General features: G+C 59.3%; 55 protein-coding genes (1 of these 55 cut by a window edge). 27 read left to right on the plus strand and 28 right to left on the minus strand.

Annotated features, from left to right (window positions below):
- Window positions 1-374: 374 nt before the first annotated feature.
- Genes H7848_RS06015 through H7848_RS06025 form a run of 3 tightly spaced genes read right to left on the minus strand, consistent with a single transcriptional unit; the run spans window position 375 to window position 3,292 of the window.
- Window positions 375-1,250 (minus strand): hypothetical protein, encoded by an 876-nt coding sequence (locus H7848_RS06015; RefSeq protein WP_208349019.1) that lies wholly within the window; start codon window positions 1,248-1,250, stop codon window positions 375-377.
- The gene (locus H7848_RS06020) at window positions 1,247-2,134 is read right to left on the minus strand and encodes a hypothetical protein (RefSeq protein ID WP_208349022.1); all 888 of its coding nucleotides are present in this window, start codon (window positions 2,132-2,134) and stop codon (window positions 1,247-1,249) included. The genes H7848_RS06015 and H7848_RS06020 overlap by 4 nt, the downstream gene beginning before the upstream one ends.
- A gap of 45 nt (window positions 2,135-2,179) precedes the next feature.
- Window positions 2,180-3,292 (minus strand): carboxylate-amine ligase, encoded by a 1,113-nt coding sequence (locus tag H7848_RS06025; protein WP_208349025.1) that lies wholly within the window; start codon window positions 3,290-3,292, stop codon window positions 2,180-2,182.
- 121 nt (window positions 3,293-3,413) lie between these two features.
- Between H7848_RS06025 and H7848_RS06030 the strand changes: the two genes are divergently transcribed.
- Window positions 3,414-4,355, plus strand: coding sequence for a glycosyltransferase family A protein (locus H7848_RS06030; protein WP_208349027.1), 942 nt, complete (start codon window positions 3,414-3,416; stop codon window positions 4,353-4,355).
- Window positions 4,356-4,405: 50 nt separating this feature from the next.
- Entirely contained in the window at window positions 4,406-5,365 is a 960-nt protein-coding gene (locus H7848_RS06035) for a glycosyltransferase family 2 protein (RefSeq protein WP_208349029.1), read from the plus strand.
- Between the two features lie 137 nt (window positions 5,366-5,502).
- Here H7848_RS06035 and pdxA read toward each other — a convergent pair whose 3' ends face one another.
- From pdxA to lptF, 5 genes are read right to left on the minus strand one after another with little or no spacing between them, the layout of a single operon-like run.
- Window positions 5,503-6,474, minus strand: a complete 972-nt coding sequence (pdxA, locus tag H7848_RS06040) for a 4-hydroxythreonine-4-phosphate dehydrogenase PdxA (RefSeq protein WP_208349030.1) — start codon at window positions 6,472-6,474, stop codon at window positions 5,503-5,505.
- Window positions 6,471-7,676 (minus strand): peptidylprolyl isomerase, encoded by a 1,206-nt coding sequence (locus H7848_RS06045; RefSeq protein WP_208349031.1) that lies wholly within the window; start codon window positions 7,674-7,676, stop codon window positions 6,471-6,473. Before H7848_RS06045 ends, pdxA begins: the two co-directional genes overlap by 4 nt.
- Window positions 7,677-7,697: 21 nt before the next feature.
- Window positions 7,698-9,815: an LPS-assembly protein LptD gene (locus tag H7848_RS06050; protein ID WP_208349032.1), complete on the minus strand. Its 2,118-nt coding sequence runs from the start codon at window positions 9,813-9,815 to the stop codon at window positions 7,698-7,700.
- A complete protein-coding gene (gene lptG / locus H7848_RS06055) occupies window positions 9,815-10,912 on the minus strand; it encodes an LPS export ABC transporter permease LptG (RefSeq protein ID WP_208349033.1) in 1,098 nt (365 codons plus the stop codon). Before lptG ends, H7848_RS06050 begins: the two co-directional genes overlap by 1 nt.
- Window positions 10,909-12,027 carry an LPS export ABC transporter permease LptF gene (gene lptF / locus H7848_RS06060; RefSeq protein ID WP_237072611.1) on the minus strand — a complete coding sequence of 373 codons (1,119 nt, stop codon included), beginning with the start codon at window positions 12,025-12,027 and terminating at the stop codon, window positions 10,909-10,911. The genes lptG and lptF overlap by 4 nt, the downstream gene beginning before the upstream one ends.
- Window positions 12,028-12,155: 128 nt before the next feature.
- On the opposite strand from lptF, the gene H7848_RS06065 reads away from it, so the two are divergent.
- Window positions 12,156-13,622, plus strand: coding sequence for a leucyl aminopeptidase (locus tag H7848_RS06065; RefSeq protein ID WP_208349035.1), 1,467 nt, complete (start codon window positions 12,156-12,158; stop codon window positions 13,620-13,622).
- Window positions 13,622-14,086, plus strand: coding sequence for a DNA polymerase III subunit chi (locus H7848_RS06070; RefSeq protein WP_208349038.1), 465 nt, complete (start codon window positions 13,622-13,624; stop codon window positions 14,084-14,086). The genes H7848_RS06065 and H7848_RS06070 overlap by 1 nt, the downstream gene beginning before the upstream one ends.
- 190 nt (window positions 14,087-14,276) lie before the next feature.
- Here the strand turns inward: H7848_RS06070 and H7848_RS06075 are convergent, their stop codons facing one another.
- The 3 genes from H7848_RS06075 to H7848_RS06085 all read right to left on the minus strand — a co-directional run bounded on the left by H7848_RS06075 (window position 14,277) and on the right by H7848_RS06085 (window position 17,747).
- Window positions 14,277-14,915, minus strand: a complete 639-nt coding sequence (locus H7848_RS06075; RefSeq protein WP_208349039.1) for a bifunctional 4-hydroxy-2-oxoglutarate aldolase/2-dehydro-3-deoxy-phosphogluconate aldolase — start codon at window positions 14,913-14,915, stop codon at window positions 14,277-14,279.
- Between the two features lie 10 nt (window positions 14,916-14,925).
- Entirely contained in the window at window positions 14,926-16,731 is a 1,806-nt protein-coding gene (gene edd / locus H7848_RS06080; RefSeq protein ID WP_208349040.1) for a phosphogluconate dehydratase, read from the minus strand.
- A gap of 83 nt (window positions 16,732-16,814) precedes the next feature.
- The gene (locus H7848_RS06085) at window positions 16,815-17,747 is read right to left on the minus strand and encodes a formylglycine-generating enzyme family protein (protein WP_208349041.1); all 933 of its coding nucleotides are present in this window, start codon (window positions 17,745-17,747) and stop codon (window positions 16,815-16,817) included.
- A gap of 145 nt (window positions 17,748-17,892) precedes the next feature.
- On the opposite strand from H7848_RS06085, the gene H7848_RS06090 reads away from it, so the two are divergent.
- From H7848_RS06090 to H7848_RS06100, 3 genes are read left to right on the plus strand one after another with little or no spacing between them, the layout of a single operon-like run.
- A complete protein-coding gene (locus tag H7848_RS06090; RefSeq protein ID WP_208349045.1) occupies window positions 17,893-19,095 on the plus strand; it encodes an RSP_2647 family RNA methyltransferase in 1,203 nt (400 codons plus the stop codon).
- Window positions 19,092-19,634: an RSP_2648 family PIN domain-containing protein gene (locus H7848_RS06095; RefSeq protein ID WP_208349046.1), complete on the plus strand. Its 543-nt coding sequence runs from the start codon at window positions 19,092-19,094 to the stop codon at window positions 19,632-19,634. The genes H7848_RS06090 and H7848_RS06095 overlap by 4 nt, the downstream gene beginning before the upstream one ends.
- Window positions 19,635-19,646: 12 nt before the next feature.
- A complete protein-coding gene (locus tag H7848_RS06100; RefSeq protein ID WP_208349047.1) occupies window positions 19,647-20,099 on the plus strand; it encodes a Tsi3 family protein in 453 nt (150 codons plus the stop codon).
- A 205-nt stretch (window positions 20,100-20,304) separates the two neighbouring features.
- Here the strand turns inward: H7848_RS06100 and H7848_RS06105 are convergent, their stop codons facing one another.
- Window positions 20,305-21,003, minus strand: coding sequence for a M48 family metallopeptidase (locus H7848_RS06105; RefSeq protein ID WP_473774352.1), 699 nt, complete (start codon window positions 21,001-21,003; stop codon window positions 20,305-20,307).
- A gap of 113 nt (window positions 21,004-21,116) precedes the next feature.
- On the opposite strand from H7848_RS06105, the gene H7848_RS20155 reads away from it, so the two are divergent.
- Window positions 21,117-21,248, plus strand: coding sequence for a hypothetical protein (locus H7848_RS20155; RefSeq protein WP_272874383.1), 132 nt, complete (start codon window positions 21,117-21,119; stop codon window positions 21,246-21,248).
- 82 nt (window positions 21,249-21,330) lie between these two features.
- Here the strand turns inward: H7848_RS20155 and mnmA are convergent, their stop codons facing one another.
- Window positions 21,331-22,476 (minus strand): tRNA 2-thiouridine(34) synthase MnmA, encoded by a 1,146-nt coding sequence (mnmA, locus tag H7848_RS06110; RefSeq protein ID WP_208349049.1) that lies wholly within the window; start codon window positions 22,474-22,476, stop codon window positions 21,331-21,333.
- 125 nt (window positions 22,477-22,601) lie between these two features.
- Here mnmA and sciP point away from each other — a divergent pair, with 125 nt between their 5' ends.
- From sciP to H7848_RS20160, 5 genes are all read left to right on the plus strand, one after another.
- Entirely contained in the window at window positions 22,602-22,880 is a 279-nt protein-coding gene (gene sciP / locus H7848_RS06115) for a CtrA inhibitor SciP (protein ID WP_208349050.1), read from the plus strand.
- 97 nt (window positions 22,881-22,977) lie between these two features.
- Window positions 22,978-23,694, plus strand: coding sequence for a response regulator transcription factor CtrA (gene ctrA / locus H7848_RS06120; protein WP_208349051.1), 717 nt, complete (start codon window positions 22,978-22,980; stop codon window positions 23,692-23,694).
- Between the two features lie 127 nt (window positions 23,695-23,821).
- Window positions 23,822-25,954 carry an NAD-dependent DNA ligase LigA gene (ligA, locus tag H7848_RS06125; RefSeq protein WP_208349053.1) on the plus strand — a complete coding sequence of 711 codons (2,133 nt, stop codon included), beginning with the start codon at window positions 23,822-23,824 and terminating at the stop codon, window positions 25,952-25,954.
- A complete protein-coding gene (gene recG, locus H7848_RS06130) occupies window positions 25,951-28,041 on the plus strand; it encodes an ATP-dependent DNA helicase RecG (protein WP_208349054.1) in 2,091 nt (696 codons plus the stop codon). The genes ligA and recG overlap by 4 nt, the downstream gene beginning before the upstream one ends.
- Before the next feature lie 101 nt (window positions 28,042-28,142).
- Window positions 28,143-28,265, plus strand: a complete 123-nt coding sequence (locus H7848_RS20160) for a hypothetical protein (RefSeq protein ID WP_272874384.1) — start codon at window positions 28,143-28,145, stop codon at window positions 28,263-28,265.
- Between the two features lie 334 nt (window positions 28,266-28,599).
- Here H7848_RS20160 and H7848_RS06135 read toward each other — a convergent pair whose 3' ends face one another.
- The 7 genes from H7848_RS06135 to H7848_RS06165 form a co-directional block, all read right to left on the minus strand.
- On the minus strand, window positions 28,600-28,824 hold the full coding sequence (locus H7848_RS06135; protein WP_208349055.1) for a ribbon-helix-helix domain-containing protein: 225 nt from the start codon (window positions 28,822-28,824) through the stop codon (window positions 28,600-28,602).
- The gene (locus H7848_RS06140) at window positions 28,821-28,997 is read right to left on the minus strand and encodes a DUF4169 family protein (protein WP_208349057.1); all 177 of its coding nucleotides are present in this window, start codon (window positions 28,995-28,997) and stop codon (window positions 28,821-28,823) included. Before H7848_RS06140 ends, H7848_RS06135 begins: the two co-directional genes overlap by 4 nt.
- Window positions 28,994-30,385 (minus strand): class II fumarate hydratase, encoded by a 1,392-nt coding sequence (fumC, locus tag H7848_RS06145; protein WP_208349058.1) that lies wholly within the window; start codon window positions 30,383-30,385, stop codon window positions 28,994-28,996. Before fumC ends, H7848_RS06140 begins: the two co-directional genes overlap by 4 nt.
- 70 nt (window positions 30,386-30,455) lie before the next feature.
- The gene (locus H7848_RS06150) at window positions 30,456-30,929 is read right to left on the minus strand and encodes an SspB family protein (protein WP_208349059.1); all 474 of its coding nucleotides are present in this window, start codon (window positions 30,927-30,929) and stop codon (window positions 30,456-30,458) included.
- Between the two features lie 81 nt (window positions 30,930-31,010).
- Window positions 31,011-32,270 carry a chromate efflux transporter gene (gene chrA, locus H7848_RS06155; RefSeq protein ID WP_208349060.1) on the minus strand — a complete coding sequence of 420 codons (1,260 nt, stop codon included), beginning with the start codon at window positions 32,268-32,270 and terminating at the stop codon, window positions 31,011-31,013.
- The gene (locus H7848_RS06160; RefSeq protein WP_208349061.1) at window positions 32,261-32,956 is read right to left on the minus strand and encodes a rhodanese-like domain-containing protein; all 696 of its coding nucleotides are present in this window, start codon (window positions 32,954-32,956) and stop codon (window positions 32,261-32,263) included. The genes chrA and H7848_RS06160 overlap by 10 nt, the downstream gene beginning before the upstream one ends.
- A 150-nt stretch (window positions 32,957-33,106) precedes the next feature.
- The gene (locus H7848_RS06165) at window positions 33,107-33,532 is read right to left on the minus strand and encodes a nuclear transport factor 2 family protein (protein ID WP_208349062.1); all 426 of its coding nucleotides are present in this window, start codon (window positions 33,530-33,532) and stop codon (window positions 33,107-33,109) included.
- Window positions 33,533-33,704: 172 nt separating this feature from the next.
- Between H7848_RS06165 and H7848_RS06170 the strand changes: the two genes are divergently transcribed.
- The 8 genes from H7848_RS06170 to H7848_RS06205 all read left to right on the plus strand — a co-directional run bounded on the left by H7848_RS06170 (window position 33,705) and on the right by H7848_RS06205 (window position 44,591).
- On the plus strand, window positions 33,705-34,958 hold the full coding sequence (locus H7848_RS06170) for a sarcosine oxidase subunit beta family protein (RefSeq protein WP_208349064.1): 1,254 nt from the start codon (window positions 33,705-33,707) through the stop codon (window positions 34,956-34,958).
- Between the two features lie 216 nt (window positions 34,959-35,174).
- Complete coding sequence (locus H7848_RS06175) at window positions 35,175-35,438, plus strand: sarcosine oxidase subunit delta (protein WP_208349067.1); 264 nt, start codon at window positions 35,175-35,177, stop codon at window positions 35,436-35,438.
- Window positions 35,435-38,359: a sarcosine oxidase subunit alpha family protein gene (locus H7848_RS06180; RefSeq protein WP_208349069.1), complete on the plus strand. Its 2,925-nt coding sequence runs from the start codon at window positions 35,435-35,437 to the stop codon at window positions 38,357-38,359. Before H7848_RS06175 ends, H7848_RS06180 begins: the two co-directional genes overlap by 4 nt.
- A 154-nt stretch (window positions 38,360-38,513) precedes the next feature.
- Window positions 38,514-38,891 (plus strand): sarcosine oxidase subunit gamma, encoded by a 378-nt coding sequence (locus H7848_RS06185; RefSeq protein WP_336512069.1) that lies wholly within the window; start codon window positions 38,514-38,516, stop codon window positions 38,889-38,891.
- A gap of 294 nt (window positions 38,892-39,185) precedes the next feature.
- Window positions 39,186-41,129, plus strand: coding sequence for a DNA primase (dnaG, locus tag H7848_RS06190; protein ID WP_208349073.1), 1,944 nt, complete (start codon window positions 39,186-39,188; stop codon window positions 41,127-41,129).
- Window positions 41,130-41,271: 142 nt separating this feature from the next.
- The gene (gene rpoD / locus H7848_RS06195; protein ID WP_208349075.1) at window positions 41,272-43,251 is read left to right on the plus strand and encodes an RNA polymerase sigma factor RpoD; all 1,980 of its coding nucleotides are present in this window, start codon (window positions 41,272-41,274) and stop codon (window positions 43,249-43,251) included.
- Window positions 43,252-43,776 carry a barstar family protein gene (locus H7848_RS06200; RefSeq protein WP_208349077.1) on the plus strand — a complete coding sequence of 175 codons (525 nt, stop codon included), beginning with the start codon at window positions 43,252-43,254 and terminating at the stop codon, window positions 43,774-43,776.
- A gap of 410 nt (window positions 43,777-44,186) precedes the next feature.
- Window positions 44,187-44,591, plus strand: a complete 405-nt coding sequence (locus H7848_RS06205) for a secondary thiamine-phosphate synthase enzyme YjbQ (RefSeq protein ID WP_208349078.1) — start codon at window positions 44,187-44,189, stop codon at window positions 44,589-44,591.
- Window positions 44,592-44,595: 4 nt separating this feature from the next.
- Here the strand turns inward: H7848_RS06205 and H7848_RS06210 are convergent, their stop codons facing one another.
- Window positions 44,596-45,642 carry an ion channel gene (locus tag H7848_RS06210; RefSeq protein WP_208349079.1) on the minus strand — a complete coding sequence of 349 codons (1,047 nt, stop codon included), beginning with the start codon at window positions 45,640-45,642 and terminating at the stop codon, window positions 44,596-44,598.
- 131 nt (window positions 45,643-45,773) lie between these two features.
- Between H7848_RS06210 and H7848_RS06215 the strand changes: the two genes are divergently transcribed.
- Window positions 45,774-46,187: a hypothetical protein gene (locus tag H7848_RS06215; RefSeq protein ID WP_208349080.1), complete on the plus strand. Its 414-nt coding sequence runs from the start codon at window positions 45,774-45,776 to the stop codon at window positions 46,185-46,187.
- Between the two features lie 2 nt (window positions 46,188-46,189).
- Here the strand turns inward: H7848_RS06215 and H7848_RS06220 are convergent, their stop codons facing one another.
- A complete protein-coding gene (locus H7848_RS06220) occupies window positions 46,190-47,563 on the minus strand; it encodes a multicopper oxidase family protein (protein WP_208349081.1) in 1,374 nt (457 codons plus the stop codon).
- A 210-nt stretch (window positions 47,564-47,773) separates the two neighbouring features.
- Here H7848_RS06220 and nrdR point away from each other — a divergent pair, with 210 nt between their 5' ends.
- On the plus strand, window positions 47,774-48,244 hold the full coding sequence (nrdR, locus tag H7848_RS06225) for a transcriptional regulator NrdR (protein WP_208349084.1): 471 nt from the start codon (window positions 47,774-47,776) through the stop codon (window positions 48,242-48,244).
- Window positions 48,241-49,344, plus strand: coding sequence for a bifunctional diaminohydroxyphosphoribosylaminopyrimidine deaminase/5-amino-6-(5-phosphoribosylamino)uracil reductase RibD (gene ribD / locus H7848_RS06230; protein ID WP_208349086.1), 1,104 nt, complete (start codon window positions 48,241-48,243; stop codon window positions 49,342-49,344). Before nrdR ends, ribD begins: the two co-directional genes overlap by 4 nt.
- A 265-nt stretch (window positions 49,345-49,609) precedes the next feature.
- Here ribD and H7848_RS06235 read toward each other — a convergent pair whose 3' ends face one another.
- From H7848_RS06235 to H7848_RS06260, 6 genes are all read right to left on the minus strand, one after another.
- Complete coding sequence (locus H7848_RS06235; protein ID WP_208349088.1) at window positions 49,610-50,119, minus strand: hypothetical protein; 510 nt, start codon at window positions 50,117-50,119, stop codon at window positions 49,610-49,612.
- A gap of 216 nt (window positions 50,120-50,335) precedes the next feature.
- Window positions 50,336-50,764, minus strand: coding sequence for a hypothetical protein (locus H7848_RS06240; protein WP_208349090.1), 429 nt, complete (start codon window positions 50,762-50,764; stop codon window positions 50,336-50,338).
- Window positions 50,765-50,766: 2 nt separating this feature from the next.
- Window positions 50,767-51,450: an ABC transporter ATP-binding protein gene (locus tag H7848_RS06245; protein WP_208349244.1), complete on the minus strand. Its 684-nt coding sequence runs from the start codon at window positions 51,448-51,450 to the stop codon at window positions 50,767-50,769.
- Window positions 51,451-51,472: 22 nt separating this feature from the next.
- Window positions 51,473-52,081 carry a hypothetical protein gene (locus H7848_RS06250; RefSeq protein WP_208349092.1) on the minus strand — a complete coding sequence of 203 codons (609 nt, stop codon included), beginning with the start codon at window positions 52,079-52,081 and terminating at the stop codon, window positions 51,473-51,475.
- A gap of 34 nt (window positions 52,082-52,115) precedes the next feature.
- Window positions 52,116-52,907 (minus strand): ABC transporter ATP-binding protein, encoded by a 792-nt coding sequence (locus H7848_RS06255; protein WP_208349094.1) that lies wholly within the window; start codon window positions 52,905-52,907, stop codon window positions 52,116-52,118.
- 78 nt (window positions 52,908-52,985) lie between these two features.
- Window positions 52,986-54,173 (minus strand): ABC transporter substrate-binding protein, encoded by a 1,188-nt coding sequence (locus tag H7848_RS06260; protein WP_208349096.1) that lies wholly within the window; start codon window positions 54,171-54,173, stop codon window positions 52,986-52,988.
- Window positions 54,174-54,344: 171 nt separating this feature from the next.
- On the opposite strand from H7848_RS06260, the gene H7848_RS06265 reads away from it, so the two are divergent.
- The 3 genes from H7848_RS06265 to H7848_RS06275 form a co-directional block, all read left to right on the plus strand.
- Window positions 54,345-55,445, plus strand: a complete 1,101-nt coding sequence (locus tag H7848_RS06265) for a PQQ-dependent sugar dehydrogenase (RefSeq protein ID WP_208349098.1) — start codon at window positions 54,345-54,347, stop codon at window positions 55,443-55,445.
- A gap of 505 nt (window positions 55,446-55,950) precedes the next feature.
- The gene (locus H7848_RS06270) at window positions 55,951-57,294 is read left to right on the plus strand and encodes an MFS transporter (protein ID WP_208349099.1); all 1,344 of its coding nucleotides are present in this window, start codon (window positions 55,951-55,953) and stop codon (window positions 57,292-57,294) included.
- Window positions 57,281-57,460, plus strand: the beginning of a protein-coding gene (locus tag H7848_RS06275; RefSeq protein ID WP_208349101.1) for an alpha/beta hydrolase. It continues 696 nt past the right edge of the window; only the first 180 of its 876 coding nucleotides appear in the window; the start codon lies at window positions 57,281-57,283; its stop codon lies off the right edge, out of view. The genes H7848_RS06270 and H7848_RS06275 overlap by 14 nt, the downstream gene beginning before the upstream one ends.

The raw sequence follows: 57,460 nt of genomic DNA on the forward strand, positions 1-57,460 counted from the left end.
CGAGACGCCGCCGAACGCACGATAGAGGCAACATGGCGCAGGATCGGTAAGCTGCTCGACCGCTTCACCCCGCAGGAATGTGCGAATTACCTTGTCAACTCAGGATACGCTTCAACCTGATCTCATCTTGCTCTAGCATCTCTCGCCTACAACCCCATTCCACGACGTCGAACAAAGAAATGGTTTTCCAGAACTTGTGTTTTGGCTTGGAACCCCAAGACATAAAGCCGCCTGAAAGATCATGCATGAGACAAAAGGTGGGGGGCTTGCGACCCCTTTCTGGCTAAACCAACCCTCAAGACGGTGGCGCCACCTTTCTTATCAGATCAGACCTCAGACCCTGCCACCCAAAGGTGATGCGGGGCAAAGGGCATTCAAACGGTCCGATAAAACGTCCTGACCCGCGTCATACGGATCGCTCGTCTAAGCAGCTTAAATACCAGCGGCACGGCCATCACAGCGCTGATGCCCAACGCAATATGCAAGGTCTGCAGCGTCATGTCGTCGTTGTCATAAACCACCCAGGCCGAAAAGGCGCCCAATGCCCCGATAATTGCCGCCGAAATCCAGATCATCCAATTGGCGTGGCTGTCGAACCGGGGCAGGCCCAGCCCGGCCTCGACCTCTTTCGTGACGCTTAACGGACCGGCTTCGAGAACAATCAGGTCGGGGTCATGGAAGGTTTCAAATGTTGGTCGGCTGGGCCCTTTCCCTTTGACGATATTGGCAATCCTCACAGTCTGGCCATAGGCAGTAACCTGGGCCAGGCGGATGGATATCGGCTTGTCCGGCCACTGTCGGATCAGCGGGGCCCAATGCAGAGGGATTTGCACAACCCGGCCTTGGATACTGCCGGGTCTTGAGGATAACATAAAATTTGTCTGACCGTCACTTATATCGACGAAGTACCCCTCGGTCGTAGTGCATTTCAGTTCATTGGCATGTGCCTTCAGATGATCACGCACCAGTAACCGAAGCTCTGTTCGATTAGTGTGATAGACAAAATAAGACAGCCCCGCTGCAGTCAGAATAACCAGAAGCGATACGCTGACCGGCAGGATATCACGGTCGTGTTGAAATCCATCCAGCAGGGCGTCCACCCCCATCCACATCAAAATACCCAAGGTGCACCAGACAAAGACGAACACCGTCAGGATCATGCCTGTAATCTTGACCCAGACCGTCATCCGCCTGTGACACAAGGCGCGCTGGACCCAGTCTGTTTCGGCCTGCGTCAATGGGGTGGTCATGGCAGATCATCCCTGTACAGTCGTCTCAGCCGCAGGTGTCGGATGCCGCGGCGCAGGTATCGAAACCCAAAGGGGGCGATTAAGGCCGCGCTGATCATCAGAAAAATAATGGCCAACCGTGGCCTATCATCTTCCATTGCGGCCCACACGAAAAACAACATCACAAGTCCGAAAAACAGCAGCGTGATGCAGATGTTTGAAAGTGCATGGCTGTCAAATCGGGGTAAGCCAAGACCAGCATCGTGTTCCCGGTTGACGCTCAGCGGGCCAAATGACAGCAGGATATACTTAGGATCACTAAACGTTTCATAGGTCTTCGTTACTGGTATGGCGCTCCCGCTACTTCGGATTAGATTTTGAATCTGAACAGTCCGGCCCGAGGCCGAGATCCTGGCAATCCGACCCTGTGCACTATCGCCATGTTCGGGAATAAGCTTGCTCCAGTGATAAGGGATCTGCACAGGACCAACAGCCCGAAATGGGGTCTTAATGGACAGGTGATAGTTCAGTTCCTTATCGCTATGATTGCTCAGTGAAACCGAAACTTTGTCGGCGCGGGTCAGATCACGGGCATGGGACTTTTCCACTTCAGACAACATTACCCTCAACGAAACTTCTCTGCGAATGACGAAAACTATGCCATAAAGACATGTCACAATTGCTGTAATAGTAAACATTATCCCAACTATACGGCTCTCTTCAAAATCGGAGCCCCAAAAAAAGAACGCAATCGCAGCATAGGCAGAGGGTCCACCGACATATAAAAGCAGGGTCAGCGCCATGCTGACAAGTTTTAGTACAATCATCTGCTTGCGATGCTTAATCGCCCTTTGCACCCAAGCCCGTTCGGCCTTTGTAAGATCGTCGGTGTTCAAACTGTTCAAATGCATCATTCTTGAAAATACTAGGTTGTGCAGATCTGTGCCCTATTACAGACCCACGTGAAATTCCTCAATCAGATGCTGCACGATCGACTTTGTTGCATTGTCGCCCGCATCTTGGGCGATGCGGCGTTGGCGGTCGGCGCTGGTGCCGTGGGTGACCAGCCCACGCAAGGCCTCGACCTCGGGCAGGCAGCCAAGGACCTCGGCATCTTCACGCACCAGCTCGATCAGTTCGTCGACCAGCGTCATGAAGGGCACGATCTGGCGGCGGCCAAAGTCGATCAGACCTTCGCTGACCCCGTATCGCTGCGCCCGCCAGCGGTTTTCGGCGATCAGAAAGCGGTCATATTCGCGCCAGCGCAGGTTCTGTTCTTTCATGCGCCACAGCATCCGCAGCAACGATTGGGTCAGAGCCGCCAGAGAAAGAGTATGCTCCATCCGCGGACTGACATCGCAGATCCGGGTTTCCAGCGTCGGGAACCGGTGCGACGGGCGCAGGTCCCACCAGATTTTCGTCGTATCCTCAATCAGGCCCAGATCGACCAGCACATTGGTCGTGGCCTCATAATCGGACCAGCTTTCAAACCGCGGCGGCAGGCCGGTGCGGGGCAGGTTGTCGAACACACTGATCCGGTAGGACGCCAGCCCGGTATCTTCGCCCTGCCAATAGGGGGACGAGGCCGACAGCGCCAGAAGATGCGGCAGAAAATAACTCAGCTGAGGCATCAGGTCCGTGCGCAGCGTGTCATCCTCAAGCCCCACATGCACATGCATGCCGCAGATCAACATGCGGCGGGCCACGCCGCCCAGGTCCTTTTCCAGTGCGTTATAGCGATCTTTGTCGGTGTGATGCTGGTCTTTCCAGTCCTCAAACGGGTGGCAGGACACCGCGATGGGGGCCAGGTTATAATTTGCCGCCTGCCGCGCCACACAGGCCCGCAGGTGCCGCAAGTCTTCGCGCGCGTCAGAGATATCCTTGCAGACCCTCGTGCCGATTTCGATCTGACATTGCAGGAACTCGGGGCTGACCTGATCCTGCAGTTCCGTCTGACAGGCCTGCATCAAGCCCTCGGGCGCCTCGGCCAACGCAAGGCTGTCGCGATCAACCAGCAGGTACTCTTCCTCAATCCCCAGGGTAAAGCTTGGTGTGGACGGCAAGGCGCTCTCCTATCGTTTCATGGTATCCTAGGGGATCGGTTACCGCTCTGCCAAGTGCATTGCATCCGGTCCCAAAGTGTTTCAATAGGTTAAGACCCGCGCAGACAGAAGGTTCCAGATTATGACGCCCCCCACAATCGCCATCGGCACCATCACGCGCCGCCGAGCTGATATGCTGAAAAAGCTGTTGGACAGCTATGTCGCCATGCAGCGACCGGCAGACGCCAATCTGATTTTCATCATTGTGGAAAACGATGATGCCAAAACACTGACCGCCCAGATTGACGCGTTTCAGACAAGCGTTGACGCGCCGGTAATCTACGATCTGGAACAGACCCCAGCCATCCCCCTGGCGCGCAATAAAGTGCTGGAACTGGCACTTGAGCACGGCTGTGATTTTCTGACCTTCGTCGACGATGATGAATTTGTTGATCAGGACTGGCTGGTCAAGATTTACAGGGCCATGGACGCCCATAACCTTGATCTGGCAGGTGGTCCAATTCGTCAGGTGCCTTATACTGACGAACTCAGTTTCTGGCAAAAACATCAGCTTGATTTCACAAATGAAATCTTAGCGAAGCGTCACGAAGAATATCGCGACAGGATACACGAAAGCGATGATGCCCTTATGAAGATTTATTCAAATAACTGGTGTTGTCGACTGTCATTTGTAAAAGAAAATGATCTGCGGTTTAGTACAGAACTGCTAGTGTCTGGTGGCTCGGATCTTAGGTTCTGCAATGATTTGCGGGATCAGGGAGGCCGAATTGGCTGGGTGCAGGATGCTTGGTTGACCGAAACCATTCCGCCGCACCGGCTGACATTGCGGTATTTTTACAAACGCTCACGCGACCATGCCACACTTAGGCATTATTTTAGCCCGAAACGTCGGGGTCGGTTGATCAAGATTTCGGTCAGCAGGTCTTTGGAAGCTGTGCTTTCTTTGATTGCCGTGCCGATAAAGGGCCCGCGCTATTTTATCAAAACCATACGCAAGGCGGCGCTGGCGGCAGGTGCAATGACGGCTTTGTTCGGTGGCCAAAGCAAGCACTACAAGATATGAGGCGGACCGTTGGGTGATGGCTTGGCCTTTGCAACTTCGGATCGAACCGTATGACTGACCGCATCGCCATTGCTGCCGCGACACGGGGTCGGCCGCGGATGTTTGATCAGCTGTTGCAGGGGCTGGCCGGGCTGACCGTGCCCGGTGATGCGCAGTTGGTCTTTATTTTTGTCGAAAATGATCAGCGCCTGACCATCGGGGATCGTGTCGCCTTGTTTCAGGACCGGACCGGGTGGCAGGCCCGCGCGATCCTGGAGTCGGAACAGGGCATCCCCTTTGCCCGCAACGCCGCACTGCAGGCTGCTTTGGATGATGGTTGCGACTGGTTGGCGTTTCTGGATGATGACGAAGAACCTGCCACCGACTGGATCGCCCGCCTGCTGCAGGGCGCGTTGGATGGCGGGTTTGACCTGTGTGGCGGGCCGGTGGACCAGCGGCGGCCCGCAGAAAACCTGACCCGCGTGCAAGAGGCCGTCTGGCGCTACAATCAACGCATGGCCAGCGACCGATCCCAGAAGAGATCCGGGCCGGGGGCGTCGGACCAGCGCCTTGATCTGGCCACGAATAACTGGCTGTGCCGTCTGGACAAGGTGCGCGAAACCGGCCTGCGCTTTGATGAGGGCCTGCGGCTGACGGGCGGATCCGATACCGATTTTTCCCGCCGGGCTGCGGCTGCGGGCTTTCGTCTTGGGTGGGTGGCGGATGCCCGCGTCAGCGAAGAAATCCCGCCACAGCGGCTGACCATCGGCTATTGTTTCCGCCGTGCGCGGGACCAGACGATGGCAAAGTACCACATGACGTATCGCAAGAACGGCAAGGCGAATGTGGGCAAGGCAGTCTTCAACTTTGTCTTCAAGACACTGACCGGCGTGATACGCGTCGCGTTGTTCCCGATCCTGGGCAGCTATCAGGGGCTGAAAGGTGTGCGGTCGATCGGTGTGGGCGTCGGCTGGATCAAAGCCGCCCTTGGCCGCGAAAGCCGCCTGTATGAACAGGTGACAGGCGATTGATGCGCCTTTGAGGTCGGGAGTTTTGATAGACCAGATTTGAGTTCTTAAACGCTGATTTAACCTACCCGCCCGGTGGGCACGACCGCCCCCATGGGCGGGCGCTTCTCGCCCACCCGCGGACGGTCGCTGCCCTCAGTTTAAACACGCGCCTTTGACATCTGGTCGGCCAGTTTCAGGGCCTGGATCAGGCTGGTGGGGTCGGCTGTGCCCTGGCCGGCGATGTCAAATGCTGTGCCGTGATCGGGCGAGGTGCGGATGAAGGGTAACCCAAGCGTCACATTCACGCCGCCGGAAAAATCAAGCGTTTTGATGGGGATCAGGGCCTGGTCGTGGTACATTGCGATGGCTGCGTCATAGCCCGCGCGGGCGGCGGCGTGGAACATTGTGTCGGCGGACCGGGGGCCTGTGATATCCAGCCCCTCGGCGCGCAGGGCGTCGGTGACGGGGGCGATCAGGTCGATTTCCTCGCGCCCCATGGCGCCGCCTTCGCCCGCGTGGGGGTTCAGCCCGGCCACGGCCAGGCGGGGGGTGTCAATGCCGAAATCCTGTCGCAGGGCGCGGTGGGTGATCATCAGCGTGTCGTGCAGCAGATCGCGCGTCAGGGCCTGGGGCACGTCAGCCAGCGGGATGTGGATCGTGGTCGGCACCACGCGCAGCGCATCACAGGCCAGCATCATCACCACGCGGTCCACACCGGCCAAAGCGGCCAGATATTCGGTATGCCCCGGATAGGCAAAATCGGCCCCATCCTTCAGCGCCTTTTTGTGGATCGGTCCCGTGCAAAGCGCCGCGGCCGCCCCCGAGCGGACCAGGTCAACGGCGCGTGCGATCACCTGGATCACAGCAGCCGCATTGGCCTGGTCGGGCTGGCCCGGCGCCGCCGTCGCCGGAAAGGCATGGGGCAGAACGGGCAGGGCGCTGGCCGAGACATGCAGCGCCTGGCCCGGGTCGGATATTTCGCGAAACGCGGTGCCGGGGGGCAGATGTGCGGGGTCAGCGATCAGAAAGAACGGCACGCGGGCGCCAAGCTGGCCCCATGCCTTGACCGCGATTTCCAGCCCGATGCCCGCGGGTTCGCCACAGGTCAGGGCAATGGGCGCGGTGCTCATTGCCGGACGATCACCGCATCGGCGCGCAGATCGGCCAGAAACCCGTCGGCCAGTGCGGCGACACGTTCATTGACCAGGGCACGGCGAATGGCCTCTCGGTCGATGTCCTGACCCAGATCGGGGGTCCGACCACACAGCATCAGCAGCATCAGATTGTTACCGCGCGTCAATGCGACCGAGCTTTCGTTGGCATCCAGCCTGGCCAGTTCAATCGCGATGTCCTGGGGGATCTGATCTGGCGTCTGAATTTCGCGTTGCAGGCGGTCCTCGGGCAAATTCTTCGCCAGCCCATAAAGATCATCACAGGTATCGGCCTGACCCCGGATGCTGGCGGCTTCGGCCAGTGTGGCATCGGTGCGGCCACCGGGGATAAAGAACATCGCGTAATCCATGGCTGAAACGCCTGCATCCTCCGCTTCGGTTTCTTCGACGGCGCGCAGCTGGAAGATGATCAGGGCGTTCTGGACCGGGATCGGTTCGCTGATTTCACCCGGTTGCAGCGACAGGATCAGCTGGCGCAGTTGCGGCGGCAGGTTTGACAGCGGCAGCCAATCCAGCCGCCCGCCGCGTTCGCGGGATGGACCCACGGAAAACTGACTTGCGGCATTGCTGAACCCGCCAATGGTGGTGATCTGCTGGATCTGGCGCAAGTTGGCCTGGGTCCGGGCGGCAAATTCGGGGGTGTTGGGCAGGATAATCTCACTCAGCAACACCCGCAGACCACCGCGGTTTCCGGCCAGGGCGATGCGGCGGTCGATCTCTTCCTCGGTCACCTGGGCGCGGGGGCCAAAACGCAGGGCGACATAGTTGCGCCAGGCCAGCCCGACACTGACAAAATCGCGAAAGGTTTCGGGTTCGACGCCTTCCTGACGCAGGGCGGCCATGAACTGATCGGCGGTCATATTGGCGCGCCCGGCGAATTCCTCCATCCCTTCGCGGATCTGTTCGTCGGTCAGGGTGATGCCGGTACGGGCCAGTTCATCCTGACGCAGACGGTCTTCGATCAGCAGATCCAACGCCAGTTCTTCACTGGCGCCGGGGGTGCGCAAGGCACGCATCATCCGCAGGCGTTGGGTCAGCTCAAACTGGGTGATCACGCGGTCATTGACGCGGACGACGGGGGCAAAGGGGTTTTGCGCCGTGGCCAGAGTGGCGCAGAAAAGGCCGATTAAAATCAGAAAAGATGAAAGAATAAGCCGCATGGGCGAAAGGGTCCTTGTTGTCTATCTGCAGGCGCGCGCCTTGGACGGTTGTGTTCTGCCGCCTGTGCTGAACCCAGAAACGGCGACAGTCAAGTCGAAGTCGGTCGAGGGGTCAACACTTTCGGATGAGGTAAAGCGTCGTGACGCGCGAAAGCCCACGCGGACGCATTCATTTTCCCAGGTCAGCCCCATCGCGGCCCGTGCGGCCCGGTCCACGCCGAAATCATAGCGCCATTCGGCGGTGCCCGACCAGTTGCGATTGATGCGAAAGGCACTGTCGACGGTCCATTCCGAGATCGATTCGTCTCGGTCCTCGGCAAAATCCTCGGACAGCCAGATATAGCTGCTGCCGACATCCAGTCGTTCTGACTGCCAGTCCAGCCGCGCTTCGTTCTTGTTGAACACCAGTTCGTCATCCAGAATGGCGCGATTGGTCAGGGACAGGTTGTCGCCAAAATCCAGCGATGTGGTGATCAACCAGTCACTGTCTCTACCATCCAGCCCCGAGGTTTCGGTGAACTGTCCCAGATCGGCGTCGCGATAGCTGCGCGCGACGGTCAGCGCCAGCGACCAGTTGTCGGGATCATAACGGGTATAGGTCGCCCCGAACGTCATCCGCAGCCCGCGTTCATAGATATCGGTGCCGGGAAAACGGTTCAGCGCCAGATAGTTGCCTTCGTCAAATTCGATGCGCGTGCTGTCTTCGTTCGGGACGTCGTTGCCTGTGTCATCGCTCCAGACCAGTTGGGCGACGGGTTCGATGACGTGGCGCACACCGTTTGTGCTGGTCTGGGCCAGAGGCCAGCGCAGTTCGGTCGCCGCATAGGGGGTAAAGCGCGAAACGGTGTCACTGTCGTAATTCACGTTATCGTCGCCGATGACATAATAATCGGCAAAACCCGCCAGATCTGTGCGCGCGACCAGACCGGGCCCGAAGGTCCAGCTGCGGTTCCAATGGGCCGACAGCAGCGCGTTGGTCAGATCAAGCCCTTCGACCTGTTCGTCGGAATAGCGATAGTGGCTGTGCACCTCGGCCGTCATGTCCAGAATGCCGCCCACGCGGGCCGGTTCGAACCGGCGCTGATAACTGACATCTGCCAGTAGCGGTGGCAGGGTCGAATTGCTTTCTTCGTCCCGCAGCGACTGAAACTGGGTGAAACCGGCATAGATATCTTCGTCCCGCCGGGTGCGGGTCAGGGCGATTTCACTGTCCAGCCGGTCTTTGGACGAATAGCCATATTCCAGCAGATAGCCGTCGTCGGTCGTGTTTTCTAGATCAAACGTCAGCTTATAATCATTGCGCAACTGAAAGGCGCCTTCTGCAAAGATATAGCCCCGGAATTCGCCGCGCCGGATGTCGTCGTTTGACCCCGCCATGTTGATTTCCAGATCGCCGTTGCGGAAAGCCTGACGATAGCGGGCCTCAAGCGTGCGGGTGCCCGGTGCGATATAAGGTGTCAGGGTGATATCACGGTGATCCCCGATAGGAATGAAATAGGGTACCTTGACGCCGAACCCCAGTTCGGTGGTCGAGCGATAGCTGGGCGCCAGAAGCCCACGCCGGCGCTGGACGGTCGGGTCCGGCAGGCTCATCCTGGGAATATAGAAAATCGGCAGGTCCAGCACGTGAAAGCTGGCGTCTTCAAAATAAAGTGCGCGCTCTTCTTCATCGTGCACCACACGGCGGGCACGGATCTGCCACAGCGGCGTGTCGTTTTCGTCGCACACCTGACATGAGGTCGCGACGACCTTGCGCATCTGGGTATAGCGACCGTCGACGCGGCGGATCTGGTTGGTGGCCAGTTGCAACTGCTGGTCCAGCACGATGCGCGCGCCGTTCAGGATACCATCGCGCAGGCCCTGGTCCAGTTCGGCGCTGTCGGCGACAATCGTTGTGCCATCGCCGTCGGTCAGCAGAATGGGGCCGTCGATCGTCAGTTGTTCAGTCGTCTGGTCATAGACTACGCGTTGGGCCTGCAGCCGTTGTGTGCCCTGCAGGATTTCGACATTGCCCTCGGCCACCAGGCGGCTTTGCCCCTCAAGCGCGACGCGATCGGCGACCAATGTCGCGGCCTCTTGCGCGGGGGCAGCCAATGTGGCGATGCAAAGCATCACAAACGCGCAAAACAGACGCTGCATCAGCCGTCCTCAAGATGGAAGATCAGGCCAAGCGACAGGCAGATGCCTGCAATCGGCGGCGCCCAGGCGGCCAGCATAACGGGGATCTGACCGCTTTCGCCCATGATCTGGGCAAAGTTGCGGATCACATAAAGCCCAAAGCCCATCATCACCGCCAGCAGCACCATCAGGCCCGTCCGGCCAAACCGCGTGTGCCGCATGGTAAAGCCTGCGCCAATCAGCACCATGGCGATCAGCATCATCGGCATCGCCAGCTCCATCTGGAACCACATCCGGTGGTTTGTCGCGGCAAAACCGGCCCGTTCCAGATCCGAGATAAAGCCCGGCAGTTCCCAGATCGGGATCGCACTGGGGGTGCCGAAGCTGTCCTGGATACGGTCGCGCGTCAGGTCGGTGGCCACGTCCAGACGTTCGTAAAGGGCTGATGTCGCCTCAGGATTGTCGGCACCGTCCAGCCGCCATTCCTTGACGATCGCCAGATCCCAGGCGCCGTTGGTCAGCTCGGCCTCTTCCGCCTCAAGCCTGCGGGTGGGGGTGCCATCGGGCAGGAAGGTGATAAAGGTAACATCGTGCAGCCGCGTGCCATCCAGATTGGCACGGGCGGCCTGGATCACCGTCTGGCCTTCGCTGTTGCCCTGACGCAGCCACAGCCCTTCGGATGTGACCGACAGCACGCTTTCCTCTTCGCCGCTATAGCGCTGCGATTTGACCTCATACTGCTTTTGCGTGGCGGCGACGATGGGATTGAACGCCGCCAGCGCCAGCCCCCCCAGCAAAAACGCCGCCACCACCGGCGCCACAAGCGCCCGCAGCGCCGACCGGCCTGATGCGCGCGTGACGACCATTTCGCTGCTGCGGGCCAGTGACAGAAACAGCGTCAGCGTGGCCAGGATCATGATCAGCGGCAGGATGCGATACAGCGCCGTGGGCACGTTCAGCAGTGTCAGTTCAAAGATCTGCCCGAATGTCAGCCCGTCGCCCTGATAGCGGCGCAGCTGTTCGACAAAGTCCAGCAGCCCCATCATCGCAAAAAAGATCAGCAGAATAACGAAAAACGTCCGCAGGAATTTTTTGGCAAAGTAAATATGCAGGATCATGCCGCAGCCCTTTTGCGGAACAGCCGGGGTCGGCTGGCGATGATCAGCAGCGACAGGCACAACCCAAAGCCAAAGACCGCCGGCAGATACATCAGCGGCCAAAGCTGCGCGTTATCGCGCACCGGGGCCGTCACGGCACTTTCGATCAGTTTGACGAAAATCAGCGCTGTGATGGCCAGTACGATCTGCTTTGTCAGCCCGAACCGGCTGAAGCCGCCCACCAGCAGCGCAGCGAACCCCAGAAGCGAGGCAACGACACAGAACAAGGCCTGCGTGATGCGGTTGTGCCCCTCTTGCAGGAAGTTGCCCTCGTCGCGGCGGGTTTGTGCCATGTTTTCTTCGGAAGGAAACAACAGGTCATAGGTTGACAATTCATCGACCGACAGCCGCTTGCGGGCCTCGGGCACGATCAGTGATCCGATGTCATAGGCAAAATCGCTGAAACTGGTGGTAAACAGCCGCTGGTCCCCGTTTTGCAAGGTCTGCGCCAGCCCATCGAACATGACCAGTTGCGGTCCGCTGTCCGTACGGACCAGCAGCGCTGATTTTGCGGTATAGGTCACTGTTTCGTCGGCATCGCGGGCATCCGACAGGAAGACACCGCGCAATTCACCCGCAGGCGTCATTTCACGAATGTAAAAGGTGATCCCGTCCGAAGGGTGCAGAAAGGTGCCTTCGACCAGCAATCGCGCGGTGATGTTTTCAGAAATCTCGCTGGTGCGTTCGGCCAGACGGGTGATGCTGGCAGGTACCAGCACATGGGTCAGGATCGACATCAGAACACCGACGAACAGCCCGAAATAAAGCGCGGGCCGTGCCAGGCGAAAATTGGAAAAGCCGGTGGCCTGCATGATCACCAGTTCACTTTCCGAACTCAGGCGGTTTGTTGCGTAGACGGACGCGGCAAAAGCCGCCACCGGCAAAACGATGCGGATCACATTGGGCAGCGTCAGGGCCGTGAACTCCAGAAAGACGCCCGCCGAATGCCCGTCTGCAATCAGCGTGTCAAACAGCACCACTGCGCGGTTGACCCAGTAGATCAATACAAGGATCAAAGCGAAAAAGCCGAATAACACCAGAAGCTGTGACAGCATATATCTGTCAAATCGCGACAAATTATGATCCTTGGTCGTCTAATCCTCGGCGCAGATTAGACCATCCTGTGACAAGGTGAAACTGCAATCTGGCAAATGCCGTGACGAAAGGCTACCTATTGCCAAATCATTTCAGGAAAGAGGCCCCCATGACCCAGCCAGTGAACGTCACCTTTAGCGAAACCGATATTGACCGCATCGCCGATCTGACGGGGCGTGTGGTTGTCTTTGTGGGCGAAGACGGCAAGCTGGATCAGGCCGCCCGCCGGGTGAACCGGCTGACCAAGGGCGCGTTGGAACGCTTTGTGGGCAGCGAGAAATTTACCAAGATGAAAACGGCCGAGGCCCGCGATCTGGCCTTCCCCGCGGGGCTTGCGGCGGATGCGGTTCAAGTGGTTCGGCTGGATCGCCGCGCTAGTGTGGGCGACGCGCGCAAGGCGGGGGCGGCTATCGGCAAGGCCCACGGCGAAGGTGCGTTGTTCGTGTTGGCGGGTACGCTGAAGAATGCCGCCCACGTAGCTTTGGGTATCGCGCTGCGGGCCTATCGGTTTGACGACCACAAGACTGACGACGAAAAGCCCTTTGGCGATGTTGAGGTCATGGTGTCGAAACCCGATGAGGTCAGTGCCCAGGCTGCACCGCTGCTGCATGTGGTCGAGGGTGTATTCTTTACTCGCGATCTGACGATGGAACCCGCGAATGTGCTGACCACGACCGAATTCGCAGATCGTCTTGCCGCGATGAAGGACCTGGGTCTGAAGGTTGAGGTGCTTGAGGAACCCGAGCTGGAAAAGCTGGGCATGCGGACGCTTCTGAGTGTGGGACACGGCAGTGAAAGCCCGTCGAAGGTCGTCGTGATGCAGTGGAACGGCGGCGGGGATGAAGCGCCCCTGGCCTTGGTGGGCAAGGGCGTTGTGTTTGACACCGGTGGCATCAGTCTGAAACCGGCCGCCGGCATGGAAGACATGACCATGGACATGGGCGGCGCCGGTGTCGTGGCCGGAGTGATGCGCGCCGTTGCGCTGCGCAAGGCCAAGGCGAATATCGTGGGGCTGGTCGGGATTGTGGAAAACATGCCCTCGGGCCGAGCGACACGACCGGGTGATGTGATCCGGTCGATGAAGGGGGACACGGTCGAGATCATCAACACTGACGCCGAGGGGCGTTTGGTTCTGGCCGATGTGCTGTGGTATACGCAAGACCGGTTCAAGCCGTCGGGGATCGTTGATCTGGCCACGCTGACCGGTGCGATCATCATCGGTCTGGGGCACGAAAATGCGGGGGTGTTTTCGAATGACGATGACTTCTGTCAGAACTTCCTGAAGGCGGCACAGGCCGAAGGCGAGGGCGCCTGGCGTCTGCCCTTGGGTGCGGCCTATGACAAGCAGTTAAAAAGCCAGATTGCGGATATGAAGAACGTGGGCGGGCGGTCGGCAGGGTCGATAACCGCGGCGCAGTTCCTGCAGCGGTTTATCAAGGAAGACACGCCCTGGATCCATCTGGATATCGCGGGTGTGGCCAGTGTGAAGTCTGACACCGATTTCGCGCCCAAGGGGTCGACAGGCTGGGGCGTACGCGCGCTGGACCGGATGATTGCGGATAGCTACGAAGGCTGATGGGCAACGTCCTGTTCTATCACCTGACGCGCCAACCGCTTGAGGTGACGCTGCCCATGCTTCTGGGCAAGGCCCTTGGGGCGGGCTGGCGCGTGGTGGTGCGCGGCCCGCATAAGGCGCGGCTGCAGATGCTGGACAGTGTTCTGTGGACGCGCGACCCCAATGACTTCATGCCCCATGGGTTGGCGGGCGGCGCGTTTGATGTCGATCAGCCCGTGCTGCTGACGTCAGGGGACGATATGCCAAATGGCGCGCGCTGTCTGATGACGGTGGACGGCGGTCAGGTGTCGGTCGATGAGGTGCAGCGGCTGGAGCGTGTTTGCATTCTATTTGACGGAAATGACGAAGCCGCCGTGGGTCATGCGCGGGGTCAGTGGAAAAGTCTGACCGACGCGGGGTGTTCCGCGCAATACTGGTCCCAGGAAAGGGGCAAGTGGGAAAAGAAAGCCGAAAGCAGCGGTTAGCCCTTTTCAAACGGAGCGCGCCTGAGGCGCGCGTTTCTTCTGGCACTTCGTGCGATTGGGGGCGTTGCCCCCGCGCCTGACGGCGCTCCCCCAGAGTATTTTGGGAACAATAATGAGATGCTCCATCATTATTGTTCCATAAATACTCCCGCCGGAGGCACCGCGACGCGCGAAGCGCGGCGCAAAACCTTTAAAGCTGTGATGCTGTTTGGGCCAAGTCTTGAATGCCGGACCAGTCCCCTGCGATCAGTTTATCCTTGGGGGCTACCCAACTGCCGCCCACGCAAATCGTGTTGCTGAGGGCAAGGTAATCTGGCGCGTTCTGCGGCGTGACGCCGCCCGTGGGGCAAAACGTAACCTGCGGGATTGGCGCGCCGATGGCTTTCAGGGCAGGGATGCCGCCCGAGGCTTCGGCGGGGAAGAATTTCTGCATCGAATAACCGCGTTCCAGTAGGCGCATGGCCTCGGTCGCCGTGGCGGCACCGGGCAGAAGGGGCAGGTCGGCCTCTTCGCATGCATCCAGCAGCTTGTCCGTCGCACCGGGCGAAACGCCAAAAGTCGCGCCGGCCTCTTTCGCGGCTGTGATATCGGCGGGTGTCAGCAGCGTTCCCGCCCCGACAATTCCGCCCTGAACCTGCGCCATTTCGCGGATCGCCTCTAACGCCGCGGGCGTGCGCAGAGTGACCTCAAGCACCGGCAACCCCCCCGCGACCAGGGCTTCAGCCAGGGGGCGGGCATGGCTGATATCGTCGATCACCAGCACCGGGATCACCGGTGCCATGGCGCAGATCTGTTTCGTGCGTTTGCTTGCGTCTTGCGGGGTGATCATCGGCCTCTCCTTACACCACTACGCCCGCGCCGTGGCTGGCCAGACCGACGTTCTGGCGGAAGACCTCGAAAAGCTCACGTCCGACGCCGTGACCGTTGCCGGACAGATCGGGTGTGGCAGGCGCGCGGTCTTCCACACCCGGTGTCAGCACATCCAAAGTTCCCGCAATGGCATCAACGCGGATCAGATCGCCATCTTTCAGCTTGGACAGCAACCCGCCTTTCGCGGCCTCGGGGCTGACATGGATGGCCGAGGGCACCTTGCCCGACGCGCCAGACATGCGCCCGTCGGTGACCAGCGCCACTTTCAGCCCGCGGTCCAGCAGCACCGACAGCGTGGGGGTCAGACTGTGCAGCTCGGGCATTCCATTCGCACTTGGCCCCTGAAACCGGACAACGACGACGGTGTCTTCGGTGAATTCGCCCGCCTTGAAGGCGTCTTTCACGGCACCTTGCGTGTCAAACACCCGCGCCTTGGCTTCGATTACATGGCGTTCGGGGGCCACGGCCGAGACCTTCATCATGCCCAAGCCCAGATTGCCGTGCAATTGCTTCAGCCCGCCGGTTTTCTGGAACGGGTCAGACGCGGGGCGCAGGATCTTGTCGTTCAGCGTTTCGCCGGCACCGGCCTGCCAGACCACGCCACCGTCGTGCACTTTGGGTTCCTGCGTGTAATCGGCCAGCCCTTCGCCTGCGACGGTTTTCGTGTCGGGGTGCAGCAAGCCGCCCTCCAGCAACTCACCAATCATATAGCCCAGCCCCCCCGCTGCGTGGAAATGGTTCACATCGGCCAGCCCGTTGGGATAGATCTTTGCCATAAGCGGCACGACATCGGACAGATCGGCAAAATCCTGAAGGTCCAGCAGCACGCCTGCAGCCTTGGCCATAGCGGGCAGGTGGATCACCAGATTGGTGGACCCGCCCGTGGCCATCAGCCCGATGATCCCGTTCACAAAGGCCTTTTCGTCCAGAATGTCGGACACCGGGCGGTAATCGTTGCCAAGGGCGGTGATCTGCAGCGCGCGTTCGGTGGCTGCGGTGGTCAGGGCATCGCGCAGGGGTGTGTTGGGGTTCACAAAAGACGCGCCGGGCAGGTGAAGCCCCATGAATTCCATCAGCATCTGGTTCGAGTTCGCCGTGCCGTAGAACGTGCAGGTGCCGGGGGCGTGATAGCTGGCCATCTCGGCCTCCATCAGCTTGTCGCGGCCCACTTCGCCCGCGGCGAACTGCTGGCGGACCTTGGCCTTTTCATCGTTCGGCAGACCGCTGACCATGGGGCCGGCGGGGATGAACAGCCCCGGAATATAACCGAAGGTCGCGGCGGCGATGACCAGACCTGGTACGATCTTGTCGCAGACGCCCAGATAGACGGCTGAATCGAAGGTGTTGTGCGACAGCGCGACCCCGGCGGCCAGCGCGATGACGTCGCGGGAAAACAGGCTCAGCTCCATGCCCACCTGGCCTTGCGTCACGCCATCACACATCGCAGGCACGCCGCCTGCAACCTGCGCGGTGCCCCCTGCGGTGCGGGCGGCGGCGCGGATCAGATCGGGGAAGCGTTCAAACGGCTGATGCGCGGACAGCATGTCGTTATAGGCGGTTACGATCCCAAGGTTGGGCGCAGGCGATCCGGCCAGGCTGTCTTTATCGTCGCCCATCGCGGCATAGGCGTGGGCCTGATTGCCGCAACTCAGATGCGCCCGCCGCGGCCCGTCTTCGGCCGCGCGGCGCATCCGGTCCAGATACTGCGCGCGGGTGTCTTTGCTGCGGTCGATGATGCGGTCAGTGACGGCGGCGACGGTGGGGTTCAGAGGCATGGGCTCTCCGGTATATATAGATGGCTGATAGCGCTAACTTAAGACATCTGGCGGCGGAGTTACAGGGGTAAAAACAGCGCAGATCAGTTTTCGGGGCGGAGGTCTTTGACGACACGGAAGCCTTGGGTGGACAACCTTTCACTTGCGCCATGTTGAGAGCGCCAAGCAACACGCAAAAGATCAATCGCATCACCATAGCTGGCGCCCCGCACAACACGCATGCAGTTATCTTCATCGCTGTTTTCCAACCACTGACTTGTTGTCGACCAGCCTACATAGGTTTCGGTGTAGCAAGACAGTGTTAGCTCGCGGGCATTGCCTGACATATGCCGCAGCCCCCATGGATTTGCGGCATCCAGAGTATCTACTGGTACAGGGTGATTACGTGACAAAAAATCGGGGCGTTTCTCAATCAATACAATTTCTGATATTCCACCATGGAAATTGGCTTGTTGCGATGTGATCTCATCCCCTTGCGCGAAACGTGTCGTTGTTCCGGCGCGGGCGGCATACTCCCATTCTGCTTCGGTTGGCAGCCTGTAGGCATCTGAGCCGGTTTTATCGTTCAGCCAGTCAATGTAACTCAGCGCATCATCGTAAGATATGAACAAAACAGAATTGTTTCCCGTTGCATCATATTTTCTACCATGACGGTCTATTGGCACAGATGAACGTGGAACATAGCCACCACATCCACCATCATTCACACAGGCCATCCATTCGTCATAAGTTACCTCATTACGGCCCATGGCAATAGGGTTATCAACGGTGACTTTGTGCTGCGGGCCTTCATCAGTTTTCACGAACGGGTGTTCGGCCGTTGCGCGATGATGCGCGCCATCGCGCCAAACAAGATTGCGGCGAAACTCGTCCTCAGGCGCCCCCATGATAAAGTCGCCCACAGGCAGTTCAATCATCTCAGGACAGACATCACAGTCGCGGAAGGTGTCCAGTGGCTCGGCCAGTGCTGGTGTGAAGGGCAGGGTTAGGGCGAGGATGAGTAGGGTGTGTTTCATAGGTTTTGGTTTATTTTAGCGATTGGCTTTTTGAAAGGTGATTTCTGTCAATCATGATCAGAGGGCCGCGCCGCCCATGCGGCCGGGTTCTTGGATGGCAACTATCTATTTATCTCACCCCCAAAACCCCCTAAGCATCGCGGCCATGACAGATCAGACACGTCCCATCGTTCGGTTGCGGCCCAAGGCGAAAGCGCAGGCTATTCGGCATGGCTTCCCTTGGGTTTATGCCAGCGAACTGGTGACGGATCGGCGGACCAAGGGCTTGGCGGCGGGCACGATTGCCGAGCTGCAGGATGCCGACCGGCGGCCTTTGGGGGTCGTGGCGGTGAACCCGCAGTCTACTCTGATCGCGCGGATGCTGGACCGGGATCTGGACGCGCGGATTGATGCGGATTGGTTCCGTGTGCGCCTGACCCGCGCTTTGGCGTTGCGCGAGCGCTTTTATGATGCGCCGTTCTATCGTCTGGTTCATGCCGAGGCTGACGGGCTGCCCGGTGTGGTGATCGACCGCTTTGGCGATATCGCCGTGGTGCAGCCCAACGCCGCCTGGGCGGAACATCTGTTGGACCCGATGACGCAGGCTTTGACGGATGTCACGGGGGTCAGCACAGTGATCAAGAATGGCACTGGCCGGACGCGAACGCTGGAAGGGCTGGCCGAAGAAATCACCGTTCTACAGGGCGATGCACCCGCTGAACCGATCCCGGTGCCGATGAATGGCGCGACTTATATGGCTGACCTGATGGGCGGGCAGAAAACGGGTCTGTTCTTTGACCAGCGCCCGAACCACGCCTTTACGGCGCGTCTGGGCCAGGGCGCGCGGGTGCTGGATGTGTTCAGCCATGTGGGCGGCTTTTCCTTGGCTGCTTTGGCGGGCGGGGCGGACAGCGCCATGGCCGTGGACGGGTCGGCCAATGCGTTGGCGTTGGCGGAACGGGGCGCGGTGGAAAGTGGTGTTGCGGGGCGGTTCAGCACGCGGAAAGGTGATGCCTTTGATGTGTTGGCCGCATTAAAGGGTGAAGGGGCGGAATTTGACGTTGTGATCTGCGACCCGCCCGCCTTTGCGCCGTCGAAACAGGCGTTGGATGCGGGTCTGCGCGCCTATGAACGGGTCGCGCGGCTGGCCGCACCCCTGGTCGCGCCGGGGGGATATCTGGGTTTGTGCTCGTGTTCCCATGCCGCCGAACTGGGTCTGTTCCGCAAGGCCTGCACCCGCGGCATCGGCCGGGCAGGGCGGCAGGGGCAGTTGATCCACACGGGCTTTGCCGGGCCGGACCATCCGCTGATGCCACAACTGGCCGAAAGCGGCTATCTGAAGGCGCTGTTTTTCCGGCTGTTGCCATGAGGGCGTTGCTGGACGCCAACGTGCTTTATCCCACTGTGATGCGTGAGGTGCTGTTGGGTGTGGCGGCCAAAGGGCTTTATGAGCCGCGCTGGTCGGCGCGTATACTGGAAGAATGGGCGCGGGCCGCAGCACGCCATGATCCGGCGCAAGAGGTCATCGCGCGGGGTGAAATTGCCACCCTACGCGCCAATTGGCTACAGGCGGAAATCCCTGCGGCCCCGGGGCTTGAGACACGCCTATGGCTGCCTGACGCGGCCGATGTTCATGTGCTGGCGGCGGCTGTGACAGGGTCCTGTGACGTGATCATCACGATGAACGCCAAGGACTTCCCCAGGCACCTGCTGGCCGAGGAAGGATTGCGGCGCCTGGACCCCGATCAATTTCTGCGCGGGCTGTGGGATGACCACCCAACGGCGGTAAAACAGGTTGTCGAAGAGGTTCGCCAAACTGCAGAACGACTGTCGGGGCAGGATTGGCCGCTGCGAAAGCTGATGAAGAAAGCGCGACTGCCAAGACTGGGCAAAGCGCTGGAAAACTGATATCTTCACCCCATGCGTGTGGTGTTTTTCATTCTGCTAACGGTTTTTCTGGCGGCCTGCAAAGAGGACGAACTGACCAATCAGATCGTTGTCCATCAAAATGGCCTGATTGTCCCGGTGCCCGAGGGATTTAACATTGAAAAACAGCCCAATGGCTTTCGCTTTGTTGAAGCCGGGCAGTTGCGCACGCCGCGCCAGGTCACTGTCAGCTATGTCGCGTCGCAGCCAGTTGGCGTTTTCGATCATCACCGCCATTTGCGCTATGCCACGGCGTTTTATTCGGTCGATCACCATCTTGGCGGATCGGCCGGGCGGATCTTTGATTTTCGCGCGATGAAGCCTGATCGCAAGGGATGGGTAGTGATCGCAGCGACGGACCAGACCGAATGGGTGCGCCCGGATTTCGACCTGGCCTGGCAGATGCTGGATCGGGCTCAGGGGCGGTATAACGCGCAAGGTCGTTAGGATTTTTTGGATTCTGCGCAGTCCCGGACTTGATCCGGGACCTCGTCATTGGCTACTCGCCTGAAAAACAAGTCAGCTGACTTATGATCCCGCCCGGTGGGCACCACCGGGCCGCGCCGACCCGCCCCCCAGGGCGGCGCGATTGCGCCACCCTCGGGCCGGCGCTGCCCTCAGGCTTCTGCCGCACTATTGTTGATAATCAGGTTTAAGCCCCCCGCAGCGCTTGCCCCCATTTGCGTTCCAGCGTTTCGATGGCTGCGATGCGTTCCTGGGCCTTGGGATGGCTGAGCAACCAGGCCGGGACGGCGCCCGCATTGGTTTTCGTCAACCGCTCAAGCTTGGTGAACAGCGATTTTTGCGGTCCGGCCCCGATGCCGCTTTTGATCAGCAAAGCAGTGGCATAGGCGTCGGCTTCGTATTCGTCACTGCGGGACATGCGGGCGGCGACAAGGCTGGTCAGGATATTGGCGATCCAGATGCCGATGAACGGGATAAAGCGACCGACAATCATCATCAGCACCATGCGCAGGGCATTCTGGCCGGAAAAATCGATCATCCGGCGGCGGCTGTGGCCCAGGGCGACATGACCCAGTTCATGGGCAATGACACTGGCCAGTTCGTCTGCCGTGACCTCTCCGTTGCGGTACTTCTGGTAAAACCCGCGTGTGATGAAGATACGCCCATCGGGGGCTGCCAATCCGTTCACGGGTTCAATTTCATAGATAAAGACGCGAATGCGCGGCAAATCCAGCGCACCGGCCATCTGACGGGTCAGCTGGTTCAGGATCGGGTCGGCCAGTTCGGTTGAATTCGCGTCCAGCTGACGCTTGGTCCGCCAGACGGACAGGCGGTACATAAGCAGGCCGTAACCGATAGCAAGCAGAATGGGCAGTAGAAGTTTGATCATAAGGTGAATATGGAAGCCCGCGCCGCTTTTGCCAGTGTCGGGCGTGGAAATGACGCATGGATTGGTACTAGGTTAAATAGCCTAACAGCATTCTTTTGAAGATTTGTAATATGAACATGAAGAACTTAGGGCAGCGGCCGTCCGCGGGTGGGCGTGAAGCGCCCGCCGTCGTGCTGGAAGCACGCCTTTGGCGTGACGGGGGCGGTCGGGCGCTGCCCGGTGTTTCACACCGGGCGGGGTAGTTGGTTACGGTTGCAGTTACATTTTTACTAACTTCCAGGCTCTGAATAAGAGGTCCTGGATCAAGTCCGGGACTGCGCAGTCTCAGTATCCGCGCCAGATCCAGCCGCCGCCCAGGATGCGGGTGCCGCCCGTTTCGTAGAAGACGCAGGCCTGGCCGGGCGATACGCCTTCTTCGGGGGTCAGCAGTTCGACCTCGGCCTCGGTCGGGGACTTCGGTCTGATGATCGCCTCGCGCGCGGGGCGGGTTGAGCGGACCTTGACCGACACGTGATGTTCATCGGCCGCATCAAAGGCACCGTCGCCCAGCCAGTTGATTTCGCGCACGGGGATGGTGCGCGTGGCCAGCATGTCTTTTGGCCCAACGATCACACGGCGGGTGTCGACATCAAGTTTCACCACATAAAGCGGATCGGCCAGGCCGCCGATGCCCAAGCCCCGGCGTTGCCCGATGGTGTAGTGGATCACGCCAGTATGAGTGCCCAGTACGTTACCGTCCACATCGACGATCTCACCAGGTTCGGCCGCACCGGGGCGCAGTTTTTCGATCACGCTGGCATAGTTGCCGTTGGGCACAAAGCAGATGTCCTGACTGTCGGGTTTATCCGCAACGCTTAGGCCATAGCGGCTGGCCAGGGCGCGGGTTGCGTCCTTGGACGGCAGGTGGCCCAGGGGAAAGCGCAGATAGTCCAGCTGTTCCGGCGTGGTTGAGAACAGGAAATAGCTTTGATCGCGCGCGGTGTCAGTAGCGCGGTGCAGTTCAGATCCCGCCGCGCCCAGCTTGCGCTGAATATAGTGACCCGTCGCCATACAGTCGGCGTCCAGATCCTTGGCCGTTTCCAACAGGTCCTTGAATTTCACCCGCTCATTACAACGTATGCAAGGAACAGGCGTCGCGCCCGCCAGATAGCTGTCGGCGAATTCGTCGATGACGGCTTCCTTGAAGGTGTTTTCATAATCCAGCACATAGTGGGGAAAGCCCATTTCCTCGGCCACGCGGCGGGCGTCGTGAATGTCACGGCCCGCACAGCACGCGCCTTTCTTGGCCAGGGCCGCACCGTGGTCATAAAGCTGCAGGGTGACGCCCACCACGTCATAGCCTTCCTCGGCCAGTTGCGCGGCCACGACGGAACTGTCGACGCCGCCCGACATGGCCACGACGACACGCGTGTCCGCCGGGCTTTTGGCAAAGCCCAGGGAATTCAGTTTCGTGTCGTTGTCCAGTGCCATCCGATGCTCCTGCATTTTCGGCAAAATATAGAAAAATCTTAAGTACTCACAAGGGTGCGTTTCACCCCGTGTTAATCCCCTGACGCCATACCTGCCCCTGTCAAAACAACGAAGGGGTGAATGGGATGTATGTCAAGAAAGTTGATGGTCCACGGTCGGTAATGCTGCCGGATGGCAGTATCATGACGCGCGCTGATCTGCCAGCGCAGAATATCAGACGTTGGGTCGCATCGCGCAAGGCGATTGTGGTGCGCGCGGTGGCACATGGATTGCTCAGCAAGGAAGAAGCATTGGATCGCTATGACCTGTCGGAAGAGGAATTCAATTCCTGGTGCGCGGCGGTGGCCGATCATGGTGTCGCGGCGTTGAAGGCCACAGCGTTACAAAAATATCGACAACTATAGGTTGTTAATGTTAATTAATCCGCAACGGTAACTTGCCGTTAACCATTGTTAGGCCAGTGTGCAGACTGTGAATGCAATCAGCGGAGATGTAACGATTATGCGAGTGCTATTGGTTGAGGACGATCCAGCAACGTCAAAAAGCATCGAAATGATGCTGACCCACGCCAACCTGAATGTCTATGCGACAGATCTGGGGGAAGAGGGGATCGATCTTGCGAAGCTTTATGACTATGACCTGATCCTGTTGGATCTGAACCTGCCCGATATGAACGGCCACGAGGTGCTGCGCCAGTTGCGCCTGGCACGGGTTGAAACGCCGATCCTGATCCTGACCGGTGCTGATGACACGGATAACAAGATCAAGGGTTTCGGGTCCGGTGCAGATGATTATCTGACCAAGCCGTTCCACCGCGAAGAACTGATTGCGCGTATTCACGCGATCATCCGTCGGTCGAAAGGGCATTCGCAATCGGTGATCAAAACTGGGCAGATTTCGGTAAATCTGGATGCCAAAACCGTTGATGTCGATGGCAAGACGGTGCATCTGACCGGCAAAGAATACCAGATGTTAGAACTACTTAGCCTGCGCAAGGGCACGACGCTGACGAAAGAGATGTTCCTGAACCATCTTTATGGCGGCATGGATGAACCGGAACTGAAGATCATCGATGTGTTCATCTGTAAGCTGCGCAAGAAGCTGGCGAATGCGACAGGCGGCGACAACTACATCGAAACCGTCTGGGGCCGGGGATATGTTCTGCGTGACCCGCAGCAACAGCAAAACCCGGACGAACGTCTGGCCATCGGGGCCTGATAAAACATCGGGCCTTGGCCGCAGATGGGCAGGGCCAATTGGATAAAATCCAAAGCTGACATTCACGGGACTGGACCTTGTTTCGTTGCGCTCCTATCACTTGGGGAACAACGGAACGAGGCCATTCATGATTTCCGACACCACCCAGGATATTGAGATCGACGCATTAAGCGAAGCGCAGGCCAGGGCCGAGTTGGACCGGCTGGCGGATCTGCTGCAAAAGGCGAATCGCGAATACCATACCGAAGACGCTCCGACCCTGTCAGACGCCGAATATGATTCGCTGAAACGCCGGAATATCGCAATCGAAGGGCGATTCCCGCATCTGAAACGCACCGACAGCCCCAGTGATCAGGTCGGCGCGCCGGTCGCCGACGGGTTTTCGAAAGTGCGGCACGAGGTGGCGATGTTGTCGCTGGCCAATGCCTTTGACGACACCGATGTCAGTGATTTCGACGACAGTATCCGCAAGTATCTTGGCCTGCCTGCCGATCAGGTCATCGACTACACCGCCGAACCCAAAATTGACGGGCTGTCACTGTCACTGCGCTATGAAAACGGCGCTCTGGTGCAGGCCGCAACGCGCGGCGATGGTGAGGTCGGGGAAAACGTCACCGCCAATGCGCGCACCATTCAGGATATCCCCCACCACCTGACTGACGCCCCCGCGGTGCTGGAAGTGCGGGGCGAGGTCTATATGTCGCACGACGATTTCGCCGCACTGAACGAAAAACAGGCGGCCGCGGGGCAAAAGGTTTTCGCCAACCCACGCAACGCCGCCGCCGGATCGCTGCGCCAACTCGATGCTGAAATCACCCGCAACCGCCCGCTGCGGTTTTTCGCATATGCCTGGGGGGCGCTGTCGGACCCGCTGGCCGATACGCAAATGGGCGCGATTGAGCGGCTGCAAAGCCTGGGATTTTCAACCAATCCACTGACCAGGGTGTGCCAGGGCCCGACCGAGATGATCGCGCATTACAGCCAGATTGAGGCGCAGCGTGCGACGCTTGGCTATGACATCGACGGCGTGGTCTATAAGGTGAATGACCTGTCCCTGCAGCGCCGTCTTGGGTTTCGGTCGACCACGCCGCGATGGGCCGTGGCGCATAAATTCCCCGCCGAACTGGCCTGGACCCGGCTTGAGGGGATCGACATTCAGGTGGGCCGCACCGGGGCGCTGTCGCCCGTCGCGCGGCTGGCCCCGGTGACGGTCGGTGGGGTCGTTGTGTCGAACGCCACGCTGCACAACGAAGACTATATCGCCGGGCGCGACGCGAATGGTGCGCCGATCCGCGACGGCCGCGACATCCGTGTGGGCGACTGGGTCGAGGTCTATCGCGCGGGCGATGTGATCCCCAAGATCAAGGATGTTGACCTGAAACGCCGCCCCGCGGATGCCACGCCCTATGTCTTCCCGACGGCCTGCCCCGAATGCGGGTCCGATGCCGTGCGCGAACCGGGCGATGCCGTGCGCCGCTGCACCGGCGGTCTGATCTGCCCCGCGCAAGCCGTTGAAAAGCTGAAGCATTTCGTTAGCCGCGCGGCCTTCGATATCGAAGGGCTGGGCGCCAAGCAGGTCGAACAGTTCTATCGCGATGGCTGGATCGCCACGCCCGCCGATATCTTTACCCTGCAGGATCGCTACGGCCAAGGCATGCAACAGCTGAAAAATCGCGAAGGCTGGGGCGAAAAATCGGCCAACAATCTGTTTCAGGCCATTGAGGATAAACGGAAAATCCCGCTGTCGCGTCTGATCTTTGCCCTTGGCATCCGCCATGTGGGGGAATCCGCGGCAAACCTGTTGGCCAACACCTACTCCACCTGGGACGCCTTTGAAACGGCGATGACACAGGCGACCGTCGGCGAGGGCGAAGAATGGGAAGACCTGCTGGCCGTCGACGGGGTGGGCAGTGTCATGGCGGCCTCGGTCGTGACCGCATTCCAGCAAGAGGCCGAGCGCGCGTCGATCGACAAACTGGTCGCTCACCTTCAGGTACAACCGGCCGAGGTGCGCGATACATCTGGCAGCCCGGTCGCCGGCAAAACGGTGGTGTTCACCGGATCGCTGGAAAAGATGACGCGGGCCGAGGCCAAGGCGCGGGCCGAAGCGTTGGGGGCCAAGGTGTCAGGCTCGGTCTCATCCAAGACCGATCTGGTGGTGGCGGGGCCTGGCGCGGGGTCCAAGGCGAAAAAGGCCACAGATCTGGGGATCGAGACCATCGACGAAGACGCCTGGCTTGATCTGATCGGCGACGCATGAGCACCCGCCCGGAAATTCTGTTTCCGCTGTTTGCCGAGGTGCAGTCGCTGGACGGCGTCGGCCCGAAAACTGTCAAGCTATTGGAACAATTGCATATTCTGACCGCACGCGATCTGGTCTTTACCTTGCCCCATTCCGGCGTCGACCGGCGGCGCTACGCCTCGGTGCTGGATCTGCAGCCCCCCGCGATGGCCACGATTGAGGTCACCGTGGGCCAGCACACGCCCGCCAAACGCAAGGGCGGCCCCTATCGCGTGACCGTGCAGGATGCGAAAACCGCGTTTCAGCTGGTGTTTTTCCACGCCCGCCCGCAGTACCTGCAATCGATCCTGCCCACCGGTCAGCGCCGGATCGTGTCGGGCAAGGTTGAGCTGTTCGACAGCATGGCCCAGATTGTGCACCCCGATCATATTCTGCGGCTGGATGAGGCCGATGAAATTCCAGCCTTTGAACCCGTGTACCCGTTGACCGCCGGTGTGACGCAGAAAACCATGGGCAAGGCTGCAGCGTCGGCCATTTCGCGGGTGCCGGTGTTGCCCGAATGGATCGATCCGGCCTTGGTGAAACAGGAAGGCTGGCCCGATTTTCAGACCGCGGTGCATCAGGCGCATGGGCCGACGACAACTGATGATATCGCCCCAACGGCCCCCGCGCGGCAACGGCTGGCTTATGATGAGCTGTTTTCGCACCAGTTGACCCTGGCCCTTGCGCGGTCGGTCATGCGCAAATCCAAGGGGCTGCCGACGATCGGCACGGGCAAGCTGCAGATGCAGGTGCTGGACAGTCTGCCCTATAAACCCACCGACGCCCAGACCCGTGCGGTGAACGAAATTGCCGGTGACATGGCGCTGCCGGTGCGCATGAACCGGCTGCTGCAGGGCGATGTGGGTGCGGGCAAAACGCTGGTCGCTTTCATGGCGCTGCTGATCGCGGTCGAGGCCGGCGGGCAGGGGGTGATGATGGCCCCCACTGAAATTCTCGCGCGGCAACATCTGGATGGGCTGACCCCGCTGGCTGATGCGGCGGGCGTGCGGATCGACGTTCTGACCGGGCGTGACAAGGGCAAGGAGCGCGCGCGCAAACTGGCTGATCTGGCTGATGGCGGTATCGATATTCTGGTGGGCACCCATGCTGTCTTTCAGAAAGATGTGGAATTTCATGATCTTAGGCTGGCGATCATCGATGAACAGCATCGCTTTGGCGTACGCCAACGGCTGGAACTGGGGGCCAAGGGGGCGGCGACGGATGTGCTGGTCATGACGGCCACGCCGATCCCGCGCACGCTGTCGCTGGCGCAATACGGCGACATGGATGTGTCGATCCTGGACGAAAAGCCGCCCGGCCGGAAACCGGTGAAAACCGCCATGGTATCTGACGCGCGCATGGATGAGGTCGTGGCGCACCTGCGACAGGCGATTGCCGAGGGGCGGCAGGCCTATTGGGTCTGCCCGCTGGTCGAGGAAAGCGAGGTGCTGGACCTGACCGCCGCCGAGGAACGGTTCAAGGTGCTGCGCGCGGCCTTGGGCGATGATGTTGTGGGCTTGGTCCATGGTCAGCTGCCGCCTGCCGAAAAAGACGCGGCGATGGCCCGTTTTGTGCGCGGCGACACCAAGGTTCTGGTGGCGACAACTGTGATCGAGGTGGGGGTGAACGTGCCCAATGCCTCGATCATGGTGATCGAACGGGCCGAAATTTTTGGGCTGGCGCAACTGCATCAGTTGCGGGGCAGGGTGGGGCGCGGCGCGGCTGAATCGACCTGCCTGCTGCTATATAATGCGCCGCTGTCCGAAGGGGGTCGGCGGCGGCTGCAGACCCTTCGCGATACCGAGGATGGGTTCAAGATTGCCGAGGAAGATCTGGCGATGCGTGGTGCGGGCGATGTGATCGGGTCAGCGCAATCGGGGCTGCCGCGGTTCCGCATCGCGGATCTGGAACGCAACACCGGTCTGATGGCGCTGGCGCAGAAAGATGCCCGCAAACTGCTGCTGGATGATCCCGATCTGACCACGCCACGGGGGCAGACCGCGCGCACACTTCTGTGGCTGATGGAGCAGGACAAGGCAATTCGTTTAATATCAGTCGGTTAACAGATTTGTTCCGCTTTGTTCGCAAATGTTCTTAAAAAGTTCTTTACTTTGGTTAACGCAATGAGTACAAAGGATGAACAAAGCAATTGAGGACCCTGCCGATGCTGAGCGATGTGAAAGAAGCCTTTGCCCGTTCGTCCGGAACATTTTTTCAGGATGCCATTGGCGCGGGTGCATTGTTGATAATGCTTTTCGTTGGATTAATGGTGCCGGGTCTGTTCTGACCTTTTACCTCCCTGCCTGCGGTCTGTGTGCAAGCCTCGCATCCCTGTCCCCCTAATCTAGACGATGCGTTCGACTGACACTGCCTGTCTCAAGTCAAGGTGACCTGTCCTTCACCTGCCTCGCTTGCGTTTAACAGACACGCCACTGACCGCCGCCATCTTTCGATGTGCGGCGGTTTTTTATGTTTTGGGCTGAAAAACTGAGGGGTGTGTACTGCGAACCCGCCCGGTGGACACCACCGGGCAGCGCCCGACCCGCCCCCTAGGGCGGGCGCTTCTCGCCCACCCTGGGGACGGTCGCTGCCCTTGACCTTCGTTCATTTGACTCAAATTATCAGGCCGATGCTTTAGATTGGTAATACTTCAACACATACAGCCTGATGGCCGAGGCCAGCCCGATATCCATCCCGCGACGCGCATCAATTTCGGCGGCTAACACATTGATCGGCTTATCCCTTTCCGCCGCAATCTTCTTGAAGGCCACCCAGAATTCATCCTCAAGCGAAACACTGGTGCGGTGACCTTTCAGCGTCAGGGATCGTTTTTGCGGGCGGTTCATTCGCCATCCAGCTTATGCTGGTCAAGCCGGTCGCGTAAAGTCTGGGTTTCCTGCGTCTCTTTCCGCTTTTCCGCCTTTGTCCGCCCGAACTTCACCGCATTCTGATCCGCCCGCGCTTTTTTGTCTGCGTGGGCTTTGGTTTTGCGGTATTGGTTCAGGTTGACCGGCTTCACTTTGGGCCGATCATCTGTTCGGGGCGGACGACGCGGTCGAAGGTGTCTTCATCGACAAAGCCCAGGGCAATCGCCTCTTGCTTCAGGGTCGTGCCATTCTTATGCGCGGTTTTGGCGACGGTGGTGGCGTTGTCGTAGCCGATCTCGGGCGCGAGCGCCGTGACCAGCATCAGGCTTTCGCGCATCAGCTTTTCGATCCGGTCTTCGTTGGCCTTGATGCCCACCACGCAATTATCGGTAAACGCCACGGCGGCATCGCCCAAAAGCTGCATAGATTGCAAGACGTTATAGGCCATCATGGGTTTATAGACGTTCAGTTCAAAATGCCCCTGCGACCCGGCAAAGCCCACGGCGGCGTCATTGCCAAAGACATGGGCGCAGACCTGTGTCAGCGCCTCGCACTGGGTGGGGTTGACCTTGCCCGGCATGATCGAGCTACCGGGTTCGTTTTCGGGCAACATCAACTCACCCAGCCCGCAGCGGGGGCCAGAGCCGAGCAATCGGATGTCATTGGCGATCTTGAACAGGCTGGCGGCCACAGTTTTCAGCGCGCCCGACATTTCGACCATGGCATCATGGGCGGCCAGCGCCTCAAACTTGTTCGGGGCTGTGACAAAGGGCAGGCCGGTGATCTCGGCCATATTTGCCGCGACTTTTTCCGCCCAGCCATGCTGCGTGTTCAGCCCGGTGCCGACAGCGGTGCCGCCCTGGGCCAATTCGTAAATTCGGCCCAAAGCATCACGGACCCGCTGAATGCCCATGGCGACCTGATGGGTATAGCCGGAAAATTCCTGCGACAGTGTCAGGGGGGTGGCGTCCATCGTGTGGGTGCGACCGATTTTGATGATCCCGTCGAATTCCTGCACCTTTGCCTCAAGGGCGGCGTGTAATTTGGCCAGCCCCGGCAGTAAAACGTCATGCGCGGTTGTCGCGGTGGCAATATGCATCGCGGTGGGGAAGGTATCGTTCGACGACTGCCCCATATTGCAGTGATCATTGGGGTGCACGGGGTCTTTTGACCCAATTTCACCGCCCAGAATTTCGATGGCGCGGTTGGCGATGACCTCATTGGCGTTCATGTTCGACTGCGTACCGGACCCGGTTTGCCAGACCACCAGGGGGAAGTTGTCATCATGCTGGCCCGCGACGACCTCACTTGCGGCCTGAATGATCGCATCGGACAGTTTGCCGTCCAGCGTGCCCTGATCTTTGTTCGCCATGGCGCAGGCCTGTTTGATCACGCCCAACGCGCGCACGATGGCGATGGGCTGCTTTTCCCAGCCAATGGGGAAATTCATGATCGATCGCTGCGTCTGCGCGCCCCAGTATTTGTCGGTGGGCACCTGCAAAGGGCCAAAGCTGTCGGTTTCAGTGCGGGTGTCGGTCATGAAGGCTCCTCCGGGGTATCGCGTTAACGCCGTTTAGCGCGACCGGCGACCGGGGGCAATCATCAGGTGCTTATTTGCGGAAACTGTCCAGGCTGACCACTTCGGCGTCGCCCTTGGGTTTGTCGTCTTCCTCGGGCGCCTCGTGCCGCAACTCAACCGGGGCGGGCAGGATTTCGTCGTCGTCATCGCTGTCGTGGGTTTCAAACCGCAACCCGAATTCGACCGACGGATCGACAAAGGTCTTGATCGCGTCATAAGGGATATAAAGCGGTTCGGGGTTGTCGCCGAAATTCAGAGTGACGGTAAAGCCATCGTCCATGACCTGAAGATTGTCGAACCAGTGCTGCATCACAACGGTCATTTCACCGGGATAGCGATCGCTAAGCCAGTCTGCGATTTCCACATCAGGGTGCAGCGTATCAAAGGTAATGAAGAAATGATGCTGACCGGGCAGGCCGTTGTCGGCAACGCTTTGCAGCACTTCCTGGATCAGACCGCGCATCGCGCGATGCATCAGATTTCCATAGTCTATGGTGTCAGACATTCAACTTTTCCGATCACGTTCTGCCTTTAGCATAGGGGATTCGAAACAAAGTAAAAGGGGGATTGCCGGGTGAAAATGACGCTATGTCGTAACCAGCGACACCAATAGCGCTAACATGGCATTGACTGCCAATACTTCGGGCAGACTGCGTTTCAGATAGAACAAACCGACCGCAGCCACCCCCGCCAGCGCCAAAACAAGCGGGTTCAGGGTGCTGATTTCAGGCGCCAAGGTGCTGATGGGACCGACCGATACGGTATTCAGGGTGCCGAAGAACACATGCAGGCTGAACCAGACCGACAGGTTCAGGATGACGCCGACGACGGCAGCGGTGATGCCCTGCAATGCGCCGGTCAGCCGGGGGCGGTGCGAGATCCACTCGATATAAGGTGCGCCCGCGAATATCCATAAAAAACAAGGGATAAAGGTGACCCAAAGCGTCAAGGCCCCGGCGGCCAGCGCCATGCCGATCCCGCCTTGGCGGAAGCCTGCCAGTAGCCCCACGAACTCCGTCACCAGGATCAGGGGACCGGGTGTTGTTTCGGCCAGGCCCAGGGCATCCATCATCTCGGCCGTGGTCAGCCAGCCGTAATCGACGACGACTTCCTGCGTCATATAGGCCAGAACGGCGTAGGCCCCGCCAAAGGTCACGACGGCGAGTTTTGAGAAGAACAGCCCGACCTCGGTCAGGAAACTGGCGCCGGTCAGCCACAAAACGACGACAGGCGCGATCCACAGGATGGCCCAGAGTGCGACCGTTGGCAGCAGATTGCGATGCTGTACGATTTTGGGCTCGGTTTCGGGTGTTTCCCGTTCGGGCAGGGCCAGCGCCCCCCATATGGCCGCCACCAGGATGATCAGCGGAAAGGGGATCTGAAACAGGTAGATACCGACAAAGGCCAGCCCCGCGATAACCCAACGGTCCAGCCGCCGCAGCGCTTTGCCCGCGATCTTGATCAGGGCCTGAACAACGATCACGATAACCGTCGCTTTGACCCCCAGAAACAGCGCCTGCACCAGCGGGATGTTTCCGAAAAACGCATACCCCAGGGCCAGTCCCATGATCACCACGGCACCCGGTAAAACGAACAGCAGCCCCGCAATCAATCCGCCGATAACACCCCGCTTTAACCAGCCCGCATAGGTGGCCAACTGCATCGCCTCGGGTCCCGGAAGCAGCATGCAGAACGACAGGGCATTCAGGAACTGCTTTTCGCTTAGCCAATCGCGGTCATCGACCAGTTCCTTGTGCATCAACGCGATCTGCGCCGCCGGCCCGCCGAATGACAGCAGCCCGATGCGGCCGAAAACACGAAACAGTTCTGACAGAGCTATTGACATGAACGATACCCCGCATAAGCGGCATCAAGAAGTGTCAGCGCGTGTTTCAAGCCTTTGTTTTCCTTATCATAAAGGACTTCCAGTCCCCTCAGTATCAAACGGATATCGCTTTGCCCGCCCATGATCTGCTTTTCAAGGTTTTGTAACGGCTTGATGTCCAGATTGAAAAGATCGGCGCCGGTGTGGTCCGGTGGCAGCACGCCGGCCTCAAACCGCTCGCCCACAAGGGCGGCCTGATCATCGGGGATGTGGATTAGTTTTGCGGTCGGGCTGATCCAGCGCTTCAGGGTCCAGAACTGCAGGGCGCGCTTTGGAAAATCATCCTCAGAGGTGACCCAAAGATCAGAGGACACAATGTGCTGTAGCGCAATGCGGGGGTATCCAAGATCACGCCAGGCGAACTGCCCACCTTGCAGAAATGTGGCCTGCCGTCCCTGATGCCGCAACAGTGCCGCGACCCCCTGGCTAAGTTTCAGCCCCTTTTGGCAGATCACCACGGCCGGACGATCTGTGTCGACGTCAAGGTAAGACATCCGTCTGGACGACGGGATCAGATATGGGTCCTGGGCGATATGCTCGTCCAGGCAAACGTCAATCAAATTGGGTGCCTTGGCGGTTCCCAGCAACGATAAGAGAGATTTCGGCGACAGTCCCGCCGCACCGGTCGCAGTAAATTCAGTGTGCATCAGCATCCCCTAAAGACATAGGTCAGTGGATGCGAACCTTGGGCACACGCCTGACGGGGTGGGTCGCCTTACCCCGCCTGATAGTGCTAATGCGTCGGGCAGCCGCGGTCAAGCTTGCATCAGATTGACCGCGGTGCTTTCGGTGTTCTGCTAGAAAACGCTGTCCCCGGTCAGACAGGTGGCCAGGGTGTCTTGGGGCAGATACCCAAGCTGTTCGAAACAACTGATATAGTCGAACTGGTTGAACGCCTCGACAATCTTGCCGTTTTCAATGCGCACCATGACCATACCGCTGGCTTTGACCTCTTCCATGTTGGTCCGGTTTTCGGCGTGCACCGTCACAACCGCCGCCAGCCATTCCGGCGTTTCAAAGCTGCGATCGATGGACACCGACTTGACCTCAACCATGCTGAGCAGGGCGGTCACGAATTCCTTGAAGTCATTCTTGGCGATCGACATGTTCGTGATCAGCCCTTCGGCCTCGGCCCCGCTGTCAAAGAACTGATCGATCATCTCGACATTACCTTGCACCATGACCTGATCGTACCATGCAGCCAGAAAATCAACGTATTTCATTGGCGTACCTCCGTTTTGCTAAACGAATAGGTTCAATTGTTAAAGAAGTGGTAAAGTTTGGCGTCGCGCACTGGCTTTTCTTTGTCGGAAAACCGCAAGGGGTCGTTTCAGGGTGTTGATACTTCTGTCACAAATTGATTGAGTTGCCCCGATTGATGAGTGAGGTGATCAGATGCGCTATTCCGCCCTGCGGGTGATCAAGGAAGGCCTGACCGGCAACCGCGGCTGGCAGCCTGTCTGGCGCGATCCGGAACCCAAGGCGGAATATGATATCATCATTATCGGGGGTGGCGGGCACGGGCTGGCCACTGCCTATTATCTGGCCAAGGAACATGGGGTCACCAATGTCGCCGTGCTGGAAAAGGGCTATCTGGGCGGCGGCAATGTGGGGCGGAATACGACTCTGGTGCGGGCGAATTACTTCCTGCCCGGCAATTCCGAGTTCTATTCGCATTCCCTGAAACTGTGGGAGGGGATGGAGCAAGACCTGAACTACAACGCCATGCACTCGCAGCGCGGGCTGATCAATCTGTTCCATTCCGACGCGCAGCGCGATGCCTTTGTGCGGCGCGGCAACGCGATGATCAATCAGGGCGATGACGCGATCCTGCTGGACCGGGACGGCGTGCGGAAAATGGTGCCCTATCTTGATTTCGACAACACGCGGTTTCCGATCTATGGCGGGCTGTATCACCCCCGCGGCGGCACGGCGCGGCACGATGCGGTGGCCTGGGGCTATGCCCGCGGGGCCGATCAGCGCGGTGTCGACCTGATCCAGCAGTGCGAGGTCACGGGGATCGACATCGAAGGCGGCGTGGTCAAGGGCGTGCAGACGACGCGCGGTGCGATCCGGGCCAAGAAGGTGGGGATTGTTGTGGCGGGCCGGTCGGGCCAGGTGGCCGCGATGGCGGGCATGCGGCTGCCGATTGAAAGCCACGTGCTGCAGGCCTTTGTGACCGAAGGGCTGAAGCCCTGCATCGATCATGTGGTCAGTTTCGGGATGGGGCATTTCTATATCAGCCAGTCCGACAAGGGCGGGCTGGTCTTTGGCGGTGATCTGGATTTCTATGCCAGCTATGCCGCGCGTGGCAATCTGCCCATGGTCGAACACGTAATGGAGGCCGGGATGACCCTGATGCCCATGATCGGCAAGGCGCGGGTCCTGCGCAGTTGGGGCGGGATCATGGACATGACACCCGACGGGTCGCCGATTATCGACAAGACGGATACCCAGGGCCTGTTTATAGACTGCGGCTGGTGCTACGGCGGGTTCAAGGCCACGCCCGCCTCAGGCTTCGCCTTCGCCCACCTGATGGCCACCGGCCGCCCACACCAGACGGCCGAGAAATTCCGCCTGGACCGCTTCCGCACAGGCGTCAGCATCATGGACGAGGAGGGCACCGGTGCGCAGCATAATTTGCATTAAACGGTTGCAGTGCAGTCCACTTGATCTTGGATGTCGCGACAGTGTGCTTAGGGCCTCGCCGACCCGAGGGTGGCGCAATCGCGCCGCCCGTGGGGGGCGGGTCGGCGCGGCCCGGTGGTGCCCACCGGGCAAGGTTCTTGAGCTTAAAAACGTAAGCCTTGAAACGACAAGATGCTGGTTTTGGGCTGTTGCTGACCAAAAACAAGGGCAAACCCAATGCGCATAACATGCCCCATCTGCGGTGAACGGGACCGGCGTGAGTTTTATTATCAGGGCGCGGCGGTCGCGTTGGATCGTCCCGCACCTGATGCGGGACCTCAGGCCTGGGATGACTATGTGCACCTGCGTGACAACCCCGCGGGGCGGACCCGCGACCTGTGGTTTCACGAAATGGGCTGTGGCGCCTGGATCGTGGTCGAGCGCGATACCGTGATCCACGAGGTTTACTCCACCGAACTGGCAGAAAAGGCCGCGCGATGAGGGTTAAGGACAAGGGCCTGATCAACCGCGCGGTACCTTTGCGGTTCACCTTCGACGGGCGGCATTACGAAGGGTTTCAGGGCGATACGCTGGCCTCGGCCCTTTTGGCCAATGACGTGCGGCTGGTGGGGCGGTCGTTCAAATATCACCGCCCGCGTGGTATTCTGACGGCGGGGTCCGAGGAACCGAACGCTCTGATGACGATCACCGACCGGGCCGAACCTAATGTGCGCGCCACGGTGCAGGAACTTTATCAGGGGCTAAGCGCCAAAAGCCAGAACAACTGGCCCTCACTTGCGCGCGATGCCCTGTCGGTCAACGATCTGATGGCGCCTTTCCTAAGTGCCGGATTTTACTACAAAACCTTCATGTGGCCGCGTGCCTTTTGGGAACGGGTCTACGAACCCCTGATCCGCCGCGCCGCCGGTCTGGGGGCACTGGACAAGACACATAACCCGGACCTTTATGAAAAAGCCTATGCTTTCTGCGACGTGCTGATCATCGGGGCGGGGCCTGCGGGCCTGATGGCGGCGCTGACGGCCGGACGTGCAGGCGCGCGGGTGATCCTGGCGGATGAAGATAGCCTGATGGGCGGGCGCCTGAACAGCGAAACCTATCAGATCGGCGATCATACGGGTCAGGACTGGGCGGCCGCGGCGGTTTCTGAACTGACCGCCATGGACAACGTTCGCCTGATGCCGCGCACCACGGTCACCGGTGCCTATGATCAGGGCACATATGGCGCGCTGGAACGGGTGGCGCATCATATTGCCAAGCCCGCGGACGACCTGCCGCTGGAATGCTTCTGGCGCATCGTGGCGAAACGCGCGATCCTTTGCGCGGGCAGTCTGGAACGGCCCATTGCCTTTCCCATGAACGACCGTCCCGGCATCATGACGGCCAGTGCCGTGCGCAGCTATCTGAACCGCTATGGCGTGGCGCCGGGCAAATCCATCGCGATTTACGGCAATAACGACAACGCCCATCAAACCGCCCACGATCTGGCGGCTGCTGGCGTCAAGGTGGCCGCCGTCATCGACAGCCGAGCGGATGCGCAGGTGCAGGGCGATTTTCCCGTCTATACGGGGGCCGAGGTGATCAACACAACCGGCCGCCTGGGGCTTGAAGAAATCTTGGTGCGTCATAACGGCGAAAATCTGATGGTGAATGCCGACTGTCTGGCCATGTCGGGCGGCTGGAACCCGACGGTGCATCTGACCTGCCATATGAACGGACGGCCTGTCTGGCGTGACGGCATCCTGGCCTTTGTCCCCGCCGATGATGCCATTCCAGGTCTAAGTGTTGCCGGTGCCGCGCGCGGTATCTTTTCGACCCGCGGCTGCCTGCAGGATGGGGCGAAAACGGCTGTGCAGGTGCTGGATGATCTGGGGGTCAAGGCCCAGGCCGATGTGCCCGAGGCAGAAGAAACCCCCTATCAGATCAGCCCGCTTTGGGCGGTGCCGGGCAAGGGCCGCGCCTGGCTGGATTTCCAGAACGATGTGACAGTGAAAGATGTCAAACAGGCGGCCGCTGAAAACTTCCGCTCGGTCGAGCATATGAAGCGCTACACGACCCAAGGCATGGCCACTGATCAGGGCAAAAACTCGAATGTGGGGGCTTTGGCGGTACTGGCTGACGTCACGGGCCGTGCAATCCCGGAAACCGGCACGACCACCTTCCGTCCGCCGTTCAGCCCGGTATCGATCGCCGCGATGGGCGCGGGCGGGCAGGGCAAGGGCTTTGCCCCCGAACGCTTTACGACGTCCCATTTGCCCAGCATTCAGCGCGCAGCCCCCATGATTGAGGCGGGCCTGTGGTATCGCCCCAGCTATTTCCCGATGCCCGGCGAACAGACCTGGCGGGAAAGCTGCGACCGAGAGGTCAATATGGTCCGCACCAAGGTCGGCATCTGTGATGTCAGCACCCTGGGCAAGATCGACATACAGGGTCCCGATGCGGCTGAATTTCTGGATTTCGTCTATACGAACACCTTCAGCACGCTAAAGGTCGGGCGCGTCCGCTATGGCCTGATGCTGCGCGAAGACGGCTATGTGATGGATGACGGCACCACTGCGCGTCTGGGGGATCATCACTATGTCATGACCACGACGACCGCCGCGGCGGGCCAGGTCATGCGGCACCTGGAATTTGTCCATCAGTGTTTAAAGCCCAAGCTGAATGTGCGCTTTATTTCTGTCACCGAACAATGGGCGCAATTCGCGGTCGCAGGTCCACGGGCGCGCGATGTACTGAACGCGCTGCTGGACGATCCGATTGACAACGACAGCTTCCCCTTCATGGCCTGCGGTCAGGTTAAGGTGGCCGGCACGCCCGGACGGCTGTTTCGCATATCCTTCAGCGGTGAACACGCCTATGAAGTCGCCGTGCCTGCCCGCTATGGCGAAAGCCTGTTCCGGCTGCTTTGCGCCCAGGCCGAGGCGATGGGCGGTGGCCCCTATGGAATGGAGGCACTGAACGTTCTGCGCATCGAAAAGGGCTTTGTAACGCATTCGGAAATCCACGGGCGCACGACGGCCTTTGATATCGGGGCGGAACGAATGGTCAGCGCGAAGAAAGACTGCATCGGCAAAACCATGGCCGCGCGTCCGGGGCTGATTGATGATGATCGCGAACAGCTGGTCGGCCTGAAACCCGCGGGTGCTGTCAAACAACTGATCGCAGGCGGACATCTTTTTGCACCGGGGGCCGAGGCTGTGCGCGTGAACAGTCAGGGCTATGTGACTTCGGTCGGCTATTCGCCCACACTGGACTGCTATCTTGGGCTGGGTTTCCTGAAAAACGGCCGTGCGCGTCATGGCGAACGGGTGAAAATGGTCGATCACCTGAAGGGCGTCGAAACGCTATGCGAAGTCTGCGATCCGGTCTTCTTTGATCCAGAGGGGGGACGCCTGCGTGGTTAAACTGGTTGCCAAAACCCCATGCGAAGGACTTTTGCCCTTTTCCTATGGGACAGTTTCACTTAGCGAAGTTACCTATGATAGCCTAACCTCTGTCGCCCCATTTGTAGGCAAAAACAAAGCGGTGGCGGATGTTTTTAAAGCTGCGGGAACACCCATGCCTGCAGTAGGCCGCGCGACGGGCAAGGACGGACAACGCGCGATCTGGTTCGGCCGGGGTCAGATTCTGCTGGCGGGTCTGACGGAAGAAGGCCTTGAGGGTCTAGCCGCCGTGACAGACCAGTCCGACGCCTGGGCTGTGGTCCGGTTGGAAGGTGAAAACGCTGATGCTATCCTAGCCAGGCTGGTTCCCCTTGATCTCGATAAGGGGGTGTTCAAGCGCGGCCATACGGCCCGGACACAGGTCCAGCATATGATGGCGTCGATCACACGGACCGGTGTGCAGACCTTTGAGATCATTATCATGCAATCCATGGCCCGCACATTGGTGCATGAGTTCGAGATCGCGATGAAAGCGGTCGCTGCGCGAAGGTAAAGGTTTTGCGCCGCGCTTCGCGCGTCGCGGTGCCTCCGGCGGGAGTATTTTTACCAAGAAGAAGGCAAAAAAAGACGCCTTGCTTTTGACAAGACGCCTTCTCCTTGGACGGTCATCGGCGCTCCCGCCTGTACCGTAGCACACAAATACCTGACAAATCCTTCTTCTTGGTTAAAATACTTTGGGGGAGCGCCGCCAGGCGCGGGGGCAACGCCCCCAACCGCACGAAGTGCCAGAGAGAATGCGCGTCAGCGCCCCTTTGTCTTTCGGTCATAAAGCGATACAATAACTGACATGAGTCTGCCCCCCGGTTTCTTGGATGAACTGCGTACACGTACCTCGCTGACCCAGGTGGTCGGGCGTAAGGTCATGTGGGACACGCGCAAATCCAATCAGGGTAAGGGCGATATGTGGGCGCCGTGCCCCTTCCATCAGGAAAAGACCGCCAGCTTTCACGTCGATGATCGGAAGGGTTTCTACTACTGCTTTGGCTGCCATGCCAAGGGCGATGCGATTTCGTTCGTCCGCGAAACCGAAAACGTGGGCTTTATGGAGGCCATCGAAATCCTCGCGCGCGAGGCCGGGATGACCATGCCCGAACGTGACCCGCAGGCTCAGCAAAAGGCCGACCGGCGTACGGAACTGGCGGATGTGATGGAGCAAGCGGTGCAATATTATCGCCTGCAATTGAAAACCGCTGCCGCGCAGGACGCACGCGATTATCTAACGCGTCGGGGACTTTCCGACGCGACACAGGATCGTTTTGATATTGGTTTCGCCCCGGATGCCCGTCAGGGGGTGTTTCAGCATCTGACCGGCAAAGGCGTCGCCGCTGATCTCATCGTCGACGCCGGTCTTGCGGCGCGCGCCGATGATGGCGGCCAGCCCTATGACCGGTTCCGGGGCCGCATCATCTTTCCGATCCGCGATCCGCGTGGGCGCTGCATTGCCTTGGGGGGCCGTGCAATGGACCCGAACGCGCGGGCCAAATACCTCAACAGCCCCGAAACGGACCTGTTCGACAAGGGCCGCAGCCTGTATCACCACGGGCCCGCACGGGAAGCTGCGGGGAAAGGCGCCCCCCTGATCGTGGCCGAGGGCTATATGGATGTTATCGCGCTGGTCGAGGGCGGCTTTGGCGCCACCGTCGCGCCCCTGGGCACCGCGATCACCGAAGACCAGCTGCGGCTTCTCTGGCGCATCGCCCCTGAACCCATCATCGCGCTGGATGGCGATACGGCGGGTCTGCGCGCAGCCTATCGCCTGATCGACCTGGCCCTGCCGCTGCTTGAGGCCGGGCAATCCTTGCGCTTTGCCCTGATGCCCGAAGGTCAGGACCCAGATGACCTGATCCGCGCCCATGGGGCAGGGGCCGTGCAAAAGCTGCTGGATCAGGCGCTGCCGATGGTGCGTCTGCTGTGGCGGCGTGAAACGGAAGGCAAGGTCTTTGACAGCCCCGAACGCAAAGCGGCGCTGGACAAGATCCTGCGCGACAAGCTGAAACTGATCCGCGACCCATCCCTGCGCAACCACTATGGTCAGGACATCAAAGATCTGCGCTGGCAGCTGTTCCGCCCGCAGCGCGCGCCGAAATCCGGCAAATTCTGGCAGGCTAAGGGCGGCCCACAGCCATCGACCAAAACATCACTACTGGCCGCCGCCGACACCACCATCGAAGATCAGTTGCGCGAAGCCGTGATCCTGGCCACACTGATCGCCAATCCCACCGTTTTGCCGGTCTTTGAAGCCGAACTGGAACGCCTGGATTGCCGCGCCGCCGATCACCGTCTGATCCGCGATGCCCTGCTGCGACACATCGACAGTGATGCAGATATGCTACGCACTGTTGTCGAAAACGAAACCGGGGCCGAGCCCCTTGAAAAACTCTTCGCGCAAAGCCATGTGGCCATCGTACCCCCCGTCCGCAATCCCGGCGACGCTGAAATGGCCACCATGTGCGTGGCAGAAGAGCTTGCAAAACTTGATGCCAGACGGGGCCACCAGCAAGAGATCAATGAGGCCGTCGAAGATTATGCCGCGTTGGCCGATGAAGGCATCACATGGCGATTAAAACAGGCATCCGACGCCGTCAACAATGCGGGAAAAACCGATAATGATGACAAAGCTGATTACGACATCGGTCCAAACGGCGCCCGCATCAAGCGCGATGAACGGTCAGCCTTCGATCACCTGCTGGAACAGATCAACTTCGCCAAAGGGTCCCGCCGCGACAGATAGCAGGCGCGGGCTGGCTTTTCGAACGTGATACGCTAAATAAATCAGGGCGATCAGAATAGCGAATCGCTTGAACCCGGGAATGATTCGCTTCAATGTAGAAAACGAATCACCTCACGCTGACGCCCCGCCGAAGGAGTGCCGCATGGCCAAGGACACCGACGAACGCAAATCCGACAATCAGGACGCGGAAATTTCGCTTGATATGAGCCAGGCCGCCGTCAAGAAAATGATCGCCGAGGCGCGTGAGAGGGGATACATCACCTACGATCAGCTCAACCAGGTGCTGCCGCCCGATCAGGTCAGTTCCGAACAGATCGAAGACGTGATGTCGATGCTGTCTGAAATGGGCATCAATATCATCGAGGACGATGAGGTCGAAGAGGAAGAACAGAAGGGTTCAACCGAAATCGCGACCACGGGTGGCGCGCGTGAAGTCGCCGTGTCCGCGCAGGAAACCGAAAAGCTGGATCGTACCGATGACCCCGTGCGGATGTATCTGCGCGAAATGGGGTCGGTCGAACTGTTGTCGCGCGAAGGTGAAATTGCCATCGCCAAACGGATCGAGGCCGGGCGCAACACGATGATTGCGGGCCTCTGCGAAAGCCCGCTGACCTTTCAGGCGATCACCATCTGGCGCGACGAGCTTCTGAACGAAGACATCCTTCTGCGCGATGTGATCGACCTTGAAACCACCTTTGGCCGTCAGGTCGGCGAAGACGGGGAAGAGGCCACGCCGGTCGTCGATACCTCGGTTGTCGAAGCCAAACCCAAGGCCGAGGCCGAACCGGAACTGGATGCCGACGGCAACCCCATCGCCAGCGATGACGACGATGACGAAGATGATCAGGCCAATATGTCCCTGGCCGCGATGGAAGCGGCGTTGAAGCCTCAGGTCCTGGAAACGTTGGACCTGATCGCACGCGATTACGTGAAGCTGAGCGAAATGCAGGATTTGCGGATTTCGGCCACGCTTAACGAAGATTCCAGCTTTACCGGCAATGATGAGGATGAGTACCAGAAACTGCGGTCCGAAATCGTCGTGCTGGTGAACGAACTGCACCTGCACAACAACCGGATCGAGGCGCTGATCGACCAGCTTTACGGCATCAACCGCCGGATCATGTCGATCGACAGCAGCATGGTCAAACTGGCCGACCAGGCCCGCATCAACCGCCGTGAATTTATCGACGCCTATCGCGGTTATGAACTGGACCCAACCTGGCTGGACCGCATGTCTGAAAAGCCCGGTCGCGGCTGGCAGGCGCTGATCGAACGGTCGACGCCCAAGGTCGAAGAACTGCGGTCCGACATGGCGCAGGTCGGCCAATATGTGGGCCTTGATATCAGCGAATTCCGCCGCATCGTCCAACAGGTCCAGAAGGGCGAAAAAGAGGCGCGCCAGGCCAAGAAAGAAATGGTCGAGGCGAACCTGCGTCTGGTGATCTCAATCGCGAAAAAATACACCAACCGCGGCCTGCAATTCCTTGATCTTATTCAGGAAGGGAACATCGGCCTGATGAAGGCGGTCGATAAATTCGAATACCGCCGCGGGTATAAATTTTCGACCTACGCCACCTGGTGGATCCGTCAGGCGATCACCCGGTCCATTGCCGATCAGGCGCGCACGATCCGTATTCCTGTGCATATGATCGAGACGATCAACAAGCTGGTCCGCACCGGCCGCCAGATGCTGCATGAAATCGGCCGCGAACCCACGCCCGAGGAACTGGCCGAAAAGCTGCAGATGCCGCTGGAAAAGGTCCGCAAGGTGATGAAAATCGCCAAGGAACCCATTTCGCTGGAAACCCCGATTGGCGACGAAGAAGACAGCCAGTTGGGCGATTTCATCGAAGACAAGAACGCCGTCCTGCCGCTGGACTCAGCCATTCAGGAAAACCTGAAGGAAACCACAACGCGCGTTCTGGCATCCCTGACCCCGCGCGAAGAACGTGTGCTGCGCATGCGCTTCGGCATCGGCATGAACACCGATCACACGCTGGAAGAAGTCGGCCAACAATTCAGCGTCACCCGCGAACGCATCCGCCAGATCGAGGCGAAGGCCCTGCGTAAGCTGAAACACCCCAGCCGAAGCCGGAAGTTGCGGAGTTTCCTGGATCAGTAGGTGCCGCCGTTCACAGAAGAGGATTGGAGAACGCGTTCCGATTGGGATTTTGCTCAGAACGGGGCGATTTCCCTATTTTGGCGTAAAGAACTCTTTTATGACGCGCTGTCTGAACTGAAAAAACTCGACTACTTGGTTCTTTCGCTGGACTGCACATCCGTGACTGCATTTTGTCGATCAATCTCGCATGGCTTCAAGTGGCAAGAACAATTCGGGTATCATCTTGAAGACGCGAACCTAGACGCGATTAACGACGGCCTCAGAACGCCGCCATTTCCAGCCAGCTCGAAACGACTGGTGATCAGTATGACGGATTTTCACAGACTTTTCGACGAAGACCCTGAGTTTGCTTCTCAATTTCTGGATATTGTTGAGTATCAGGCAAGAGATGCGCTTTTGTTCGGCGGTCTGATGCTTTGTTTTGTTCAGACAGATGATCCTGGATTTGAGACTGAGAAGCTGGGCGGGCGATCTGCTTTGTGGAACAGCAAAGAGTGGCTGTTATCAGCGCGTGGTTTGAACTGAAATTTGTCCTGCGCATTCCTATAGATGATACTCAACCACTATCGGTTGGGCTTTAACTCAGCTTCCTTGTCAACTCATCACAATCCCGGACTTGATCCGGGACCTCTGATAGTTCAAGCAGCCCCTACGGCCCGTGAACGCGCCGAAGGCGCCGGGCCATCGGCGGCCCGCCCCACCGGGTCGGCGATTTGGTTGCCATCTGTACGCAGCCGAAAGAACCCACGTACCTGGCAACCATAAAGCGCATCAGCGGCGAGATATGATCGCCCACCCGCGGGCCGCCGATGCCCCGACTCACACTTGCCTCAATGCCCAACACCTATGCAGTCCCGGACGTGATCCGGGACCTCAGATCACACTTACAAAATTGTCATTCACTTTTGGAACGCCTCGTGCCTTAACTCGACACAATGCATACCACATTCACCATACAGACCCATCGCCCCGGCCTTTACGAATTCACCGATCAGGTCGCTGGATGGGCCCAAGGCACCGGCGTTCTGACGCTGTTCATCCGCCATACCTCGGCCAGCCTGCTGATTCAGGAAAACGCCGACCCCGAGGTCAAAACCGACCTGACCGAATACTTCCACCGCCTGGTGCCGCCCACGACTGATCCGAAAATGTCCTATATCACGCACACTTACGAAGGCCCCGACGATATGCCCGCCCATATCAAAGCCGCGCTTCTGCCGGTGTCGCTGCAAATTCCGGTGATTGACGGTAAACTGGCGCTGGGCACCTGGCAGGGCATCTATGTCTTCGAACACCGCACGGCCCCGCATCAGCGGCAGGTCGTGGCGTATCTGACATAACCCGTCAGATCGTGATTTTGACATCCGCCCCCAGACCAGTTTCGATCTGATCGGCCATCAGCCGGCAGTTGCACAGATAATAAAATGAGCTGCCACTGGACAGGTCGACCGGAAAGGGCGGGAACAGGAATTCGGGGTTGTCGGGTTGACGCACGGCGATCAAGGTCGCGTCTTTGGATTTCAAAACCGCCTCAATCTGGGCGGTGTCGACAGTGCCGTTAACCACAGCTGAATATATCGTCGCCCCCACATTCGCAGCCGACAGCGCCATCAGGATCTGGCCCGCACCGGGGTCCTGGGCCGCGCGCACCAGCGCCTCGGAGGCATTTGACACAATCGCCTCAAGCCCTGCAATCCGCGCCGCGCGGCGGGCGGTGTCGCGATCTTCGAAAAACGCGGCAATATGCAGGGTTTCGTTCAGTTCCCGAATAGCCAGACAGGCGTTAAAAGTCTCAGCGTCCGATCCGGCATAAACCAGCGCCTTTTGCGCGTGCCGGATACCTGCCCTGCGCAAGGACGACAATGCATCCAACCGGTCTGATTTGACCAGATGCACCCCATCGGGCATCTCGCCGTCAGTCTGGGCCGTCAGCAAGACGATCTTATCATCGCCATCCTGTCCTGCGACCAGATTTTCCACCATCAGCGGCGTGTGATCGCGGTGATACCCCACAATCACGGTTGCACCCTGCATGGTCTCATAGCTGCCATAACCGTCTGCCATTCGTCTGATCCTTTCCACCATACCCCCGGCCAACCGCCCCAGCGCAGCCGAGAAAATCAAAAGCGAGCCGGGGAAAAACCAAAAAGCCGCGATCAATCGCCCGGCTTCGGTCTGGGGGGAATAATCGCCATATCCCACGGTCGAGGCCGTCGTCGCCGCAAAATACACAAAGACCGAAAAATTGCGTGTCAGGTCCTCTTCCCCGGCAAGCCAGAACAGACCCCATGAGATTGCGAAAAACCCCAGGGCCATCAGCGCCAGCAGCCACCATTTCAGTTCAAGAACCTGACGATAGAATGTGCGAAACAACTTATAGAAAATCGGCACGCCTGACGCTTCCTTGACCCTGAAATATGTAGGTCAGATGCCGTTTCCGTTACGAATTGTCAAATCCCGGCGATCTTGTGAAATCGCGCGGGGCGACTTATGATCAAGATGCAACAGATTGGGGTGGCATCATGAAAGCGTTCACAGTTTTTGGCCTGGTTTTGTGTCTGGCTATACCAACGGTGGGCAAGGCTGACAGCCTGCTGGCCCAGAACGGCCTGCGGGCACAAGGCAATGGTGGCAATCAGATTGAGGTCTTCACCCGTGCCGGGTTCCATGGACGGGATTATTTCTGCGCCGCCGGGGATTATGCACGTCGCAAACTGGGGGCCGGGGCCACAGACCGCGTCATGATCACCCGCGCGCCGGGCGGCAGCCCCACGCGCCCCAACCGTCGTAGCATGAGTTTTGAATTGTTCCCCGCCGGTGCGCCCATCGATGACAAGAACAGCTTTGTTCTATCGCCCCGCAACGTCGGCCTCAGCCGAACCGTCGCGCATTCGATCCATCTGTGCAAGGAAGGTCGCGGTCGGCGGTTGGATTAGGCTCAGGCGGTCACTCTGATCCAGCTCATCATACCTGCCATCTGATGCGACAGCATGTGGCAATGAAACATCCAGTCGCCGGGATTGTCCGCAACAAAGGCGATATGGCGTGTTTCATCGGCATGCACCAATAATGTGTCTCGCCACGGACCCAGGGCGCCATCCGCCAGAACTTCGCGAAAATGATGCCCGTGCAGGTGCATCGCATGGGGAAAGGCGGTCTGGTTCTGGATCGGAATGCGCACCGTTTCACCACGCGCCGCTGTCAGCAAGGGCGTATCGGTCATGCCAGCCACCCCGTTGAACGACCAGAACTGCCCGTTCTGGACCAGCTCGCGCATCGACATTTCTTGACCCTGCCAGCGGGCCGATTGCATCCCCCGCATCGCGCCGCCCTGCATCACCAGTTCGGTCACCCGCGCCGCGCCCAGATCCAGGTTCGGCATTTCGTTCGGGGGCAGGGGGTCCGGCACGGCCAACAGATCGTGATCTGTTTGACCCTGCACGGTGATGCTGGCCATGGCAAAGCCTTCGCCCCGCTCGACCGACACCAGAAAGGCTTCCTGACCCGATGCGGCGGTGACATCGGCGATGATATCGGCCCGTTGCGCAGGCGCCAGCAAAAGGCGTTCCATCTGCTGCGGGGCGTCCAGCGGCATACCGTCCAGCGCCACGACCCACCCGCGCAGACCGCTCAGTGCCAGATCGAAGATACGCGCGGTGGCTATATTCACCAGACGTAGCCTAAGCCGATCCCCCGAACGCGCGGTCAAGCTCAGCTGATCCTGACCATTCGCCGTCACATAATTCCCGATTCGCCCGGCGTGGGACAGATCGTGGCGATGATCGAAGGGCGTGACAAAACCGGCCTCTTGCGTCAGCCGCCAGTCATCCAGAACGATTGCGTGTTCGGCGTCGATCTGCGACGGTTCGGCCTCATCCACAATCAGCACACCGGACAGCCCGCGTGAGATTTGTTCGACCGAGTTGAAATGCGGGTGATACCAATAGGTGCCCGCATCCGGCACGCGAAATTCATACCGAAAACGCCCGCCAGGCGGCACCGCGGCTTGCGTCATACCGGGCACGCCATCCATCGCATTGGGCAGGCGGATGCCATGCCAATGTATCGTCGTCGGCTCTCGCAGGTCATTCACCAGATCAACCTGGAACAGATCGCCTTGCCTGGCGCGCAGCACGGGGCCGGGGACCTGACCGTCATAGCCCCAGATCTGCGTTTCCGGATACCCTTGCGGGGCCAGTTGGACCTGGGCCGCCGTCGCCGTCAGAACCCTGGGGGTCGCGGCCCAAGACAGGCTTGGCAGCGTGGCCGAAGCAGCAAGACCTGACAAAACATCCCGACGTGATAAACGCATGATATCCCCCTGATATTGGTTGCTGAATAGTGCGCAATCACGATCGGACCTGCAAGCGACACGCTGAAGCATTCGTTAAAAGTGTAGCGCAAGATAAAGTATCCGCATTTCCCCTCTACCCAAACGCTAGCGTGTCCCCTATAGTCCCTGTGGATAACAAGGGGCAAAGACCCCAGAGGCGGAAAATAATAAAGGTAGAGGGGGACGCGCATGCGCTGTCCGTTTTGCGGGAATATCGATACGCAGGTAAAAGACTCCAGACCAGCCGAGGATCACGTGGCCATTCGCAGGCGGCGGTTTTGCCCGGCCTGTGGCGGGCGGTTCACGACCTATGAACGGGTTCAGTTGCGCGATCTGGTGGTGATCAAATCCAACGGACGGCGCGAGGATTTCGATCGCGACAAACTGGAACGGTCAATCCGCATCGCGCTGCAGAAACGCCCCGTGGAACCGGAACGGATGGATCAGATGATTTCCGGCATCGTGCGGCGGTTGGAAAGCATGGGCGAAACCGACATTCCCAGCAAAACCATTGGTGAGATCGTGATGGAGGCACTGGCCCGTATCGATACCGTCGCATATGTGCGTTTTGCAAGTGTTTACAAGAACTTCCAGGCCGCAGATGATTTCGATAAATTCGTATCCGAACTGCGCCCCGACGGTTTGACCGAAGACGAGTGACGGGCGCGGACGAACGCTTTTTATCGCTGGCGCTGGCCTTGGGTCGGCGCGGGCTGGGGCGATGCTGGCCCAATCCGGCGGTGGGATGCGTGATCGTCAAGGACGGCGTGATTGTGGGCCGCGGCACGACCGCGCCCGGCGGTCGACCCCATGCCGAGGTCATCGCGCTGGCTCAGGCCCGGGATCGGGCGCGAGGGGCCACGGCCTATGTCTCGCTTGAGCCCTGTTCGCATCAGGGTCAGACGCCCCCTTGCACGCAGGCGCTGATCAAGGCCGGGATTGCGCGCGTGGTGGCCCCGCTGGACGATCAGGACCCGCGCGTGTCGGGCACCGGGTTTCAGCAGTTGCGGCAAGCCGGGATCACGGTGACGACGGGCCTTTGCGCCGATCAGGCCGCGCGCGATCATCAGGGTTTCTTTCTGAAAGCGACGGCTGGCCGCCCCATGGTGACGCTGAAACTGGCCACCAGTTTCGACGGCCGGATTGCGACAGCGACCGGTGAAAGCCAATGGATCACGGGGCCCGAGGCGCGCCGCCAGGTCCATGCGATGCGGGCTAGCCATGATGCTGTGATGGTCGGCGGCGGCACGGCCCGCGCGGATGATCCCAGCCTGACAGTGCGTGATCTGGGGATGCCGTGGCAGCCGGTGCGCATTGTGGTTTCACGCAAGCTGGACATCCCGCTGGACGGCAAACTGGCACAGACCGCGGGGCAGGTGCCTGTGTGGATCTGCCACGGATCAGATGCCGAACCCGAAACGCTGGCCCGTTGGGGCGACCTTGGCGCGCGGCTGCTGCCGTGCAGCTTAAGCGGTCGGCAGCTTGATCCGCAGTCGGTTTTGCAAACCCTTGGTGAGGCCGGTCTGACCCGCGTTTTCTGCGAAGGCGGCGGCGCGCTGGCCGCGTCGCTTCTGCAGGCCGATCTGGTCGATCAACTGGTGGGCTTCACCGCTGGTCTGGCCCTGGGGGCCGAGGGCCAGCCCGCCATCGGCGCCATGGGCGTCGATGCCTTGGACGACGCGCCACGGTTTTACCTGTCCGAGGTCCGGCGCGTGGGCGCGGATGTGTGTCACATCTGGCAGCGCCGCGCAGATGGCTGACCCAGAGGTCCCGGATCACGTCCGGGACTGCGTGGCTTGTGGGTGCCGTCTGATGACCTTAGGCCTGTTTTCGCTGAAGCATTGCACCCGTGAGTATTTGGGGAACAATAAAAATAATGCGCGCTTTATTGTTCCATAAATACTCAAAAATGTCACTGAAACATGTTCTGTGTTATCCGGTTTTGTCGCGCGCTTGACAACGATAGCTGCCAAAAGCGATGGTTGCGTTCAGCATAAGCGTATCAGTTTATTGTCATGAGTACGCTTAATATAGGCCACTTTCGCAAGTACCGGCGTAATGTGCGCCGCCAGCTTCTTCTTTTCCCAAAAGATAAAGTCGCACCTGTCCATCGGCAAAGACCTCAAGAACTTCTCGGTGGCGATCTGTCAGCCATTCCCACGAAAACAACCTGGCCCCGGGCTGGCCGCTGTCGACCTCATATATCTGGCCGAGTACGTTAATATCATCGCCCATATGTCCAACATAGTGGCTGAGAATATTGCGCACATTTGGATATAATTCTGCGGATCCGGGTACAATGCTGTTCGTCAGTCCGACCATATCAGTGCCTTGCCATGATATATGTCCATCCAGTTCAGGAAGTGTTTTCAAAGCCAGAAAAAAATGCACCGGCTCAAAGCCCGACTTTTTTTCTTCGCCAGCAACAGCATGTGTAAATGTGCATGTCAAATAGTCGTGTTCATGCAGGTCGAATGTATCTGTTGATAGAATTGCCATTGAAAATATACCAATAATTGATGTTGCGGTGATCATATTATGCTACCTCAAAAAATCTTGCAGCGTTGAACCAAGGCAAAACTGACACCAGCGGTCGACTGCGTTTGGAATATGGCGCTTGCGGCATCATCTCGTCGATCGAGGGGCGCGGTTTTGGGGCGGCTTCAGGTGGTACTGGAATGCTGCGACAGGTGCCACAATTCTTAACGGGTAAAGAATGGCGAACTGCATTCAGGTTAATAAACTGATGTATCAGCTTATAGGCAGTGTAGATTTACTGCAATCGCCACGCAAAAACTGTCCGCTTGCAGGGCTACCTTCGTATTGTATCGAATAAATAGCGCCACCAGAATAGAAGTGCGTCAGATGGGCGGCTGCGCCTTGTCGCAGTGGTATCAGGAATGAGCGTGCGATGCTGCGAGGACGATCCTGATCACGCATGACGATGGCTTCGTCCATTGATACCCCCCCATCGCGAAAGGCTCTGTTTTCCGCATCATTGTGCCAGAATATTATGTTGAGATTAACCCTGTGGCATTTCTGTCCCAAGGGACATCTTTCGGTAAATGTGCAAAGAAGCGGTTCAAAACCCTGTTGCAAAAGCTCTTCGCGCGTTGGACCCATTGCATTCGCTATAGAAAGTCCAAGCAGAAGGAAAAAGGCAGCTAAAATATGTCTCAAATCTATCCCCCCAAAAAGCTCTTACGGACCTCTGGATCGGCCAGCAGGTCTTTTCCGGTGCCGGTAAAGGCGTTGCGGCCCTGGACCAGGACATAGCCTTTATCCGCGATTTCAAGCGCCTGGCGGGCGTTTTGTTCGACCATCAGGATGCTGATGCCTGTGCGCGCGACCTCGATAATGCGGTCAAAGAGTTCGTCCATCACAATCGGACTGACGCCCGCGGTGGGTTCGTCCAGCATCAGCACAGTGGGCTGGGTCATCAGCGCGCGGCCCACGGCGACTTGTTGGCGCTGGCCGCCTGACAGTTCACCCGCCGCCTGATTGCGCTTTTCGCGCAGGATCGGGAACAGGGTATAGACCTGTTCCAGCGTATCACCGATATCGTCGCGGCGCAGAAAGGCGCCCATTTCCAGGTTTTCCTGAACACTCATCGAGGTGAAGATGTTGTTCGTCTGCGGCACGAAGCCCATCCCCTTGGCCACGCGGGCCTGGGGCGTCAGGCTGGTGATATCTTCGCCCGCCAGCCGCACCGCCCCGTCGTGCACGTTCAACATTCCGAAGACGGCTTTCATCGCTGTGGATTTGCCTGCGCCGTTGGGGCCGACGATCACGGCGATTTCGCCCTTTTCCACGGCAATCGTGCAGCCATGCAAAATATCGGGCCCGCTGCCATAGCCGCCCGACATGGTGTCTCCGATCAGAAAGGGGTCAGTTGTCAAGTTCGGTCAGCTCCATAAAGGTGCGGTTCAGCGACCGGTGTTCGACCGAATACTCCTGACCGATGGCAAAGGTCATAGCCTGCACGGTGTGGCTGTCGCTGACCAGCACGCTGTTGGCCATCACAATCGGCAGGCCGTTCAGGCGCACCTTGTAGACGATCTGTTCGCCGCTCTGACCGCTTAACTCGACCGGAGTGACCTCAAGCACCTCGATCTGACTGACCGGAACGCCCGAGGCCGCCGCGGCATTCTGCAAAACCGCATCGCGCATGAATTCCAGCGACATACCGTCATTGGCGCCCAGGGCTTCGACGATGAACTGACCATAGTGGCGGTCGTCATAGCGGTATTGCGCGATGATATCGGCATTCGGCGGCTGGCCGGAAACCCAGATGTCGGGATCGCCGCAGAACGACAAAATCGGGTGCAGCGTCTGGCAGTCACTATCGGCGGCCTCGACATAGGCCCAGGTGCCGTCGCTGTTCAGCTCGACCTTTTTGCCGTCAACAACGGCCGTGCCGACGATATCGGCCAGGGCCGCGGTACCAAGCGTCAGGGTCAGGCCCAGTGCGGCAATCAGTTTTTGGTTTAACATCATGTCAAAAGCTCCTGAAATTGATAACAAATGAACGTCAGGCCTCTGCCGCGGCGTCTTGCGTTTTATTCTTCAGCCCGGTCCCCAGATAGGCCTCGATCACCTGTTCGTTTTGCATGATGGTGTCGGCGCTGCCCTGGGCCAGGACCTTGCCTTCGGCCATGACGATGACAGGGTCACAAAGGCGGGCGATGAAATCCATGTCGTGTTCGATCAGGCAGAAGGTATAGCCGCGTTCCTTGTTCAGCCGGACAATCGCGTCGCCGATCGTGTTCAGCAGCGTGCGGTTCACGCCTGCGCCGACCTCATCCAGAAAGACGACTTTGGCATCGACCATCATCGTGCGGCCCAGTTCCAGCAGTTTTTTCTGGCCGCCGGACAGGTTGCCTGCCTTTTCATGGGTCAGGTGGTCGATGGTCAGAAACTCAAGCACCTCATCAGCCTTGGCGCGCAGCGCGCGTTCTTCGTCTGCGATGCGTTTGCGGCCAAACCATGTGTTCCACAGCGCCTCGCCCGATTGACCGCCGGGGACCATCATCAGGTTTTCCTGCACGGTCATGCTGCTGAATTCATGGGCGATCTGGAAGGTGCGCAGAAGGCCCTTGTGGAACAGTTCATGCGGGGGCAGGCCGGTGATATCTTCGCCATCCATCGTGACACGGCCCGAGGTCGGTTCAAGAACGCCCGCGATCACATTGAAAAGTGTGGATTTTCCCGCGCCATTAGGCCCGATCAACCCGGTGATTGATCCTGTCCTGATCTCAATTGACGCGCCATCAACAGCGCGAAAAGCGCCAAAATGCTTGTGAACGTCCTGGGCGACGATCATCGTTAATTCCTTACCGCGCTTGTCGATGCGCTTTTGTTGTTGGGGGGCAGCGCGGCTGGCGCACTGCCCGATCCGGTATCAGCGATACTGCGCTGTTGTGATTTCGCCGCCTTCTATGACGATTTCACGATAGTTGCCAGCCGATTCACCGGGGCCGATCAGTTCAACCGCCGTGGCGCCGACATAGTCAATTTCGCCGCCATCAGCCAGGATTTGCAGGGCTTTGCCCAACTCGCCCGGGAAGATCTGTTCGCCGGGGGCGTTGGCGACATCCATGACGTGGTCCTTATAGTCATTGGGGTCCGAGGACCCGGCCGCCTGCATCGCCAGCATCAGCAGGGCCGCCGCGTCGTAGGATTCAGGCGTGAAGACTGATGTTGTGTCAAAAGCGTCGCCCGCCAGTTCGGCCAGCATCGCAGTGCCGGGGCTGTCGCTGCCCGGCAGCTGACCGGTTGACCCTTCGATTTCATCGCCAAAGTTCTGCTCAAGCGCTTCGCCGATCATGCCGTCGGGGAAGTGGAAGGTATCAAAGGCACCTGTATCCAGTGCGGCCCGCACAATACCAGACCCGCCCTGATCGACATAGCCTGCGACGACCAGACGTTCGCCACCAGCGGATGCCAGGGCTGCGACTTCGGCGGTATAATCGGCCTTGCCGTCCTCATGTGCGGCACTGATGGTCACGATGCCACCGGCGGCCTCAAACGCGGCCTGAAAACTGTCGGCCAACCCCTTGCCATAGTCATTGTTGGTATAGGTCAGCGCGACTTCATTGATGCCCTGGTCGACCAGAACCTGTGTCATAACCTCGCCCTGACGCGCGTCCGAGGGTGCTGTGCGGAAGAACAGGCCGTTGTCTTCGGCAGTTGACAGGGCGGGTGAGGTTGCCGATGGCGAAATCATAACGACGCCGTTCGGAACCGCGACATTGGCCAGGATCGCGCCGGTCACGCCGGAACAATCCGCCCCCATGATGCCGCTGACACCATCCGACGTGATCAGACGTTCGGCAGCCGTGGTCGCAGCAGCAGCGTCAACGCAGGTCGAGTCTGCGCGCACGGGCGTCACGGTCGCACCCCCCAGAAGCAGGCCGGATTCAGTCACCTCGGCCATCGCCAGTTCGGCACCGGCGGCCATGGACGGGGTCAGCGATTCAATCGGGCCGGTAAAGCCCAGAATGACCCCCAGCTTGACCTCTTGATCCTGAGCGGCGGCCATGGTCACGCTGGCCGCTGTCAGCGCAGTCGCCATAAGCAGTTTTTTCATACGGTAATCTCCCTGTTCTTGGTCTTTAATTCAGCCGAACCCTATGCCGACCGAACGCGCTTGAAAAGAGAAACTATGTGGAATTGGTGGCTCACGTCCGCGTCAGGGGCATGGACAGACGCGATTTGGCGCATATCTGATCAAAGACACGGATCCTATGGAGGACAATCCATGCGAAGATTTATTCTGGGTACGGTTTTTGCGCTGTTGGTGGCACCTGCACTGGCGTTAAGCAGCAGTCAGGGTGACCTTCAGGTGACCGAAATGGCCAGCGAACTGAACGCGCCCTGGGCTGTGGGGTTCCTGCCGGATGGCGGATTTCTGGTGACCGAACGCGACGGGCGGCTGTGGCGCTATGACGGTCAGGGCAACCGGGTTCAGGTCGGTGGTCTGCCGGAAATCAGGGTTGAAGGGCAGGGCGGTCTGCTGGACGTGCTTGTGCCGCGCGATTTTGCGCAGACGCGGCAGATTTATCTGAGCTTTGCCAAACCTCAGGGTCGCCGCGAAGGCACTGCTGTGGCGGTGGGCACGCTGAACGCGGCCGGTGACCGACTGGAAAACACCCAAGTGATTTTTGAAATTGAGCCTGGGTCCCGCGGCGGCCGTCACTTCGGCAGCCGGTTGGTTGAGGCCACAGATGGTACGCTGTTCATCACCGTGGGCGACCGGGGCGACCGGCCCTCGTCTCAGGATCTTGGCAATCACAACGGGTCTGTCCTGCGGATCAACCGCGATGGGTCGGTGCCTGCAGATAATCCCTTTGTCGGACAGGACGGCGCGCAGCCTGAAATCTGGTCCTATGGCCACCGCAACCCGCAAGGCGCGGCACTGGACTTGCAGGGTAACCTTTGGGTCAACGAACACGGCGCCCGCGGCGGGGATGAGGTCAATCTGGTCCGCCGCGGTGCGAACTATGGCTGGCCGGTGATTTCCTATGGGCGGCATTATTCCGGCCTGCCGATTGGTGAAGGACAGGCCAAGGAAGGCATGGAGCAACCCGCGCATTACTGGGACCCGTCCATCGCGCCGTCGGGCATGATGGTCTATTCCGGGCGGCTCTGGCCCGAATGGCGGGGTAATATTTTCGTGGGGGCATTGAAGTTCAGCTATATCAGCCGGCTTGACGGCGATAATGTACGTGAGGTCGAACAGATCGAAGGTGACGAAACCGCCCGCGTCCGCGACGTGCGCGAGGCGCCCGATGGGTCGATCTGGTTTATCTCGGTCGGCAACAGCGCGATCTATCGGTTGACGCCTGCGGAACAGTCGTGACAAACGCCCCTGGCCCCGCGCGGCCTTTTGCCGGGCAGGGGTCTGGGTCTGTTCTGATTAAGAAAGGTGGCGCCACCCTGTTGGGTCGGTCTGCCGGAAAGGGGTCGCAACGCCCCCACCTTTTGATCTCATGCATGATTTTGCAGGTGGCTTGCGCTTTGGGGCTTTAATCCAAAGGGCAAGTTCCGAAAAACCATTATGTCCGACGTCGTGGGATGGGGTTTTACGCGAGAGAGGCTAACGTCTGCTTATAGTGGCGTACGGTGGGGTTTGAGTATTTGTGGAACAATAAAGTGCTGGCATGTGCTTTATTGTTCCCAAAATACTCCGGGGGGTGAGGGCCGTCTTGGAAACGCTCTGGGAGAGCGTTTCAGGCCCGAACGGGCGGAGCCCAGAAAGGCGCGGGGGCAGCGCCCCCAAACAGCACGGAGCGCAACGAAACTGTTGATATCGTCTTACCTTCGTTTATCCCGGTTTTCAGATTGACCTGCGGGAGGTTTGGTTCGTGTCATTGAGTTTGGGTCAGAAGGCCGGTTGGGGTCTGGCTGACATGGGTATTGCCGTCTTTGTCGTCGTCAAACAGCTGCTGGTTCTGGCTTTTCTGAATACCTATCTTGGCGTGCCCATCGCGCTGGCGGGCAGTCTGACGACGGCGGTTCTGATCTTTGACATCATCTCGGACCCGCTGATCGGCTATCTGTCGGACCGCACCAGCAGCCGCTGGGGCCGCCGCGCACCGTGGATGTTTGTGGGCGCGGTTGTGCTGGCCCTTTGCATGATCGGGATATTCGCGGTGCCGCAGGGGTTTTCGACCTTGGGCAACATGCTGTGGGTGGGGGCGTTTTTTGTGCTGGCCACCATCGGCTTTACCATGGTCGCGATCCCCTATGGCGCCATGGTGGGCGAGATCACGACGAACCCACAAGAACGATCGCAGATGACGGCCTGGCGGATGGGGTTTGCCTCGGTCGGGATCCTGATTGGGGGCGCGGTCATCCCGCTGATTGCCGGGGACAGCCGTCAGGGGCATGTGACTGCGGCGATGGCCGTCGCGCCCCTGATCATCGCGGCGATCTGGCTGTCGCTTTGGGCCACACGCCGCGCGCCGCGTCACGCCAGCCCGTCGATCGGCAGCATCGGGGCCAACTTCAAACTGGTGTTCGCAAATGGCGCTTTTGTCCGACTGACGTTGCTTTACGGCGTCATGACGCTGGCGATTGCGATTATCACCGCGGGTCTGCCCTTTGCCGCGCTTTATCTGATTTTGGACAACGGGCAGACACTGTTATCGGGGGCGGCGAGTGCTCTGTCAGTTTTGTCGCTGATGTTTGCGGCTTTTGTCGTGGGGTCGATCCTAAGCCAGGCGGTCTGGGTCTGGGTGTCGGCGCGGCTGGGCAAGCTGAACGCGCTGGTTCTGGGGCTGGCGCTTTATATCATCCTGCTGATCGCGCTCTTCACGCAACTGCCATCGGTCAATGTCACGGCGATTGCAGGGATGTTCGTACTGGCGGGGATGACGAATGGCGCCTATCAGCAAATCCCCTGGGCGATGTACCCCGACCTGATGGATATCACCGCGGCTGAGACCGGCGAAACGATCGAGGGCGCGTTCAGCGGTCTGTGGCTGTTCGGTCAAAAACTGGCCAACGCCCTGGCGCCGCAGGTGCTGGGGCTGATCCTGGCCGCCTATGGCTGGCAAGAGACGACGCAAGGCCGCGTTGACCAGACCGATGCGGCCGTCACGGCGCTGCATGTGTCAATGACCCTTGCCCCCGCCGCGATCCTTGCTGTAGCGATAGCGGGATTGGTTTTGATATATCGTCCGGCGGTGAGGCATGGAATTTCCTGAAACAACAGAACAGGTTGATAAGTATCTAAGCGCGACCGAGGCCAATGTGCCCAACCTGCGCGACGGCGTCGAAAAGCGCGTTATCTGGGCCAGGCCTGACAAATCGAAAACCGATATTGCGGTTGTTTATATCCACGGGTTTTCCGCCACGTCCGAAGAAATCCGC

The sequence above is a fragment of the Pseudaestuariivita rosea genome (genome assembly GCF_017592335.1).
GTDB lineage: Bacteria > Pseudomonadota > Alphaproteobacteria > Rhodobacterales > Rhodobacteraceae > Parasulfitobacter > Parasulfitobacter rosea.

Bases quoted from the DNA above. Each gene is read 5' to 3' on its own strand.
- H7848_RS06015 (WP_208349019.1), bottom strand. From the start codon at position 1,250: ATGACCACCCCATTGACGCAGGCCGAAACAGACTGGGTCCAGCGCGCC.
- H7848_RS06030 (WP_208349027.1), top strand. From the start codon at position 3,414: ATGACGCCCCCCACAATCGCCATCGGCACCATCACGCGCCGCCGAGCT.
- H7848_RS06035 (WP_208349029.1), top strand. From the start codon at position 4,406: ATGACTGACCGCATCGCCATTGCTGCCGCGACACGGGGTCGGCCGCGG.
- pdxA (WP_208349030.1), bottom strand. From the start codon at position 6,474: ATGAGCACCGCGCCCATTGCCCTGACCTGTGGCGAACCCGCGGGCATC.
- H7848_RS06045 (WP_208349031.1), bottom strand. From the start codon at position 7,676: ATGCGGCTTATTCTTTCATCTTTTCTGATTTTAATCGGCCTTTTCTGC.
- H7848_RS06050 (WP_208349032.1), bottom strand. From the start codon at position 9,815: ATGCAGCGTCTGTTTTGCGCGTTTGTGATGCTTTGCATCGCCACATTG.
- lptG (WP_208349033.1), bottom strand. From the start codon at position 10,912: ATGATCCTGCATATTTACTTTGCCAAAAAATTCCTGCGGACGTTTTTC.
- H7848_RS06065 (WP_208349035.1), top strand. From the start codon at position 12,156: ATGACCCAGCCAGTGAACGTCACCTTTAGCGAAACCGATATTGACCGC.
- H7848_RS06070 (WP_208349038.1), top strand. From the start codon at position 13,622: ATGGGCAACGTCCTGTTCTATCACCTGACGCGCCAACCGCTTGAGGTG.
- H7848_RS06075 (WP_208349039.1), bottom strand. From the start codon at position 14,915: ATGATCACCCCGCAAGACGCAAGCAAACGCACGAAACAGATCTGCGCC.
- edd (WP_208349040.1), bottom strand. From the start codon at position 16,731: ATGCCTCTGAACCCCACCGTCGCCGCCGTCACTGACCGCATCATCGAC.
- H7848_RS06085 (WP_208349041.1), bottom strand. From the start codon at position 17,747: ATGAAACACACCCTACTCATCCTCGCCCTAACCCTGCCCTTCACACCA.
- H7848_RS06090 (WP_208349045.1), top strand. From the start codon at position 17,893: ATGACAGATCAGACACGTCCCATCGTTCGGTTGCGGCCCAAGGCGAAA.
- H7848_RS06095 (WP_208349046.1), top strand. From the start codon at position 19,092: ATGAGGGCGTTGCTGGACGCCAACGTGCTTTATCCCACTGTGATGCGT.
- H7848_RS06100 (WP_208349047.1), top strand. From the start codon at position 19,647: ATGCGTGTGGTGTTTTTCATTCTGCTAACGGTTTTTCTGGCGGCCTGC.
- H7848_RS20155 (WP_272874383.1), top strand. From the start codon at position 21,117: ATGAACATGAAGAACTTAGGGCAGCGGCCGTCCGCGGGTGGGCGTGAA.
- mnmA (WP_208349049.1), bottom strand. From the start codon at position 22,476: ATGGCACTGGACAACGACACGAAACTGAATTCCCTGGGCTTTGCCAAA.
- sciP (WP_208349050.1), top strand. From the start codon at position 22,602: ATGTATGTCAAGAAAGTTGATGGTCCACGGTCGGTAATGCTGCCGGAT.
- ctrA (WP_208349051.1), top strand. From the start codon at position 22,978: ATGCGAGTGCTATTGGTTGAGGACGATCCAGCAACGTCAAAAAGCATC.
- ligA (WP_208349053.1), top strand. From the start codon at position 23,822: ATGATTTCCGACACCACCCAGGATATTGAGATCGACGCATTAAGCGAA.
- recG (WP_208349054.1), top strand. From the start codon at position 25,951: ATGAGCACCCGCCCGGAAATTCTGTTTCCGCTGTTTGCCGAGGTGCAG.
- H7848_RS20160 (WP_272874384.1), top strand. From the start codon at position 28,143: ATGCTGAGCGATGTGAAAGAAGCCTTTGCCCGTTCGTCCGGAACATTT.
- H7848_RS06135 (WP_208349055.1), bottom strand. From the start codon at position 28,824: ATGAACCGCCCGCAAAAACGATCCCTGACGCTGAAAGGTCACCGCACC.
- fumC (WP_208349058.1), bottom strand. From the start codon at position 30,385: ATGACCGACACCCGCACTGAAACCGACAGCTTTGGCCCTTTGCAGGTG.
- H7848_RS06150 (WP_208349059.1), bottom strand. From the start codon at position 30,929: ATGTCTGACACCATAGACTATGGAAATCTGATGCATCGCGCGATGCGC.
- chrA (WP_208349060.1), bottom strand. From the start codon at position 32,270: ATGTCAATAGCTCTGTCAGAACTGTTTCGTGTTTTCGGCCGCATCGGG.
- H7848_RS06160 (WP_208349061.1), bottom strand. From the start codon at position 32,956: ATGCACACTGAATTTACTGCGACCGGTGCGGCGGGACTGTCGCCGAAA.
- H7848_RS06165 (WP_208349062.1), bottom strand. From the start codon at position 33,532: ATGAAATACGTTGATTTTCTGGCTGCATGGTACGATCAGGTCATGGTG.
- H7848_RS06170 (WP_208349064.1), top strand. From the start codon at position 33,705: ATGCGCTATTCCGCCCTGCGGGTGATCAAGGAAGGCCTGACCGGCAAC.
- H7848_RS06175 (WP_208349067.1), top strand. From the start codon at position 35,175: ATGCGCATAACATGCCCCATCTGCGGTGAACGGGACCGGCGTGAGTTT.
- H7848_RS06180 (WP_208349069.1), top strand. From the start codon at position 35,435: ATGAGGGTTAAGGACAAGGGCCTGATCAACCGCGCGGTACCTTTGCGG.
- H7848_RS06185 (WP_336512069.1), top strand. From the start codon at position 38,514: ATGCCTGCAGTAGGCCGCGCGACGGGCAAGGACGGACAACGCGCGATC.
- dnaG (WP_208349073.1), top strand. From the start codon at position 39,186: ATGAGTCTGCCCCCCGGTTTCTTGGATGAACTGCGTACACGTACCTCG.
- rpoD (WP_208349075.1), top strand. From the start codon at position 41,272: ATGGCCAAGGACACCGACGAACGCAAATCCGACAATCAGGACGCGGAA.
- H7848_RS06205 (WP_208349078.1), top strand. From the start codon at position 44,187: ATGCATACCACATTCACCATACAGACCCATCGCCCCGGCCTTTACGAA.
- H7848_RS06215 (WP_208349080.1), top strand. From the start codon at position 45,774: ATGAAAGCGTTCACAGTTTTTGGCCTGGTTTTGTGTCTGGCTATACCA.
- H7848_RS06220 (WP_208349081.1), bottom strand. From the start codon at position 47,563: ATGCGTTTATCACGTCGGGATGTTTTGTCAGGTCTTGCTGCTTCGGCC.
- nrdR (WP_208349084.1), top strand. From the start codon at position 47,774: ATGCGCTGTCCGTTTTGCGGGAATATCGATACGCAGGTAAAAGACTCC.
- H7848_RS06235 (WP_208349088.1), bottom strand. From the start codon at position 50,119: ATGATCACCGCAACATCAATTATTGGTATATTTTCAATGGCAATTCTA.
- H7848_RS06245 (WP_208349244.1), bottom strand. From the start codon at position 51,450: ATGTCGGGCGGCTATGGCAGCGGGCCCGATATTTTGCATGGCTGCACG.
- H7848_RS06250 (WP_208349092.1), bottom strand. From the start codon at position 52,081: ATGATGTTAAACCAAAAACTGATTGCCGCACTGGGCCTGACCCTGACG.
- H7848_RS06255 (WP_208349094.1), bottom strand. From the start codon at position 52,907: ATGATCGTCGCCCAGGACGTTCACAAGCATTTTGGCGCTTTTCGCGCT.
- H7848_RS06260 (WP_208349096.1), bottom strand. From the start codon at position 54,173: ATGAAAAAACTGCTTATGGCGACTGCGCTGACAGCGGCCAGCGTGACC.
- H7848_RS06265 (WP_208349098.1), top strand. From the start codon at position 54,345: ATGCGAAGATTTATTCTGGGTACGGTTTTTGCGCTGTTGGTGGCACCT.